The organism is Promicromonospora umidemergens, assembly GCF_024171995.1.
Lineage (GTDB): Bacteria > Actinomycetota > Actinomycetes > Actinomycetales > Cellulomonadaceae > Promicromonospora > Promicromonospora umidemergens.
Genome location: NZ_JAMTCT010000005.1, coordinates 171,337 through 228,456 on the forward strand (window position 1 = coordinate 171,337; position 57,120 = coordinate 228,456).

50 protein-coding genes and 1 tRNA gene (2 of these 51 cut by a window edge) are annotated in these 57,120 nt (G+C 71.4%); 25 read left to right on the top strand and 26 right to left on the bottom strand.

Translation table 11 applies throughout. The features are described from left to right. From APR04_RS10960 to APR04_RS11000, 9 genes are all read right to left on the bottom strand, one after another. On the bottom strand, window positions 1-538 hold the 5' end (the start) of the coding sequence (locus APR04_RS10960; RefSeq protein ID WP_253870083.1) for a hypothetical protein. Its footprint begins 566 nt before the window's first position; the window shows 538 of its 1,104 coding nt (coding positions 1-538); its start codon is at window positions 536-538; its stop codon lies off the left edge, out of view. Continuing rightward, window positions 535-1,560 (bottom strand): glutamate ABC transporter substrate-binding protein, encoded by a 1,026-nt coding sequence (locus APR04_RS10965; RefSeq protein ID WP_253870086.1) that lies wholly within the window; start codon window positions 1,558-1,560, stop codon window positions 535-537. Before APR04_RS10965 ends, APR04_RS10960 begins: the two co-directional genes overlap by 4 nt. Next, window positions 1,557-2,894, bottom strand: a complete 1,338-nt coding sequence (locus APR04_RS10970) for a GlnX family signal transduction membrane protein (protein WP_253870088.1) — start codon at window positions 2,892-2,894, stop codon at window positions 1,557-1,559. Before APR04_RS10970 ends, APR04_RS10965 begins: the two co-directional genes overlap by 4 nt. Next, entirely contained in the window at window positions 2,891-4,252 is a 1,362-nt protein-coding gene (locus APR04_RS10975; protein ID WP_253870090.1) for an AAA family ATPase, read from the bottom strand. The genes APR04_RS10970 and APR04_RS10975 overlap by 4 nt, the downstream gene beginning before the upstream one ends. Continuing rightward, the gene (locus tag APR04_RS10980) at window positions 4,249-4,824 is read right to left on the bottom strand and encodes a hypothetical protein (protein WP_253870093.1); all 576 of its coding nucleotides are present in this window, start codon (window positions 4,822-4,824) and stop codon (window positions 4,249-4,251) included. The genes APR04_RS10975 and APR04_RS10980 overlap by 4 nt, the downstream gene beginning before the upstream one ends. A 20-nt stretch (window positions 4,825-4,844) precedes the next feature. Beyond that, window positions 4,845-6,065: a toxic anion resistance protein gene (locus tag APR04_RS10985; RefSeq protein ID WP_253870097.1), complete on the bottom strand. Its 1,221-nt coding sequence runs from the start codon at window positions 6,063-6,065 to the stop codon at window positions 4,845-4,847. 189 nt (window positions 6,066-6,254) lie between these two features. After that, entirely contained in the window at window positions 6,255-6,593 is a 339-nt protein-coding gene (locus APR04_RS10990) for a HEAT repeat domain-containing protein (RefSeq protein ID WP_253870100.1), read from the bottom strand. A 751-nt stretch (window positions 6,594-7,344) separates the two neighbouring features. Further along, on the bottom strand, window positions 7,345-7,713 hold the full coding sequence (locus APR04_RS10995; protein WP_253870104.1) for a hypothetical protein: 369 nt from the start codon (window positions 7,711-7,713) through the stop codon (window positions 7,345-7,347). A gap of 11 nt (window positions 7,714-7,724) precedes the next feature. Further along, window positions 7,725-9,437 carry a polymorphic toxin-type HINT domain-containing protein gene (locus tag APR04_RS11000; protein WP_253870106.1) on the bottom strand — a complete coding sequence of 571 codons (1,713 nt, stop codon included), beginning with the start codon at window positions 9,435-9,437 and terminating at the stop codon, window positions 7,725-7,727. Between the two features lie 296 nt (window positions 9,438-9,733). Between APR04_RS11000 and APR04_RS11005 the strand changes: the two genes are divergently transcribed. After that, the gene (locus APR04_RS11005; protein ID WP_253870109.1) at window positions 9,734-11,134 is read left to right on the top strand and encodes a hypothetical protein; all 1,401 of its coding nucleotides are present in this window, start codon (window positions 9,734-9,736) and stop codon (window positions 11,132-11,134) included. A 77-nt stretch (window positions 11,135-11,211) separates the two neighbouring features. On the opposite strand, the gene APR04_RS11010 is transcribed toward APR04_RS11005, so the two are convergent. Then, a complete protein-coding gene (locus APR04_RS11010; protein WP_253870112.1) occupies window positions 11,212-11,814 on the bottom strand; it encodes a biotin transporter BioY in 603 nt (200 codons plus the stop codon). A 245-nt stretch (window positions 11,815-12,059) separates the two neighbouring features. On the opposite strand from APR04_RS11010, the gene APR04_RS11015 reads away from it, so the two are divergent. The 5 genes from APR04_RS11015 (at window position 12,060) to APR04_RS11035 (ending at window position 17,812) form a co-directional block, all read left to right on the top strand. Continuing rightward, window positions 12,060-12,239, top strand: a complete 180-nt coding sequence (locus APR04_RS11015; RefSeq protein ID WP_253870114.1) for a hypothetical protein — start codon at window positions 12,060-12,062, stop codon at window positions 12,237-12,239. A 332-nt stretch (window positions 12,240-12,571) separates the two neighbouring features. After that, the gene (locus APR04_RS11020; protein WP_253870117.1) at window positions 12,572-14,227 is read left to right on the top strand and encodes an ABC transporter substrate-binding protein; all 1,656 of its coding nucleotides are present in this window, start codon (window positions 12,572-12,574) and stop codon (window positions 14,225-14,227) included. Next, window positions 14,224-15,207: an ABC transporter permease gene (locus APR04_RS11025; protein WP_253870120.1), complete on the top strand. Its 984-nt coding sequence runs from the start codon at window positions 14,224-14,226 to the stop codon at window positions 15,205-15,207. Before APR04_RS11020 ends, APR04_RS11025 begins: the two co-directional genes overlap by 4 nt. Beyond that, entirely contained in the window at window positions 15,204-16,046 is an 843-nt protein-coding gene (locus tag APR04_RS11030) for an ABC transporter permease (protein WP_253870123.1), read from the top strand. The genes APR04_RS11025 and APR04_RS11030 overlap by 4 nt, the downstream gene beginning before the upstream one ends. Continuing rightward, window positions 16,043-17,812, top strand: a complete 1,770-nt coding sequence (locus APR04_RS11035; protein ID WP_253870126.1) for a dipeptide ABC transporter ATP-binding protein — start codon at window positions 16,043-16,045, stop codon at window positions 17,810-17,812. Before APR04_RS11030 ends, APR04_RS11035 begins: the two co-directional genes overlap by 4 nt. A gap of 79 nt (window positions 17,813-17,891) precedes the next feature. Here APR04_RS11035 and APR04_RS11040 read toward each other — a convergent pair whose 3' ends face one another. The 5 genes from APR04_RS11040 to APR04_RS11060 all read right to left on the bottom strand — a co-directional run bounded on the left by APR04_RS11040 (window position 17,892) and on the right by APR04_RS11060 (window position 23,975). Beyond that, a complete protein-coding gene (locus tag APR04_RS11040; RefSeq protein ID WP_253870129.1) occupies window positions 17,892-19,121 on the bottom strand; it encodes a sulfotransferase family protein in 1,230 nt (409 codons plus the stop codon). A gap of 46 nt (window positions 19,122-19,167) precedes the next feature. Continuing rightward, window positions 19,168-20,487, bottom strand: coding sequence for a cytochrome P450 family protein (locus tag APR04_RS11045; RefSeq protein ID WP_253870131.1), 1,320 nt, complete (start codon window positions 20,485-20,487; stop codon window positions 19,168-19,170). A gap of 134 nt (window positions 20,488-20,621) precedes the next feature. Further along, a complete protein-coding gene (locus tag APR04_RS11050) occupies window positions 20,622-21,653 on the bottom strand; it encodes a ferric reductase-like transmembrane domain-containing protein (RefSeq protein ID WP_253870133.1) in 1,032 nt (343 codons plus the stop codon). A gap of 181 nt (window positions 21,654-21,834) precedes the next feature. Beyond that, on the bottom strand, window positions 21,835-23,457 hold the full coding sequence (locus APR04_RS11055) for an ATP-dependent DNA ligase (protein WP_253870136.1): 1,623 nt from the start codon (window positions 23,455-23,457) through the stop codon (window positions 21,835-21,837). A gap of 110 nt (window positions 23,458-23,567) precedes the next feature. Further along, on the bottom strand, window positions 23,568-23,975 hold the full coding sequence (locus APR04_RS11060; RefSeq protein ID WP_253870139.1) for a nuclear transport factor 2 family protein: 408 nt from the start codon (window positions 23,973-23,975) through the stop codon (window positions 23,568-23,570). A gap of 86 nt (window positions 23,976-24,061) precedes the next feature. Between APR04_RS11060 and APR04_RS11065 the strand changes: the two genes are divergently transcribed. Continuing rightward, window positions 24,062-24,844, top strand: a complete 783-nt coding sequence (locus APR04_RS11065; protein ID WP_253870142.1) for an MmyB family transcriptional regulator — start codon at window positions 24,062-24,064, stop codon at window positions 24,842-24,844. Here APR04_RS11065 and APR04_RS11070 read toward each other — a convergent pair. Then, window positions 24,814-25,563: a hypothetical protein gene (locus APR04_RS11070; RefSeq protein WP_253870145.1), complete on the bottom strand. Its 750-nt coding sequence runs from the start codon at window positions 25,561-25,563 to the stop codon at window positions 24,814-24,816. The two genes, APR04_RS11065 and APR04_RS11070, sit on opposite strands and share 31 nt — an antisense overlap. On the opposite strand from APR04_RS11070, the gene APR04_RS30480 reads away from it, so the two are divergent. Beyond that, window positions 25,562-25,693, top strand: coding sequence for a hypothetical protein (locus APR04_RS30480; RefSeq protein ID WP_301312355.1), 132 nt, complete (start codon window positions 25,562-25,564; stop codon window positions 25,691-25,693). The two genes, APR04_RS11070 and APR04_RS30480, sit on opposite strands and share 2 nt — an antisense overlap. A 19-nt stretch (window positions 25,694-25,712) precedes the next feature. Here APR04_RS30480 and APR04_RS11075 read toward each other — a convergent pair whose 3' ends face one another. The 3 genes from APR04_RS11075 to APR04_RS11085 form a co-directional block, all read right to left on the bottom strand. Further along, window positions 25,713-26,864, bottom strand: coding sequence for a winged helix DNA-binding domain-containing protein (locus APR04_RS11075; RefSeq protein ID WP_253870148.1), 1,152 nt, complete (start codon window positions 26,862-26,864; stop codon window positions 25,713-25,715). Window positions 26,865-26,984: 120 nt separating this feature from the next. After that, the gene (locus APR04_RS11080; protein ID WP_253870150.1) at window positions 26,985-27,881 is read right to left on the bottom strand and encodes a sugar phosphate isomerase/epimerase family protein; all 897 of its coding nucleotides are present in this window, start codon (window positions 27,879-27,881) and stop codon (window positions 26,985-26,987) included. A gap of 142 nt (window positions 27,882-28,023) precedes the next feature. Beyond that, window positions 28,024-28,096, bottom strand: a tRNA-Arg gene (locus APR04_RS11085). A gap of 142 nt (window positions 28,097-28,238) precedes the next feature. On the opposite strand from APR04_RS11085, the gene APR04_RS11090 reads away from it, so the two are divergent. The 8 genes from APR04_RS11090 (at window position 28,239) to APR04_RS11125 (ending at window position 39,802) form a co-directional block, all read left to right on the top strand. Next, on the top strand, window positions 28,239-29,918 hold the full coding sequence (locus tag APR04_RS11090) for a GTPase (protein ID WP_253870152.1): 1,680 nt from the start codon (window positions 28,239-28,241) through the stop codon (window positions 29,916-29,918). After that, the gene (locus tag APR04_RS11095) at window positions 29,915-31,495 is read left to right on the top strand and encodes a GTP-binding protein (RefSeq protein WP_253870154.1); all 1,581 of its coding nucleotides are present in this window, start codon (window positions 29,915-29,917) and stop codon (window positions 31,493-31,495) included. Before APR04_RS11090 ends, APR04_RS11095 begins: the two co-directional genes overlap by 4 nt. Window positions 31,496-31,548: 53 nt before the next feature. Next, window positions 31,549-32,082, top strand: a complete 534-nt coding sequence (locus APR04_RS11100; protein ID WP_253870157.1) for a single-stranded DNA-binding protein — start codon at window positions 31,549-31,551, stop codon at window positions 32,080-32,082. 123 nt (window positions 32,083-32,205) lie between these two features. Next, on the top strand, window positions 32,206-33,888 hold the full coding sequence (gene ettA / locus APR04_RS11105) for an energy-dependent translational throttle protein EttA (protein ID WP_253870160.1): 1,683 nt from the start codon (window positions 32,206-32,208) through the stop codon (window positions 33,886-33,888). A gap of 132 nt (window positions 33,889-34,020) precedes the next feature. Beyond that, complete coding sequence (locus tag APR04_RS11110; protein WP_253870163.1) at window positions 34,021-34,974, top strand: phosphotransferase; 954 nt, start codon at window positions 34,021-34,023, stop codon at window positions 34,972-34,974. A gap of 164 nt (window positions 34,975-35,138) precedes the next feature. Continuing rightward, a complete protein-coding gene (locus APR04_RS11115; RefSeq protein WP_253870166.1) occupies window positions 35,139-35,984 on the top strand; it encodes a hypothetical protein in 846 nt (281 codons plus the stop codon). A 54-nt stretch (window positions 35,985-36,038) separates the two neighbouring features. Then, on the top strand, window positions 36,039-38,072 hold the full coding sequence (locus APR04_RS11120; protein WP_253870169.1) for a dynamin family protein: 2,034 nt from the start codon (window positions 36,039-36,041) through the stop codon (window positions 38,070-38,072). Next, the gene (locus tag APR04_RS11125; RefSeq protein ID WP_253870171.1) at window positions 38,069-39,802 is read left to right on the top strand and encodes a GTPase; all 1,734 of its coding nucleotides are present in this window, start codon (window positions 38,069-38,071) and stop codon (window positions 39,800-39,802) included. The genes APR04_RS11120 and APR04_RS11125 overlap by 4 nt, the downstream gene beginning before the upstream one ends. Window positions 39,803-39,840: 38 nt before the next feature. Here APR04_RS11125 and APR04_RS11130 read toward each other — a convergent pair whose 3' ends face one another. After that, window positions 39,841-40,341 carry an acyl-CoA thioesterase gene (locus tag APR04_RS11130; protein WP_253870173.1) on the bottom strand — a complete coding sequence of 167 codons (501 nt, stop codon included), beginning with the start codon at window positions 40,339-40,341 and terminating at the stop codon, window positions 39,841-39,843. 124 nt (window positions 40,342-40,465) lie between these two features. Here APR04_RS11130 and APR04_RS11135 point away from each other — a divergent pair, with 124 nt between their 5' ends. Beyond that, on the top strand, window positions 40,466-41,116 hold the full coding sequence (locus APR04_RS11135) for a hypothetical protein (RefSeq protein WP_253870175.1): 651 nt from the start codon (window positions 40,466-40,468) through the stop codon (window positions 41,114-41,116). A gap of 39 nt (window positions 41,117-41,155) precedes the next feature. Here the strand turns inward: APR04_RS11135 and APR04_RS11140 are convergent, their stop codons facing one another. From APR04_RS11140 to APR04_RS11150, 3 genes are read right to left on the bottom strand one after another with little or no spacing between them, the layout of a single operon-like run. Next, window positions 41,156-41,635: a hypothetical protein gene (locus APR04_RS11140; RefSeq protein WP_253870177.1), complete on the bottom strand. Its 480-nt coding sequence runs from the start codon at window positions 41,633-41,635 to the stop codon at window positions 41,156-41,158. Window positions 41,636-41,645: 10 nt separating this feature from the next. Then, the gene (locus APR04_RS11145) at window positions 41,646-42,602 is read right to left on the bottom strand and encodes an acyl-CoA thioesterase (protein ID WP_253870179.1); all 957 of its coding nucleotides are present in this window, start codon (window positions 42,600-42,602) and stop codon (window positions 41,646-41,648) included. 27 nt (window positions 42,603-42,629) lie between these two features. Next, a complete protein-coding gene (locus APR04_RS11150) occupies window positions 42,630-43,013 on the bottom strand; it encodes a globin (RefSeq protein WP_253870181.1) in 384 nt (127 codons plus the stop codon). Window positions 43,014-43,166: 153 nt separating this feature from the next. Between APR04_RS11150 and APR04_RS11155 the strand changes: the two genes are divergently transcribed. From APR04_RS11155 to malQ, 3 genes are all read left to right on the top strand, one after another. Further along, window positions 43,167-43,400 (top strand): PTS sugar transporter subunit IIB, encoded by a 234-nt coding sequence (locus APR04_RS11155; RefSeq protein WP_253870184.1) that lies wholly within the window; start codon window positions 43,167-43,169, stop codon window positions 43,398-43,400. Between the two features lie 178 nt (window positions 43,401-43,578). Next, window positions 43,579-44,598 carry a mechanosensitive ion channel family protein gene (locus APR04_RS11160; protein ID WP_253870186.1) on the top strand — a complete coding sequence of 340 codons (1,020 nt, stop codon included), beginning with the start codon at window positions 43,579-43,581 and terminating at the stop codon, window positions 44,596-44,598. Window positions 44,599-44,794: 196 nt separating this feature from the next. After that, window positions 44,795-47,020 (top strand): 4-alpha-glucanotransferase, encoded by a 2,226-nt coding sequence (gene malQ / locus APR04_RS11165; RefSeq protein ID WP_253870500.1) that lies wholly within the window; start codon window positions 44,795-44,797, stop codon window positions 47,018-47,020. A gap of 78 nt (window positions 47,021-47,098) precedes the next feature. On the opposite strand, the gene APR04_RS11170 is transcribed toward malQ, so the two are convergent. Then, a complete protein-coding gene (locus APR04_RS11170; protein ID WP_253870188.1) occupies window positions 47,099-48,136 on the bottom strand; it encodes a flagellar basal body-associated FliL family protein in 1,038 nt (345 codons plus the stop codon). A gap of 209 nt (window positions 48,137-48,345) precedes the next feature. Here APR04_RS11170 and pepN point away from each other — a divergent pair, with 209 nt between their 5' ends. Continuing rightward, window positions 48,346-50,901 (top strand): aminopeptidase N, encoded by a 2,556-nt coding sequence (gene pepN, locus APR04_RS11175; protein ID WP_253870191.1) that lies wholly within the window; start codon window positions 48,346-48,348, stop codon window positions 50,899-50,901. 128 nt (window positions 50,902-51,029) lie between these two features. On the opposite strand, the gene APR04_RS11180 is transcribed toward pepN, so the two are convergent. Further along, window positions 51,030-53,051: a M13 family metallopeptidase gene (locus tag APR04_RS11180; protein ID WP_253870194.1), complete on the bottom strand. Its 2,022-nt coding sequence runs from the start codon at window positions 53,049-53,051 to the stop codon at window positions 51,030-51,032. A gap of 77 nt (window positions 53,052-53,128) precedes the next feature. Between APR04_RS11180 and APR04_RS11185 the strand changes: the two genes are divergently transcribed. Both APR04_RS11185 and APR04_RS11190 read left to right on the top strand, forming a co-directional pair. Continuing rightward, the gene (locus APR04_RS11185) at window positions 53,129-53,581 is read left to right on the top strand and encodes a ribose-5-phosphate isomerase (protein ID WP_253870197.1); all 453 of its coding nucleotides are present in this window, start codon (window positions 53,129-53,131) and stop codon (window positions 53,579-53,581) included. Next, window positions 53,574-54,641 (top strand): Fpg/Nei family DNA glycosylase, encoded by a 1,068-nt coding sequence (locus APR04_RS11190; RefSeq protein ID WP_253870199.1) that lies wholly within the window; start codon window positions 53,574-53,576, stop codon window positions 54,639-54,641. The genes APR04_RS11185 and APR04_RS11190 overlap by 8 nt, the downstream gene beginning before the upstream one ends. Before the next feature lie 13 nt (window positions 54,642-54,654). Here the strand turns inward: APR04_RS11190 and APR04_RS11195 are convergent, their stop codons facing one another. Then, on the bottom strand, window positions 54,655-55,971 hold the full coding sequence (locus tag APR04_RS11195) for a GNAT family N-acetyltransferase (protein WP_253870201.1): 1,317 nt from the start codon (window positions 55,969-55,971) through the stop codon (window positions 54,655-54,657). Between the two features lie 155 nt (window positions 55,972-56,126). On the opposite strand from APR04_RS11195, the gene APR04_RS11200 reads away from it, so the two are divergent. Then, window positions 56,127-56,576, top strand: a complete 450-nt coding sequence (locus APR04_RS11200; RefSeq protein ID WP_308292342.1) for an MGMT family protein — start codon at window positions 56,127-56,129, stop codon at window positions 56,574-56,576. A gap of 40 nt (window positions 56,577-56,616) precedes the next feature. Further along, window positions 56,617-57,120, top strand: partial view of a bifunctional metallophosphatase/5'-nucleotidase gene (locus APR04_RS11205; RefSeq protein WP_253870203.1) — the start only. The gene runs 1,032 nt beyond the window's last position; only the first 504 of its 1,536 coding nucleotides appear in the window; the start codon lies at window positions 56,617-56,619; its stop codon lies beyond the right edge, outside the window.

The window sequence follows — 57,120 nt, forward strand, 5'->3', positions numbered from 1 at the left end:
GGCGGGCGAGCCGGTCGCGCAGGCGGGCGACGACGGCGTCGTCCTCGGTGTCGGCGGACGCGTGGGCGGCGTCCTCGGCCCGGACGATGCCGCCGGACAGGGCCCGCAGGCGAGCGGTGACGTCGGCGGCGTGCGGGTCGAACGAGAGCCGGGTGGCGAGCTGGTCGGCCTGGGCGTCGCACAGGCGCGCGGCGTCGACGAGGGAGAGGAGCGACGTGGCGGGGTCGCCGCCGAGGCGGCCCCAGATCAGCTGGGACATGCGTTCGCGGGCGACGGCGTCCGCTCGGCCGGAGTCCCACACCGTGACCAGCTCGTCCGTGCGCGTGCGTACCGCCTGCCACAGGGTCAGGGCCAGCACGATGTCGGCCGTCACGGCGTTCTCGCCGGAGTGACGGGCCGTGGAGTCCAGCCGGTCGAGGTCGGCGCGGCGTGCGTCGAGCCACGCCTGGAGGTCCGACAGGTAGGTCAGCAGCGCAGCGGGCTCTGCCGCCACGCCGAGTGCGCCGGGCGGCGCCGGTGCGCGTTGCACCCTGGTCACGGCGTCCGCCCGTAGACGGGCTCCGGTGCGGTGGGCGCTGGACCGAGCGCGTCACCCAGCCAGCGCTCGTAGGACTCCTCCCACTGCCCGCCGGCGACCATGTCCTCCAGCACGCCGTTCACGAACCGCACCATGTCCGGCTGGTCGGCGGGCACGCCGACGCCGTAGGGCTCGTCGCTCACGGGATCGCCCACCACCTTCGCGTACGGGTCCTGCGCGGCGAAGCCCGCCAGGACCGTGTCGTCGCCGGTGATGGCGTCCACCGCGCCCTGCTGGAACAGGACCAGGCAGGTGGTGTGGGTGGCGGCCGGCACCGCCTCGACGCCCTCCCACTCCCCGAGCCGCTCCAGGGTGGTGGTGCCCTCGGGCGCGCAGACCCGCTGCCCGGAGAGGTCGTCGATGCTCGCGACGTCCGACGTCGAGGGCACCAGCAGCTTCTGGCCGGCGTGGTAGTACTCCGCCGAGAACGCGATGTTCTCCCAGCGCTCGCAGTTGATGGTGAAGGCACGGGCCACGATGTCGACCTGGTGGTCCTGCAGCACGGCCTCGCGGTCGCCCGACGTGATCACGCGGTACTGGATCGCGTCCGGGTCGCCGAAGATCGCCTCGGCCACCTGGCGGGCCACGTCGATGTCGAAGCCCTCGATGTCGCTCGTGAACGGGTCACGGGAACCCATCAGCAGGGTGTCCGCCGAGACACCCACGCGGAGGAAGCCTTGCTCGCGGATGTCGGCCATCGTGGAGCCGGACGTCACCTCCGGGCTGCCGCCCGGGTCCAGCGACGCGACGGCAGGCTGCCCGTCACCGCAGTCCTGGGCCGCGGTGGCCGTGCCGGACGCCGCGGCGCCGCTCGGCGCCTGCGGGGCGGACTCCTGCACGGACTCCTGCGTCGTCGAGCTCATCCCGGCAGCGCCGGTGAGCAGGTGCGTCGTCGTCTCGGGCGCGCACGCCGCCGTCGTGCCGACCAGGGCGAGCGCGACGAGGGCTGTGACGATCGGTCTGCGGGCTGCGCGCGTGCTCATCGGTACTCCTTCAGACGGACGTTCATCCCGGCGGCAGCGGCCACGGCCCCTGCGACACCGAGCACGAGGGCGATCCAGGCCGCGACCTGCGCGGTGGTCGCCGCTGAGCCGAGCCGGTCGACCGCATCCTTGCTCGTGGTCTCGACCTCGGCCTGGGCCCGGTCGGAGAACGCGGCGAAGGCGGCGCCCGCCGAGTCGTCGGCCGGGGACGTCGCGGCCTGCACGGCGGCGTCCCAGTCGTTCCCGTCGTCCAGCGCACGGATCTCGGCGTGCTTGGCGTCCCACTCGTCCAGCAGCTCCGCGGGTCCGGGGACACCCGCGCCGCCGCCCTCGGTGCTGAGGGTGGCGTCCTCCGCCTCGCCCAGGAGGTCCCGCGCCGCGGCGACCGACGTCTGGTAGGACTCCTCGAACTCGCCGCCCGAGCCGCGCTTGATCAGCGTGAACGACTCCATCGACTTCGCGTCGGTGGCCAGCGACAGGGCCTCCGACGTGGCGACGGTCGCCGCGTACGGGCCGCTCGCGACCGACCTGGCCACGCCGTTGCCGCCCAGCACGGCGGCCGTCACCACCACGCCGCCCACCAGGAGAGCGGCGCTCGCGGCGGCCAGCCCGGTGTTCAGGACGCGGTGCGTGCGCCGGGCGAGCCAGAGCTGGACGGCGCCCAGCGCCACCAGCGACAGCAGCACGAACAGCAGCAGCGCCTGGGCGAGGGAGACGGAACCCATGTCGGCGTCGACCCGCTGCGACGTCGAGACCGCCACCTCGTCGATGGTCGGCAGCACCTCGTCACGTAGCGCCGACGACGCCTGGTCCAGGTAGGCGGCGCCGACGGGGAAGCCCTGCCGGTTGTTCGCCCGGGCCGACTCGACCAGACCCGCGTAGCGCTGCACCGAGTCGGACACCGCGGCGAGGTCGGCGGCCTCGCCGTCGCCCCGCGCGGTCGCCGCAAGGGACGGGACGGCCTGCGCGGCCTCGGACAGGCTCGTCTCGTAGCGGTCACGCGCCTCCGCGGGCTCCAGCCCGCCCACCAGGAACGCGTTGGTCGCCGTCGCGTCCGCCGACACCAGGTCGTTGCGCAGCTCCTGCGTGCCCACCAGCTGGGCCGCGTCCCGCTGTGCGTCCCGCAGGGCCGCGGACTGGCCGTTGCCCGCGAGGAAGCCGGTCACGCCCAGCAGCAGGCACGCCACCACTGCCACCGTCGTGGCCAGCGCCAGCCGGCCCGGCGTGGTCGCCAGGCCTGCCGCGAACCGGGACCCCGGGATGGTGGGCGCCGGCCCGGCGCCCGTGCCGGGTGCGGGCGAGCCCGGGTTCGTCGTCGTCAGCGGTGCGGTCACGTGGTGGCCTCGCTGTCAGTCCCGATGTCCACGACATCCTCCAGGTCTTCCGGGACCAGCGTGCGCAGCTGGTCCAGCGTCGGTCGTTCAACGTCCCGCAGGCGCCAGGCGTGCCGGGCAACTGCGGAATCCAGCACATTGCGTGCCCACCGTCCGTTGCCGAAGCCCTCGCCGCGTGCCTGGTCCGCCGCCAGGCGGTCGAACCGCTCCAGCGCGGCCGGTTCCGGCTCGAAGTCGGCGGCCCGTGCCATGGACCCGAAGATCTGCCGCAGCTCGTCGGAGGAGTAGTCCTCGAACGTGATGGTACGGGCGAACCGGCTCTCCAGGCCCGGGTTGGTGCCGATGAACCGGGCCATCGGGCCGGGGTAGCCGGCCACGACGACCACGAGGTCGTCGCGGTGGTCCTCCATGTCCTTGACGAGGGTATCGACGGCCTCGCGACCGTACTGGTCCTCGGCCAGGGCGTACGCCTCGTCGATGAACAGCACGCCACCCAGGGCACGCTCCACCACCGCGGTCGTCTTCTCGGCCGTCTGACCCAGGTAGCCCGCCACCAGCTCGGACCGGTCCACCTCCACGAGGTGCCCCTTGTCCAGCAGGCCCAGTGCCCGGTAGATCCCGGCGACGAGCCGGCCCACGGTCGTCTTGCCAGTGCCGGGGTTGCCGACGAACACCAGGTGGCGTGTCAGCGTCGGAGCGCTCAGGCCTGCCTCGCCGCGGAGGCGCTCGATGCGGAGGAGCTCGGTCTGGCGGTGTATCTCGTCTTTGACCCGTCCTAGTCCGATGAGCTGGTCTAGCTCTTCCAGGAGTTCTTCCAGGGTTTTCTCTGGTTCTGGTTCCGGTTCTGGTTCCGGTTCTGGTTCTGGGGCGGGTTCTTCGGACCCCACGGCCTTTCCTGTTCCGTCGCCTTCGCTGGTGGGGAACTGTGGCTGGGTGGTGGTTGGTGCCTTGTCTCGGCCCTGGGCCGCGCTGCGGTGGACTGCCTTGGTGCCCTCTGCCGCTGCGATGGCGCTGATGCTGGGGTCGCCAAGGTTTGCCGCGGCGTCGACGACGGCGGCCAGTGCTTCTGCGTACCGGGTGCTGTGGGGGGAGCCGGTCGCGATGAGGTTGTTGAGCAGGTCGGTGGGGGCGTTGCGCCAGCGGCGGGCGCTCATGGCGGCGTCGAAGAACGGCTGCAGGCTGCCCGACGCCGGACGGGCGGTCGCGGCGATCCAGTCCGCCGGGGCGCCGGTGGACGACTCGGCCACCGCTGCCGCCAGCCGTTCGCCCTCGGTGCGTGCGGCAGGGCCGCTCACGCCGGCCGCGGTGGCTGTCGCGGCGAGGGCGTCGAGGGCTGCGGCGAACGCCGTCGTGCTCACGGGGCCTCCAGGGGTCGGTGACCCGGCCCGGTCTCGGGGCCCGACGACCCGGGGGGCGCCAGGGTGCCGGGGGCCGACCCGGGGAGCGTCAGGCCCGACGTGCCGAACTTCTCCTCGAGGAACCGGCCGTGGGCCACGAGGGCGACGGCGTCGGCCCGCGACACGGCGTCGGAGATCTTGTCGATCGTGGCGCCCAGCAGGTCCAGCTGGTCGCACAGGATCATGAGCGACGTCTTGCCGCGGTCGACGACGCGCCGGTCGGCGAAGTCACGCGGGAGGCGCAGGTAGGCGTCGACGGCCTCGGGCAGGTAGCTCGTCGCGGTGGCGACCACGGTGTGCGCCTGCTGGGAGCCGGCGCCGAGCCGGTCGAGGCGGGGCGCCATCTCGTGCACGGTCTCGGCCACCCGCTGCACCCGGGCGGTCACGGCGGCGGGCGCCCTTCCGGTCGCGCGCTCCAGCACCGCGTCGACGGACGTCACGATCTGCTCGGTCGTGGGCGGGGCCGGGATCGCGACGGTCTGCTCCACCTCCTCGGCGCGTCCGCCGCCGAAGAGTCGCCGCCACCAGCTCATGCCTGCCTCCGAGCCCGCCGTCACGGGGTGTTGAGGTCGAGAGAACCGCTCGCCACGCCGTCGGTGTTGGTGCGTCGTGCTCGCTCCACGTACTCCGTGGCCTTGGTGGTCTCGGTCTGCAGCACGCCGATGGTCTGCGACATCGAGTCGAGCGCCCGCAGCTTGAAGTCGCTGATCGAGTCCATCGTGGCGTAGATGTTGGCGAACGCCTCCTGCAGCTGCTCGATGCCGACCGTCGAGCTGGCGGCCTGCTCCTGGATGGTCGCCGACTGGTCGGCGAGCATCTTGGAGGTCGAGGCGATCATGTTCGACGTCGTGGTGTTCAGGGCACCGATCTGGTCCAGAACGAGCTTCTGGTTCGCGAGCGCCTGCGCCACGATGACGGCGGTGCGCAGCGCGGAGACCGTCGTGGTGGTGGCGCGGTCGACGCCCTTCGTGAGCTCGATGTTGTTCTTGATGATGATGTCGATCGCGAGGTAGCCCTGGATCGAGACCGCGAGCTGCGTGAGCAGGTCCTGGTGCTTCTGGCGCACGTAGAACAGTACGTCCTCGGACAGCGCCTTGGCCCGCTCGGGCTCGGCGATCTGGAGCTCGGCGATCTTCGTGGCGAGCTGGGCATCGAGGCGCTCGGCCACGTAGATGTACTGGTTCAGGCGCGCCATCGTGTCCCAGAGGTTCTGCTTCTCCAGGTTGAGCGCGGCGTTGTCCTTGCGCAGCTCGTCCTGGCCGTTGTAGAGCGCCTGGATGATGGCGTTGAGCTGGCCCTGCGCGGACTCGTAGCGGCGGAAGTAGTCCTGGATCTTGTCGCCGAACGGGATGACGCCGAGGAACTTGCGCCCGACGCTCGCCTCGGACGGGTCCAGGTCCTCGACGGTGCGGCGCAGCTCCAGCAGGGTCTGACCCACCTTGGAGCCGTCGGCCAGGCCGCCCTCCTTGAGGGCCCGGACGGGCGTGGCGAGCAGCCGGTTGCTGGAGTCGGCGGCCTGCCGGATGTCCTGGTCGCCCATGGTGCGCACGTCGTCGGCGCGCGTGGCGAACTCCGGGCTCTTGGTGTCGGCGCTGAGGAGGCCGTCGAGGTAGGTGCTGACCTTCTTGTCGAGCGCGGGCGCCGCGGCGGGGTCCACCTTCGGTGCGATCTTGGGCGCCTGGGTCGCTGCGACGGGCTGGACCGGGTCGGGTGCGCTGAGCACGAGGGGCTCGGCGGCGGAGGCGGGTGGTTGAAGCGGCATCGGCTCGGTCATCGGTGCTCCTCGCGATAGGGCGTCCGAACGCGGCGAGTATATGCCGCGGGCCATCACCGCTGGGGGCGGAGGCGCTGCCCGGCGGGGTGAGAACGAGGGGGCGTCCGGGAGAGTTCCCGGCGGGTGGTGGGCGTGGCCGGCGGCAGGGTCAGGCGGTGCGGAGACGGCGCCGCTCGGCGGCACTTCGATTCATGGCTGGTGGGCAAACATCTCGATGTCTTCGAGCGCTGTCTCGGCGAATCCCCGAGTCTTCTGGTGTTGCCTGAGCTCCTCCAGCAGCGGAAGTACACGCGCCGTGTCGAGCTGCCCATGAACTCGCGCGACATGTCCCAGGCTGGTAGCGGCGATGGCTCGTACATTGGCGTTGGGGTGTTGGAGGAGAGAGACGAACTCTTCCTGTAGCCATTTCCAATCATCGACGTTGAACGCTGCGGCGATCATTGCCCCACAGAGTTCTTGCGCATCATCCTTCTCGATCGCCTCGAGCAGTTCTTCCCGTCCACCGGCTCCGGGTTCCCGGTACTCCATTGTCGCTGGATCTTTACCTTCCTGTTCACTCGCCGTTCTTGATAAGTGCATCGAAGTTTTCTCGCCTCATTTGGAGATGGGTCGTCGAAGATGGAGTAGGACAAGTGCGGCAGCGGCGATCTTGGTGATTCGCCAGGGGTCCAGTGTGATGCGGTGCTCGTGACCGTCTTTAGGGTGGTCGCGGGCACGGCGAGACTGGCGCGATAGGTGATCAACGAGGGCCCTCGCTGGTGGGGATCAGGTTGTCTTGGCGGACTCCCGATCCTTCCGGTCAGGACCCCGCGTCCCGACCTCGAAACACCGTGAACCCGCAGGTCAAATCCCCTGCGGGCGCCTCAGCCTTCATGCCAGTCGTAGCCGTCGGTCCATCCCGACGGCAAGTCCTGGGGCCTTGCCCACCGAGTTTTGCCGGGCGTCACGTGAACACCCGGAACTACTTCCCAATCGGGACCCTGTGGGTAGATTGCCTCGGAGAATGACATGTCGTCTGGATGCAACCACACGCATTCAGCGCGGTCGCAGAATAGGATTGCCGAGCCTTGGTCCGCGATCAGTGGTCGCAGGAGACCCTGGTCAAGATTCGGGCACCCATATACGAGCCCTGAAGGTGACGTGAACGTGCCGTCCGCCTGCCTTGTCAGGCTGCTGTGCCCGGCGTTGTGGACGGGGATCGGTGTGGCGCCGGCGTGGACATAGATCGCCTTCGCGAACTCCACCCGCGCTGCCATCTCAAGCGGGGTAACCGCTCTGGTCACAATCCCGTGGGGTAGATTTCCAAGTCGTCCGGGGCGATAGCGACCGTCGCTCCGACAAGGTCGCCCGACGGGCTGTCGTCCAGTTCAACTTGCACGATCGAACCGCCAATTTTTACCATGAGAATTCCATCGTCAAAAAACTCTATAACCGTCCCGACGATGAGGTCTGACGGAACGTTGCGGGCAGCCTCGGCGCTGGCATGGCTAGCGATGTCACCCCAAGCGCGGGAGTTTGGAAACTCCAGTTCGACATCGACACTCTCTCCGGAGTTGACCGGTGAATCTCCGCGCCACACACCGAGAATGGGGCCGATATCCGTTTGTATACGGAGATCCGACCCTTGTCCGTCAATGCTGGCGAGCACGACTCCATGCATTACCAAGATCCCTTCGGGTGCGGAACTCTGACGACTACGTTATCCACGTTCCAGATGCCCGCGGCCTCGTCATAGGCCCATGTCTCCTCATGATAGTGAAACTTTGTGGGCTTGCTGTTCATCTCGTGCGGGCCGAATCGAATGCTGCGCCGACCGTCCTCCGATACGACTCGATGGGGGTCTGGCTGCCCGGTCCGGGGATGGATGTTCGTGTGCTGCCCCTCACCGAGGAAGTTGTTCATCCGCTCGACGGCGTCGCCAGGCTTCACTGGCTTCGGGGCGTAGGTCTCAACTTCTTTGACCGGTGCATTCGCCTTGTTGGCGCCGGCAGCGGTGTGGCCCGCGTTGTGGACGAGGATCGGCGTACTGCCCGCATGAACGTAGTAGTTGTGGTGAGTTTCGACGTGGAAGTTGTAGACCGGCTCCACGCCAGCCTCGGTTCGCTGCTCGGTCTCGATCGCCTCGACCGGGACCGTGGTGCCGTCGGGGGTGACCAGCAGGTCGCCTACGTTCAGGAACGCGGCGTCCAGCCAGCCGCGGTCGTGGACCATGAACGGGTGCTCGGCCGTGGTCGACACCACGGACCCGTTGATCGTCAGGTGGAACAGCTCGGTCGTGCTGCGCACGAACGTCTCGACGACCAGCTGCAGCTCGTCCCGGGCGGTGACGACGTCGTGGGCCCAGACCTTGTCCCCGACCTGGATCGTCTCGATCGGGCGGGGGCCGTCGGGGGTGTGGATGAGGGTCCCGGCGACGAAGCACTTGCCGAACCCGAACTTGCACCACCCCTTGCTCATCGCCTGCCGGAACCCACCCGACTTCGCGATGGTCTTCGACAACCCCATCGCGGCCTTCGCGGCGCCACCCAGACCGATCAACGACAGCGCGGCACCGGCGATCGCGATCCCGGCCTCGGCCCAGGAGCGTTCACCCGTAGCGGCGAGGGTGATGTTCGCGACCGCACTGACTATGGCCGCCACTGCCGCGATGACGATCAGCACTCCCGCCAGGGCGGTGCCGACGACGGGGATGAACGCGACGATGATCGCGAGGATCCCGGCGATGGTGGAGATCATGTCGGCGATGTCCGCGATCGCGGCGACGAGCTTGGAACCCCAGTTGTCCCACCACCCATCATTCAGATCATCGGAGGAGGTGATCTCCTCGATCTGGTCGACCGCATGCTCCGCCGCCCGGTCCCGATCCGAGACCGCGGACTCGACCGTGGACTTCGCGGAGTTGAGTACCCCGGCAGCCTGGTCCGCGTCACCACCAGCCTGCTGGGCCTTTTGTTCGTACTCGGCCTTCTCGGCCTCGTCCTTCGCGCCATCGGCGAGGTCCTGCCACCGGTCCTTCGACCCCGCAGCCGCCTGCGCCGCATCCTGCGCCTCACGAGCCCGGTCCAACGCCGCCAACGTCTCACCCTGCACCCGCTCCAGAGACGACGCGTACCCCACCAGCGCGTCACCCGCGGCGACGTAACGGGAGTGGGCCTTACGGATCTCACCGATGGTGTCTTCCTTGGCACTCATCAACGAGTCCACGGCCTGCGAGATCGTCCCCTCGACATCCAACCGGGACATCGACGACGCCGCGTTGTCGATCGACCGGGCAACCTCCTGATACTCCTGCCCACCCGAAAGCACCAGCACCGGATCACCCGGCGTCGGATCAGCGTCCAACCCGACGGGCGACCAATCAGACGGCCTCATCTACCCCACCCCTGAGCAGCAACGACAACGACGCGGCTGAGCGTACCCAGCACGCGGCACGAGGGCTACGAATCGTGAGCGCCTCGCTGCGCGCCGTGGGCACGTAGCCATTCCCCCCACCGGTTCTCCCGTCCCACGTGCCGCCGTCGCAGCGGCCGCGCCCTCATCGTCGCAGGCCTGGTGGATCGAAATGGAGCGCAGATGTCTAGTTTCACCCGGCAGGGCTCTCCCCATGGCCGCAGGCCACCACTACGGTCGTCGACGGTCGCCGCGCCCGCGGCGAGTCTGGAGGCAATATGTCCTGCACCACCCTGGTGCGCCCCGCCGTGACGAGACGTCTTCTCGGCTTCGGTGCCATCGGCGCCCTGGCGCTAGGTGGCATGGTGATCGCCGCGGGGCCCGCACAGGCCGACCCCGAACCGAGCACCGTCCTCGTCACCGCCGAAGAAGTCAGCAGCTTCGGTACCCCGACCGAGGTCGCGCTGACCGACCACTACCTTTTCGTCGAGGTTCGGTCCGCGTCCGGGTCGCAGGTCATCTGGCGTGACCGCGTGGATCCGGCGGCGGTGTGGAGCACGGAGCTCGGTGGGGCGCCGCTCGTCGGTGAGCTTGTCGCGGCAGAGGTCGACGTCGTGCAGATCGACCAGGGGGACACGAACCTGATCGCCTGGGCACGTGACGGCGGCGGCAGCCGGAGCACGGCGACGAGTACGACCCTGGGCGCCGGAGCCCAGTACCTGGCCGTGCGCCAGGGCTCGTCCGCGGTCGTGCAACCCGTCACCGCACCGACGGACACGCTCACGGTCCCGGCTTCCTTCGACGGGGACAGCCGGGGAGTCGCTCTCGCGGGTGACGACGTCGTCGTGATGGACGACCAGTTCACCTTGACGCGGTACGACATCGTGACCGGCGGGGTCCTCGAGCAGCGGCCGGAGGTCTGCTCGTCAGACTTCAACGGCTTCGCTGTCGTCGACGACGCGGACGAACGCTTCACCGTGTTGGCGTGCAGGGAAGGTGGGCTGCTGCTCGACCTCGAGGAGGTCTACCGCGACTACAAGGTTCTCGAGCCGGGTGGCGGTGCGTCGACTCGCGTCCCGGTGCAGCTCGGCCCTGGCGTCGTCGTGGGCGAGTACTCGTACGACTACGGGTACGCCACGGGAGCAGAAGGGGTCTTCGGCGGTGTCACGAGATCCCTCGCGGTCCCTTCCGACGGCAACACCAACCTGCCGGAGTTCGACCTGGACGACGCCGGTACGACGGTTGCCTATGTCGACGCCGCCGATGACGTGCGTGCCGTGGACCTGACCTCGATCGCATCGCCGGTGGCGACCGAGCCGACGGACAGTCGCGCACCGCGGGTGGACCGTCTCAGCATCGGCGCGGAGTGGATCAGCGGCATGCCAGGGCACGCGTCGGATCCGGACTACACGGTAGCGGCGTCGGCGTCGGACGATGGTGACGTCTACTTCCGTCCGAGCGGACTTGCTCGGGTGGAGCTCCGTTACCGACAGAAGCTGGTCCACGAGGACACCTTCGGTGACCATGTCGTCGTACTGGGCGACACGGCCGACGTCACGAGTCCGCAGGGATCGACGACGTGCTGGTCGGCTCGCGCCACTGACAACGCGGGCAACGTCGGCACGTGGACTGCCTATGGTGAGTCAGAGCAGTGCATCACGATCGGGCGCAACGGCTGACCATGCCTCCCGGAACGGGCCGGACGTCCACGCGTACCTGGGACGGCCGGCCCGTTCGCTCGTCCGGGCGGCGTAGCTCAGTCCAGCGTGCCGCGCGGCTCTCGCCGGACCAGCCGCCACGCGGACGGCAGCAGCATGCCGGCGATCGCCCCCTTGATCAGGCCGCCCACGATGAACGGTGTGAGCCCGGCGGCGACGGCCTCGGCCGGATCCAGCCCTGCTACCAACGCCAGCCACGGCACGCCGACGGCGAAGATCAGCGCCTGGCCGAAGACGCCGAGAGCAAGGGTGCGCAGCGGGGTGCGGTCCCACCCGCGTTCGGCGAGCCTGCCCATCACTGCCGCGGCGACGACGAACCCGATGAGGTACCCGCCGGTCGGGCCGGCCACCACCGAGATCCCGCCGGCGCCGTCGGAGTACACAGGGAGCCCGAGCCCGCCGAGCAGGACGTAAGCGCCCATCGCGGTCACACCACGGCGCATCCCCATGGTGGCACCGACAAGGATGACGGCGAGGGTCTGGCCGGTGACCGGCACGGGCGAACCCGGCACCGGTATGGCGACCTGTGCGAGCAGTGCGGTGAGCAGCACGGCTCCGCCGACCAGCGCGACGTCACGCGCCCAGGTGCCGGACCAGGGCCGCAGGAGGTAGTCAGGAGGGGTGGTAGCAGCGATCGACATGTGTACTCCAGGTTGTTGGGCGGCTACCAGTATCGCGAGCCGTGTTGGTGCTGACCGAGACTCCGCTCTGGCCGGAACTACCCACACCGAGCACCAAGGCGGCTTGGCAAGCAACCTTGCGCGATGGATGAGGTCGAGGAGATAGGGCACCGTTCGAAGTGGGGAATCCAGTTCGTGGTCTTCCACGCGATGGAAGCCCGAGACAAGTTCCTGACGCCGAAGGAGAGGGGCGAGGTGAGGTGACCATGAGGATCGAGGATCTGAACCTGACACCTGAGGAGCGGGCGGAGCTGGAGGCCTGGGGTGAACAGATGGCAGCCAAGGCCGCTACCGAGGAGTACACCGAGCGGTTGCGGCCGACCCCCCCGGCGCTACTGGAGCTACAGCGAGCCGCGGCCAGAGTTGAGTCCCCGATAGTGGTGTAGCGCGGTCGCCGGGTCCGTCGTCATCGCGGCCGCGACGGCTGGGTCGGGGCGCGGCTGGCGCTGGCCTGCGGGCCGCCCGGGGCTGCTCGGCTGCCGAGTGCAGACTTGGTCGCGCCCGAGTTCAGCGACTGCAGAGATTGTTGCGGGTAGCGGCCGTCAAACCGCAACCATGTCTGCAGTCGCCTGCTCGGGGTGCTACGAAGTCTGCACTCGGCCGGGGGGTGTGGCGCGTGCCACTGTGCGTCGGCGGACGGAATACGACCGGCCGGGCCTGCGGTTTGGGAGCATGAACGGAGTCGTTCGGATCACCTCCAGACAGGATGCACATCGCCATGCCTTCGCGCCGGTTCTCCCGCTCGCGTGCTGCCGTCGTCTTAGCGGCCGCCGTCGTACTCCTGGTCACCGCCTGTTCTCCCGGTGGCGGGTCGACCAGCGAGCCGACCGGCGAACCCGTCACCGGGGGAACGCTCACCTACGCCTCCGGCGACGCCGAACCCTCGTGCCTCGACCCGCACGTCGGCGGCAACTACCCGCAGGCGCTCATCGCGACCCAGTACCTCGAGTCGCTCGTCTCGCTGGACGAGGACGGCGAGGTCATCCCCTGGCTCGCCACCGAGTGGCAGGAGAGCGACGACGGGATGGCGTGGGAGTTCACCCTCCGCGAGGACGTGACGTTCACCGACGGCACGCCGTTCGACGCCGAGGCGGTCGCCGCCAACATCGCGCACGTGCAGGACCCCGCGACGGCGTCGTCCACCGGTTATCTCGCGCTGGCGAAGGTCGAGGACGTCGTGGCCGTCGACGACCACACGGTCCGCCTGGAGCTGAGCGCTCCCGACAGTGCGCTGCTGGAGTCGCTCTCGCAGGTCTGGGTGGCCATGGAGTCGCCGAAGGCCCTGGAGCGCAGCCAGGACGAGAACTGCGCGGCACCGGTCGGCACCGGCCCGTTCGTCGTCGACGGGTGGGAGCGCCAGGACTCGGTGACGCTCGTCCGGAACGAGGACTACACGTCTCCGCCCGCCGACGCCGAGGGCACCAACCTCCCGTACCTCGACTCGATCGTGTGGCGCTTCATCCCCGACTCCGCGAGCCGCTACGCCGCGCTCCAGTCCGGTGAGGTGCAGGTCATCGACAACGCGCAGCCCGACACCATCCAGTCGGCCGAACCCGACGAGGCGATCGAGGAGCTGGACGCACCCCGCCCCGGCGCCGCCAACCGGATCGAGCTCAACTCGAGCAAGGCACCGTTCGACGACGAGCGCGTCCGCGAGGCGTTCATCCGCTCGGTGAACGTGGACGAGGGCATCGAAGGCCTGTTCTTCGGGACCGCCGAGCGCTCGTACTCGCCGCTGTCCAGCGTCGAGCCGCTGGGGCTGAGCCTGCCCGAGCTCTTCACCGTCGACACCGACGCCGCCGCGAGCCTGCTGGACGAGGCAGGCTGGGCCGAGCGCGACGCCGAGGGCTACCGCGTCAAGGACGGCGAGCGCCTCACCCTCGACTTCCCGGTGAGCACCAACCAGTCCATCCCGGCCGAGCAGTCCCTGTTCGAGCAGATCCAGGCGGACGCCAAGACGGCGGGCTTCGAGATCAAGCTCCACCCGCTCGACCTGTCGAGCTGGTACGGCGCGCTCGCCGAGAACGACTACGACCTCGTGAGCGCCCCGTACACGAAGGTCGGCCCGGACGTGCTGCGGATCCTGTACCACTCGGCCAGCATCGAGCCGGCGCCGAGCGGCTACTTCGCAAACCTCGCTCAGGTGGACGACCCAGCGGTCGACGACCTGCTCACCCGGGCCTCCACGACGAGCAACCCCGACGACCGCGAGAGCCTGTACGAGCAGGCCCAGCGGGTCATCCTCGAGGGGTACTACATCCTGCCCCTGTACGACCAGCAGAACCACTTCCTGTACTCGTCGACCGTGCAGGGTCTGCGGGCGATGCCGACGGTGTCGACGCCGACGTTCGCCGAGGCCTGGCTGGCCTCTTGACCCTTCCCGTCCCCACCACGGGGGCCCGCAGGAGGCCGGCGCCGGGCAACCGGCGCTGGCTGCTGCTGCGCGCGGGCGGCGTGGTGTTCGTGCTGTGGGCCGCCGCGACCATCACGTTCTTCGCGCTGCGGCTCGTCCCCGGCGACCCGGCCCAGGCGATCCTCGGGGGCCCCGGCTCGCAGGCGGGTCCCGAGGCGCTGGAGCAGGTCCGCCGCGAGTACGGCCTCGACCAGCCGCTCGTGGTGCAGTACCTCACCTACCTCGGGCGGCTGCTGACCGGCGACCTCGGGCAGTCGTACTCGCTGCACGAACCGGTGGCGACGGCGATCGGCGAGCAGTTCGGGGCCACGCTCACCCTCGCCCTGTGCTCCCTCGCGCTCGCCTGGGCGCTCGCGTGCGCCCTGGCCGCCTGGAGCGTGCGGGGCGGGCGGGTCGCCTGGGCCATCGGCTCAGGGCTCGAGCTGGTGGCGGCCGCCGTGCCGCACTTCTGGCTCGCGACCGTCCTGATCCTGTTCTTCAGCCTCACTCTCGGCGTCCTGCCCCCGGTCAGCGTGCCGGGCCCGCTCGGCATCGTGCTACCTGCGCTCACCCTCGCTATCCCGCTGGCCGGGTTCCTCGGCCAGGTCATGCGCGAGTCCCTCCTGACCGCCATGGAGTCGCCGTTCGTCACCACCGCGCGCGCCCGCGGCGAGAGCGAGGTCCGCATCTTCTGGCGGCACACGCTCCGGCACGCGGCGATCCCCGCCGTCGGCCTCTCCGGCTGGGCGTTCGGGTCGCTGATCAGCGGTGCGGTCGTCGTCGAGGCGGTCTTCGCCCGCCAGGGCCTCGGCCGCAGCCTCTTGTCGGCGGTCCAGCTGCGTGATGTCACCCTGGTCACCGGCATCGTGCTCGTGGTCGCGCTCGCCTACACGGTCATGACGCTGCTGACCGACCTCGCCGACCGGGCCATCGACCCGCGCACACGGGCGGTGACGCAATGAGCGGCCCGCGCTCCGCCGTCGTCGGCGCCCCCGCGTTCCGGCCGACCGTCGGTGAGGCGCTCGCCGGCGTGGTCCTGGTGCTCCTCCTCGTCGCTGCGCTCTGGCCGAACCTGCTGGCCCCTGGGGACCCGCTCGCCACCGCGCCCGCCGATGCCTTCAAGGGCCCGTCGCCCGCGCACCTGTTCGGGACGGACGAGTCCGGCCGCGACATCTACACCCGCGTGGTCCACGGCGCGTCCGAGTCGCTCCTGATCGGCGTCCTGGCGACGGCGATCGGCATCGGCCTCGCGATTGTCCTCGGCTTCGTCGCGGGCCTCGGCCCGCGCTGGCTCGACTTCGGCACCACCCGGGTGGTCGAGGTGCTCTTCGCCTTCCCTGGCCTGCTGCTCGCGCTGCTCTTCATCGTCGTCACGGGGCCGGGCGTGCTGAGCTCGACCATCGCCGTCGGCCTGGCCACCGCGCCCGGATACGCGCGCATCATCCGGTCCCAGGTGCGCCGGGCGGCGTCCGCCGAGTTCGTCGAGGCCGCGCGCGTCCTGGGGCGCGGCCGCCTGTGGATCGTGGCCCGCCACATCCTGCCGAACGTGACAGCCGCGCTGTTCGTGCTCGCGACCCTCGGGCTCGGGCAGGCGATCATCTGGGTGTCGTCCCTGAGCTACCTCGGCCTGGGCGCCGTACCGCCCGCCGCGGAGTGGGGAGCGATGCTCGCGGCCGGCCGGACCTACATCGCGAACTTCTGGTGGATGACGTTCTTCCCCGGCCTCGCGATCGTCGCCAGCGCCGCCGCTGCGACCGTCGTCGGGCGCGGCATCCAGAAGCGGAACAGGAGCGCGGTATGACGGGGCCGGAAGCGAGAGGGCCGGAGCCGACGGGGCCGGAGTCGACAGGGCTGGACCCGACAGGGCCCGCGCCGGCGCCCGTGCTGAACGTCCGGGACCTGGTCGTCACGTTCCCCGAGCGTCGCGGGGCGGGGCGCCGTGGCGAGCGGCGTGTCGTCGACGGCGTCAGCTTCCACGTGGCGGCCGGCGAGTGCGTGGCGATCGTCGGCGAGTCCGGCTCGGGCAAGAGCGTCACCGCGCGCAGCATCGTCGGCCTCGCGGGGGAGGGCGCCCGGGTCTCGGCCGCTGAGCTGACCGTCGCCGGGCAGGACGTGCTGGCGCTGTCCGGACGCCCCCTGCGCAGGCTGCGCGGCGGCACCGTCGGCCTGATCGCGCAGGACGCGCTCGTCTCCCTGGACCCGCTGCGCCCCGTCGGCCGGGAGATCGGGGACACGCTCGCCCTGCACACGAACCTCGACGCCGCCGGGCGGCACGCCCGCACGCTCGAGCTCCTCGACCGGGTAGGCCTGCCGGACGCCGCGCTGCGCGCGCGCCAGCGCCCCGGCCAGCTCTCCGGCGGGCAACGCCAGCGGGCCCTCATCGCGTCCGGCATCGCGGGCGAACCAGAGCTCGTCATCGCCGACGAGCCGACCACGGCCCTCGACCAGCCGGTCCAGGCGGGAGTGCTCCGGCTGCTGGGACAGCTGCGCGACGACGGCACCGGCGTGCTGCTCATCAGCCACGACCTGTCGGTCGTGCGCGGCATCGCCGACCGGGTGCTCGTCATGACCGATGGCGTCGTGGTCGAGGAAGGGACCCCTGCCGAGGTGTTCGAGCGCCCACGGCACCCGTACACGCGCAAGCTCGTGGCCGCCGTCCCGGCGGGCCACCCCCGCGGCACCCCCCTGTCGACCCCAACCCCCACCCCGGCCCCGACCCCAACCCCCACCCCGGCCGCCGTCGAACGTAGGGGCAGTAGCGGCATGACCGCTCATGAGGCGACCAGGCCTACGTTCGGCGACGTGCTCCTGGAGGCATCGGGGCTGGCGCGGAGCTTTCATGTCGCGGGGCGCGAGATCGTGGCCGCTGCCGACGTGTCGTTCTCCCTCCGTGCGGGGCAGACCCTCGGCCTGGTCGGCGAGTCCGGCTCGGGCAAGTCCACCACCGCCCGGCTCCTCCTCGGGCTCGAACGGCCCGACGCCGGCGAGGTCACCCTCCTCGGCCAGCCGTGGAGCCAGCTCCCGGAGGCCCGGCGACGCCCGCGCCGGTCGCTCGTCAGCGCGGTGTTCCAGGACGCGCTCAGCTCGTTCGACCCACGCTGGACCGTCGGCGCCGTCCTCGCGGACGCCCTCACCCATGGCCGGACGGTCCGGCCGGGACCGGTACGCGCCGAGATCGCGGAGCTGCTGGACACCGTCGGTCTCGACCCGTCCCTTGCCACCCGCCGGCCGCTGCACCTCTCCGGCGGGCAGCGCCAGCGCGTCTCGGTCGCGCGGGCGCTCGCGGCCGACCCCCGGGTGCTGATCCTCGACGAGCCCGTCTCGGCGCTCGACGTGTCGGTCCAGGCACAGGTGCTCGATCTGCTCGACCGGCTCCAGCGCGAGCGGAACCTCGCCTACCTCCTCATCACCCACGACCTCGGGGTGGCGCTGCACATGAGCGACGACCTCGCGGTGCTGCAGGAGGGTCGCATCGTCGCGTCCGGCCCGGCGGCGACCGTCCTCGACGACCCGCAGCACCCGTACGCGCGGCTGCTGCGGGACGCTTCGCCGACCGCCTTCCGGTGAACCGGCCGCGGCTCACCACGCGCCGGCTCTCCGGCGGGGCACGCTGCCCCCGGACTCGGCGTACCGGCGACGGCGATCGTCACATCTCCGCCTTCGGCCTCGCGTCCAGCACGTCGAAGGTGCTCAGCAGGCGCAGGTAGGCCGCGAACGCCTCCTCGATCTGATCCGGCTGCAGCCCGTAGCGCGTCGTGTCGTACTGGTGCGGCCGCGTCCCTGCCGGCCGGGCGAGCACCTGGTCGAGCTGCGCCTCGTCGCTCGCCGTCCACGTCGCCCCGATCGCCGAGTACAGCCGTGGCACCTCCGCATGCGGGTCGGCGCTCAGCGTGTGGTACGGCACGTCCACGATGGCCGACGGCGGCAGGCTGAGCCGCGACTCCAGCGCGCTGTTCACCCAGGTGACCATGGTGTCGAGCACGAGCTGCCCGACCTCCAGCGGGTCCGGGTCCTTCTGGTACATCGCCCACATCGTCTCCACGAGACTGCACGTCGAGCCGAGGACGGTGGCCGGGTCGCGGTGCGTCCACACGAAGGTGGCGTCCGGGAACACCTCCTTGATCGCCGCCATGTCCTTCAGGTGCCCGGGGTACTTGACGATCCAGCGCTTGCGCTCGCGTCCGTGCTGCAGCACCTGCAGGCCCTGCTTCAGGTACGCGTAGTCGCCGGCCAGGTCCGTCGCGCTGCGACGCGCGTACCAGCCACGGTAGGCGGGAGCTGACCCGTGCAGCAGCGCCCAGTAGGTGCCGTGGGGAAGGAGCATCATCGACTCCTCTGGCTGCTCGGCACGGCTCGGGTGCATGTGCTTCAGCTCTGGCGCGAACAGGCCGGTGACGAGCTGGCTGCCCTGGTCGAACTTCTTGATCTCGCGCGCGGCGACGGCGGGGTCCTCGAGGCCGGTGTGGGACATCTCCCACATGAGCGGGCCTCGATGGGCCGGGGACGCAGCGAGCACCCGGTGGGTGAGCGTCGTCGCCGTGCGCGGCAGCCCGAGCACGAACACCGGGTCGGTGATGGGCTCGTCGGCGATCTCGGGGTGCTCGGCCAGCAAGCTGTTGATGCGCAGCCGGTTGGCGTACCGGTCCTTGATCGAGCCGAGCACGAAGGTCCAGCCCAGAGGTGTCAGACGAGGTTCGGCGGCGATGCTCGCGAACACCACGCCGAGGCCGTCGGCGAACTTCCGGTCCTGCGTTCCTGCTTCTCTCTCGACCTGGGCGACGGTCTTCGCCCAGGCGTTCGCGGGGTCGTCGCGCCCCCTGACGACGGGGGCGAAGACGGTGTTGAGCACCCTGGAGGCTCGCGTGGTACGGCTCACGATGTCCTTTCTCGTGCGATCGGTGGCGGGTCGGGGTCCGCGGGGTTCACGGAACGAACGGCGGGGAGTGCTGCTCGGGGCGGAAGACGACCGGAAGTGTCTCCAGCAGACGAAAACGGAAGTCAGGTACCCACCGGAGCTCGTCCGCCGGCAACGCGAGCGTGGGTGTGAGGCGGCGGTGCAGCGTCTCGGCCGCCGTCCGGACGATCAGCCGGGCGAGGTGCGGCGCAGGGCACGCGTGGGTGCCCACCCCGAACGTGAGGTGAGCCCGGCTGCCTGACCCGTCCCACGGGTCGTCGCCGCGGATGCTCGGGTCCGAGCCGACCGCACCGACAGCGAGCAGCATCGCGTCCCCGCGCTGCACGAGCTTGCCGTCGAGCAGGAAGTCCTCGGCGGCGATCCGCGGCGCCAGCGTGCTCACCGGCGACGCGGTCCACAGCACCTCGTCGAGCGCTTCGTCGGTCCCGAGCCGCCCGCCCGCGAGCCGCCTGGCGAACCGCTCGTCCGTCAGGGAGAGGTAGAGCGTCTGTGCCAGCCAGGCCTGTAGGCCGAGGGTCGCGGTCGCCGTGAGCGACAGGAGGCCGAGCGCCGCCTCCGCGGTGCTCTCGTAGGAGGCGTGCCGTGCGAGCCTGCCGGCGGGGGTGGGCGTGCCGTCCGGCCGGCGGGCCGTCGTCTGCCCGGAGAGCAGGAAGCTCACCTCGTGCACGGCAGACGCGGCGTCCCGTTCCGCCGCCCCGCGTGCGGCGGCCTCGAACACCTGCTGCGCGGTCCCGGCATCGAACCCGAGGAGCGTGCCGAGCGCCAGGTGCGGCATCGGTGCCACGTACTCGCGCACCAGGTCGGCCACACCGGTCGCGGCGAACCGGTCGATGAGCTCCTCGCACCTCTCGCGCGTGGTCGTGGCGACCTCTGCGTCGTCGACCACGCCGAGCACCTCGTCGAGCGGGGTGCGGAGCCGGCCGTGCGTGCTCCCGTCCGTCTGCTCCACCGTCGGTCGGCCGGTCGGCGCCAGCGGTCGGAGCAGGGGCGAGTGCGCGGACGGCGCCTCGCGTTCATGGCCGTTCCAGGCCCCGGTCGTCGTCGTGAGAGGGAACTGGTCGCGGGCCATCGCGACGATGGTCCGGTACTCCGTCACGAGCCAGGCGCGGGCACCGGGCTCCAGCTCGACGGGGGCGATGTCTCCCCACTCCTCGCGGAGCCGTGCGTGGACGGCACCCGCGTCGTGCGACGCGATGAGCCCTGCGACGGCCGGGACCGTCGCAGGGTCGTCGAGCTTCAGGGGGCGGTGGGCGGTATCACCGCTGGCGGCGTCGCCGGTGCCGGCATCGCTGGTGCCGGCGATACCGTCGATCGTTGTCGAGCTCATCGTGTGCCCGTCCGGGTCGGGTACAGGTCGCTGGTTCCGCCCAAACCATGCCGGATATGTGTTTGTCTGTCGAGGTTTGTCCAGGATGAAATGTGCGTCGAGCAGGACGGTCGGCAGTCACCAGGGCAGGGGGCTCAGCGGCCGTCGGCCGACGCGCGCACCACGGCGCGCTGCCGTGCGGCGGCGCGATGCGCGCGAACCACCGCGACGCCGACGACGAGGACGAACGCGACCAGGCCCGTCCACACCATGCCGGTGGTGACGTTGAGCGGCGCGCCGTCGACGCCGGGAGTACGGCCGCCGTCCCGCCCCGAGCCCGCGACGGCCAGCAGGACGACGACCGTGGCCGCCACGGCGGTGCGGGCGACCCAGCGGCCTGCGGTGTCCAGGGTGCCGCGACCCGGCCGGTATGCCGGTGCGAGAAGCCTGACCAGCAGCAATGCGGCGATGGGTAGCTGCAGCAGCCACATCGTGGTGCGGAACCACCCGTCGAACCAGACGTTCGTGCCGTACAGGAGCGTGTGCCAGACGCTCAGCACGTAGACGACGATGATCGAGGCGTGCAGGACCCGCCAGGTCCGGGCACCGATCCGCCGTCGTGCGTAGTAGGCCAGGCCCAGCGGGATCGACAGGTAGAGGGCCAGCAGGCCGATGAGGATCGCGATGACGCCGGTGCCGCTGGGGTAGACGCCGGGGACGAACACGTTCAGGAAGGCGGACCAGACCCGGCCGACGGGGCCCAGCCCTTCCGCGTTGCCACGCACCTCCTCGGCGAAGAACCAGAACGCGTGCGCGAACATCAGCACGATCGTCGTCAGGCTGGTGGTGCGGTGCAGCCTCTCGACGGTCGCGGGCGTCAGCCGGAGCCACGGCTGCGGACGGCTGGAGCGCACCAGGCCGAGCAGCACGGTGATCCATGCCCAGAGCAGCCCCGACCAGCCGAACGCCTGGCACATCCAGTACATCCAGTAGGTGCCGGCGCCGCCGGCAAAGGTCGGTATGACGTCGATCGTCGGCGACGTCCCCGCGTGGATGCGCCAGGTGAGCCAGGCGAAAATAGCCAGGGTGATGAGGAGTGCGATCGAGGCGTCGAGCCACGCTGCCCGGAGATCCTGTCGGAACGCTGCGCCGTCGAACCAGCTGCGCACCTGTCGGACGTCTGTCATGTGATCCCTCGTTCGTCTCGGGCGGATCGGAACCGGGCGGTTCCCGCGTGCCGCTGGCCCTGACGTGGGCTGCCCACAATCTAGGGAAAAGTCAGATGTTAGCCAAGGGACATCCCGCGGTACGCAAAACAATCTGCCGGCATGGCCGCGCTGTTGCGGTTCCGGAATCGTCTGCGGTGAGCTAGAAGCTCGCCAGGGCCCGCACCGCCTCGATCGTGTCCGCCTCCGCCGCGCTCTTGTCGTCGCGGTAGCGCAGCACCCGCGCGAACCGCAGAGCCAGCCCGCCCGGGTAGCGGGTGGAGCGCTGCAACCCGTCGAAGGCGATCTCCACGACCTGCTCGGGTCGAACGGTCACGACCCAGCCGTCGTCGTCCGTCGTGAGGCCGGTGAAGCGCGCGGTCTGCCACTCCAGCATCGCGTCCGTCATCCCCTTGAACGTCTTGCCGAGCATCACGAAGCCGCCCTCGGGATCGCGCGCACCGAGGTGGATGTTCGACAGCCACCCCTGCCGACGCCCAGAACCCCGCTCCACCGCGAGCACCACGAGGTCGAGGGTCTGGCGCGGCTTGACCTTGACCCAGCCGGCCCCTCGCCGTCCGGCCGCATACGGCGCGTCGAGCGACTTCACCACCACACCCTCCTGGCCCTCGCGCAGCGCGCCCGCGAAGAACTCGGCGGCGGCCTCCGGGTCCGCCGTCAGGAGCCGGCGCACCGTCCGCGGCGCCGCGACCTCGTCGAGGACCGCGAGGCGCTCGCGGAGCGGGGCATCGACCAGGTCGCGCCCGTCGGCGTGGAGCACGTCGAAGAAGAACGCGGAGAGCTGGATCTGGGCCGCCAGCTCCGCCTCCGGCGTCGCCTCCCGGGTCGCTGACCGCGCGGCGGTCTCCTGGAAGGGCCGCGGCACGCCGTCGGGCCCGACGGCGAGCGCCTCGCCGTCGAGCACCAGCCGGTCGGACGGGAGGGCCTGCACTGCCTCGACGATCTCCGGTACGCGTTCGGTGATGTCGTCCAGCGAGCGCGTGACGACACGCACATCGTCGCCGAGCCGGTGCACCTGGACGCGGATGCCGTCGAGCTTGACGTCGACGCACAGCTCGGTGGGTTCGCCGGGAGAGCCGAGCTTCTCGAAGGCGGCGGTGATGTCCGGTGCGGACTGGGCGAGCATGGGCCGGACCGGCCGCCCGACCTCGAGCGTGAACGTCGCGAGCGCGGAGCTCGGGTCGTCGGCGAGCAGTACGGCGCTCGCCACCGGGCCGGTCGCGCCCCGCATCATGGCGGCGCGGCGGACGGCGTCGGCGGGAGTACCGGCTGCCTCGGCGACGGCATCGACGACCACCGAGTCCAGCGCGCCCTGCCGCAGCTCGCCCGCGACGAGGCCGCGGAGGAACGCCTGCTCCCGCTCGGTCGCGGTGCCGAAGAGCACGGCGGCCGCGGACGTGCGAGCCTGCGCGGAACCGGTGCCTTCGAGGGCGGCCATCTCGGCGAAGGCCGCGTCGACATCCCGCACGGTGAGTGTCGCGGCGGTCGCGGGCGGCGGGAGGTCGCGCAGCGCGGCCCAGCCGAGCCCGCTACGACGCTGTCGCAGCGCGCCGGCGAGGTAGGCGACGACGACCTCGATGTCGGTCGCGATCTCCTCGCGGGTGGTGTCGCCGGTCGTGCTCTGGTCTCCGGCCGCCGGGTCGTCTGTTGCCTGGTCACGCACAGCCGCGCGGCGCAGCAGGTCGGCGATCGCCGCCCGTTTGGCGAGGCGCGAGCGGGTGGCGGCGACGGCGTCGGACGTGGCGGCGACCTCGGCGAGCAGCATGTTCCATCTTGACGTGCTTTCGGGCGGAGCGCGGGCCGGTCGGGCGGCCGGCCCCGAGATGGCCATGCACCTGCTGCCGACACCGCCGGTTCCTGGCAGCAGGTGCATGGTCATCTCGTGGGGCCTGCGCCGTCCCACCACGTCAGGTGGCCCGCTGCCTCGGCGGTCGGCTCGATGGTCTCCCACGCCTCGGCGATCAGCCCGCCCTCGAACCGCATGATGTCGATTACCGCGATCTCCGGGCCGGAAGGGAGCCGGCGGCGCGAGTGCATCACCACGTGCTCGCCGTCGGCCAGCACGTGCAGGACCTCGACTCGCATGCCTGCGATCCTCTCCAGCGACGCGCGCACCGAGGCGAGCCATTCGTGCTTGGTCGAGGAGGTCGAGTCCGGCCGGTGATGAACGAAGCCGTCGCTCAGCACACGCTCGACCGCGGCGACGTCGCCCGTCTCGACCAGGCCGGCGAACGCCTGGGCGACGATGCCCTTGTTGTCGATGGTCGTGCTCTCTGTCGTCATGGAGGCAGTGTTTCCGTTGCCGCAGTGGCTGTCGATGAACTCGGAGTTCATGGTGTTCGGCTCGGCGTTGAGCAACACTGGACGCCATGCACACCGTGGGGGAGCTGCTTCGGCAGTGGCGGCAGCGCCGTCGGCTCAGCCAGCTCGATCTCGCGATCGCCGCCGATGTCTCTGCTCGGCACGTCAGTCTGGTCGAGACCGGCAAGTCCAGGCCGAGCGCCGACATGGTGCTCAGGCTCGCGGGCCAGCTCGACGTGCCGCTCCGGGACCGCAACCGGTTGCTGCTCGCCGCGGGCTTCGCTCCCCGGTACACCGAGCGGCCGCTCGACGGCGATGCGCTGGCGGCGGCTCGGGAGGCCGTCGGGCGGGTGCTCCGTGCGCACGAACCGTACCCGGCGCTCGTCTTCGACCGTCGGTGGAACATCCTGATGACCAACCGCGCCGTCGAGCCGTTCTTCGCGGGCGTCGCACCCGACCTGCTGCGCCCGCCGGTCAACCTGGTGCGGCTGGGGCTGGACCCGCGCGGCCTCGCCTCGTACGTCGTCAACCTGGCCGATGTGCGCGCGATGTTCCGGTCCCGGATCAGGCGCCAGCTCGCGGCAGTCCCTGACGCCGAGCTCACCACCCTCTATGAGGAGCTGCTGGCACCCGGCCCCGAGGACAAGACGGACGAGTCGATCGAGCCCGCGTCGGACGTCGTGATCCCCATGGTCATCCGGGTCGACGGCCGAGAGCTACGGCTGTTCTCGACGATCACCACGTTCGGCACCCCGATGGACATCACCTTGGCCGAGGTGGCCGTCGAGTCCTACTACCCGGCGGACGCGGAGAGCGCCGCCTACTTCACCCGGGCCGACGGCGACGCCTGACCGTGTGCGCGCCCGGTCGTGCCCGCATCTGGGTCTGCGGTCGCGACGACGTACGCCGCGCCCAGCCCATAGGCCCGAGCAGTGATCAGGCCGTCCTGGACGCGCACGGCAGCCTGGGCGTCGTCGCCGGCTTTGGACAGGCCGATGGCCGACGCCGCCAGCGCCCCGTCGTCGATGACGAGCCGGACGTGCTGCCACGGTCCCGCGCCGAAGACCCGGCGCAGGCTCCCGGCGACGTCGCTCACCCGGAGCCGCACAAGGTTCGAGGTCTCGGCAGGATCGGTCGTCACGACGACGACCGTGGTCTGCTCACCGGGCCGGACCGAACGGACCGCTTCCTCGGCGGCGCCCAGCCGGTGAGCGCCCAGCACCGTGATCAGCCCATCGGCGCCGAGATCGACAGCACCGCCCGCGATCTCGTCCACCAGCCCGCCGGGCGGGGTCCACGCGTCCCGCACCGGCTCGGAAGGCTCGACGTGGGGTAGGTAGGACGGCGCCCAGGTGTCGTTGAGATCAAGCCCGGCCAGATGCTCGCACGCGCGCACCCGGTCGAACGGGTCACCGAACCCCGGTGCCGTCTCGGCCAGCGAGGCCGAACCGCCCAGCATCGTCAGCACCAGCTCGGCCAGCCGTACCTGCCGGGCCGGGTCACCGTCCGGCCGGCGCTCGCGATCCGGCTTCCGATCCGGCTCGCAGGACTCCAGCCTCACCCACGTCATGGACGCCTGCCGGGCGCTCCTCAACGGCACGCCGGCCGGCGACACCGTCGCCATGACGCTCGTCTGGTGCGCTGCTCTCTTCGTCGTGTTCTGCCCGCTGGCGGTCCGGGCCTACGGCCGCCAGCAATGACCTGGCTGCCCCGTGGGTGTCAGCCCAGGTGCCAGGCGGTCACCGCCGCGTCGACGGCGGTGCGGGCAGGCGTGCGGATCCCCGGCACGAGCTCGAAGGGCGCCTGGTCCGGCTTCGGTGCGCGGCGCCAGGTCCCGATCAGGCGTCCGTCCAGGAGCACCGCCGGGCGGAAGATCCCGTTGGTGAACGGGACGACCGTCCGCATGGCCTCGGCGTCGGCGATCAGGCCGCGATCCTGGTAGCCAAGGACCATCTCGTCGAACCCGGGCACGAGCACGACGCCGCAGGGCTCCGTGAGCCACGAGCTGAGCCCGGCCGCGGAGCCGCCGCCGAGGCAGCGCGGATCGGGCTCCCGCCCGACGAGCATCGCCGTGCCGTCGACGATCACCTCGACAAGAGTGTCCGGTTCCGCCTCGCGCAGCGCGGACACCGCGGCCCGCACGGGCGTCTTGGGCAGGCCGAGCCACCAGGCGAGGTCGTCGACGGTCGCGGGCCCGCGGCTGGTGAAGTACGACCGTGCGATGCGGCGGAGGGCCGCCCCGGGTTGCTCGGTCGGTGCGTCCCCGGAGCCGGAGCGCGGCGTCGCGACCATCAGCTGTTGCGCTCCGGCGAACGGGCCCCAGTGCAGCACTCCGCGAAGCGCCAGGGAGACGATCAGGTGGTAGCCGCGCTGGCCCTCGACAGGCACGCCCGCCTGCTGCCACAGGTCGAGCATCGCTGCCCGGGTGATCCCGCTGACGTTGCCGGGCGCCGCGAGCGCCTCCCGGGTGAGCGCCTCCACGCGGTCCACGAGGGCGTCGTCCAATCCCTCGGCCTCGCGGGTGCGCCGGCCCTGCTGGGTCACGCGCTCGGCCGTCAGCGAGACGAGGGCGGCGAGGTCGCCCGGCGTGGTCGCGAACAGCGTGCCGCGCTGGGTCCATCCACGCACCAGGTCGCCGGCGTCGAACGCAGCCCGCACGTCCTCGACCGTGGTGCCCGGCCGGGACCGGATCGCTATCGCCCGCAGCACGGCGGGCAGGTCCTGGCCCTGGAGCGCGACCATCCGCCGGACGACGTCGACGGGTGCCGGCTCCGGGGAGCCCGTCCCGCCGTCGGGCCGCCACAGTCCTTGCGTGCGCAGGCGCAGCCGGCGTGCGACGTCGGAGGCGATCTCTGTGGTTCCGGAGGGCATGCGGGAAGGCTACGTCGCGCCTCTGACACGCCGCTCCACGCGCCTACCGCCGGCTCGGCCGGTGAGCGAAGCCGTTGCGTGCGGCGCCGGCGGCCGGAGCCGCACGCAACGGTCACGGGCCTACTTCAACGACGTGAAGCGCAGGCTCCGGAGATAGTCGTACGACACGTTCGCGGTCCGCACCGGGTGCGGCTGCTCGTCGCGCTCGACGATGAAGCTGTGCGCGCCCGGGTGCCGCAGGTGCGAGAGGATCTCCGGGAAGTCGACCGTGCCGTCGCCGAGATCGGTCTCGATGCCTTCGGTCGGCGTGCCGTCCTTCAGGTGCAGGAGCGGGAACCGCTCCTCGTGGGCGTCCAGGTACGGGCCCGGGTCCACGCGTGCCCGGAGGATCCAGTAGAGGTCCAGCTCGAACCAGACGAGCTGTGGGTCTGCGCGGGCGAGCCAGACGTCGAACAGCCGCTCGCCGGTGACCGGGTCGTCGTGGAACTCGTTGTCATGAAGGTGCGCGTACCAGCGCAGGCCGTAGCTCTGCGCCGCCTCGCCCCACTGATTCATCTCGTCGGCCATCCGGCGGTAGCCGTCGGCGGTCTGCTCGCCGTCCATGTAGGACACCCCGACGTACTTCTGCCCCAGCGTCGCTGCCCGCTCGAGGGTCACCTCGGCCTGGCCGCCGCGGAAGTCGCTCGGGTTGTGGTGGCTGCCGATGACGCGGAGCCCGTTGTCGTCCGCGATCGCCCGGAACTGGGCCGGGGTGCGGTTGCCGTAGTCGTACGCCGGCTCGATCTCCGAGTAGCCCGCGTCGGCGAGCATCGCGAGGGTGCCCTCGGGGTCCTCGGCCAGCATCGTCCGCACCGTGTACAGCCCGAACCCGATCTTGCCGGGAGGTACCGGACGTGCCCCACGCGTGCTCGGTTCTGCTGCCGCTGCGGTGGTGGCGCCGGACGTCACGGCGAGCGCGGCTGCTCCGGCGGCCTGGAGCAGACGGCGGCGACTCAACTTCTGGAGATCATTGGTCATCTTTGACATCCCAATCGTCGAAAGTCGTGAGCGACGACCATATGCACGGTGCAGGGGAAGTACAAGGGGCCTGGGCGTGCGTCGACCAGGGCGCGCGGCCAGAGGCGCATGCCAGGCGGTGTGGGTCCAGCGTCCGACGGAGTGCCCCGAGCAGGACTCGAACCTGCAACCTACGGATTAGAAGGCCGTTGCTCTATCCATTGAGCTATCGGGGCGCGGGCCTATGGTATCCGTCCTCGAGACGGACCGGATCTGGTCCATGTCACACGGTCTGTCACCACAACAAACCCTGCCATTCCGCACACCGACTACTCTTCACGGGTTGGCAGAACGATCTTGACCTATCAGGATGAAGCCGTGACTCCAGGAACACGCTCCGCTGTGCTCGGCCGTCGGGGTGGTGTGGACCCGAACGTTGCGGAGCAGCTCGGCTTCACGGTGCACGACGTCGTACGCGATCTGCGTCGCGACGTCGCCGCCGCGACCCTGCCCCTTCCCATCGACAGCGCCGAAGAGGCCGAAGCCTCCCGCAAACGACTCTTGGCGCAGCTCGACGAACACCTGCTGCCGCGCCTCGCCGAGCTGTCCAGCCCCGCCGTCGTCGTGCTGGCGGGCTCCACAGGAGCCGGCAAGTCCACCCTGTTCAACAGCCTGCTCCGCGAGGAGGTCTCCGACGCCGGGGTGCTGCGGCCGACCACCCGCGAGCCGGTGGTGGGCGTGCACCCGCGTGACGTCGACACGCTCACGCCCGGCCCCGTCACCGAGCTGGCCCGGCTCGTCAAGCACGAGGGCGTGCCGCGCGGCACCGCGCTGATGGACGCGCCCGACCTCGACTCGTTCCTGTCCGAGAACCGCTCCACCGCCCACCAGCTGCTCGAAGCCGCCGACCTCTGGCTGTTCGTCACCACCGCCGCCCGCTACGGCGACGCTCTGCCCTGGCAGGCGCTGGACCGCGCCAAGGAGCGCGGCGCGAGCGTCGCGATGGTGCTCAACCGGGTGCCGAAGGACGACCTGAGGACGGTCCGCAAGGACCTCAACTCGCGGATGAAAGAGCGGGGGATGAAGGACGTCCCGCTGTTCATCGTGCTCGACGTCGGACCGCACGAAGGCCTGCTCGAGCCGAAGCTGGTGGAACCCATCCAGCGCTGGCTCGGCCTGATGGCCGGGCCCGAACGGTCGCGCACGATCATCCTGCGCACGCTCAAGGGCGCGCTCGGTGCGCTCCCCGACTGGGTGATGGGACTGGTCGCCGCGGTGGAGGAGCAGGGCACCACGGCCTTCGACCTGCGCAACGTCGTGGACTCGGTCGTCCCGGACGAGCAGCTGGCCGCACGCACCGCCGTGCTGTCCGGTGCGGCGGGCGAGGGCACGGTCGCCGCGCGGTTCGCCGAGCTGGCCGGCACCAAGCACATCTCCCGGGTCACGGTCCGCGACGGCATCGCACGGACGACCAAGCGCGCGGGCAGGAACCGGGAGGCGGCGCTCGTCAGCCTGCGTGAGGAGGTCGAGGCAACAGCCGCCCGCGCCTTCGTCGCGGCAGGCGTCCGCACCGAGGAGAGCCTGCGGTCCGTCCTCGCCGGGCCCGGCGCGCCACCCGCCGGAGAGACGATCCTGCCGGACGGCGGCGCCCGCGCCAAGGAGCGTCGCGCCTGGGGAGAGTCGCAAGCCACCGAGTGGTCCCGGCTGGCCGGCGACCTCGTCGCACGCATGGACGGGGCGGCCACCGAGAACACCGAGCCCGATGCACCGGCCCGGGCCGCGGGCGCTCGCAAGGCGTTCGGCGACACCGGCCTCGCGACCCTCCTGCTGGCCACAGCGCTCGGGAACGACGACTCCGCACGGCTCGTCGACCGGCTGCTCGGCGAGACCGCGAGCGAAGCCATCGAGGAGCTGCAGGGCGAACTTGCCGACAAGGTAGCGCTAGCGGTTGCGGAAGAGGCCCGTTCTGTCCAGAGTGCCCTTGACGTCCCCGCCTTAGCCGACGACGCGGCCGCTCCGCTCCGCGTGCGGCTGGCCGAGCTCAGGAGGCTGACATGACGAGCCATGACGCGACACTGAGCGCACGGACCGAGGACCTCGGACGAGCGCTGCAGATCGCGGGAGCACGCCTCGACGACGCCGTCTTCGGCAAGGTCGCCAGCTCCGTCGCGGGCGTGCGTGAACGGCTCGCGCTCGGCGTCGACCACACGGTCGTGGCGCTCGCAGGCGGCACCGGGTCGGGCAAGTCGAGCATGTTCAACAAGATCTCCCGCCTCACGTTCGCGGACGTCGGGGTGAAGCGCCCCACCACCGCCAAGGTCACCGCCTGCTCGTGGAGCGACGACGCCGCGACGCTGCTGGACTGGCTCAGCGTGGAGCGCGAGCGCCGCATCACGCGGTCCAGCGAGCTCGACGCGGCCGACGAGGCGAGCCTCTCCGGGCTGGTGCTGCTGGACCTGCCCGACCACGACTCCGTCGCTCCGGGGCACCGGGAGGTGGTGGACAAGGTGCTGCCGCTGGTCGACCTGCTCGTGTGGGTGGTGGACCCGCAGAAGTACGCCGACGACGCCCTGCACACGGGCTACCTGCGCGACTCGTCGGGCATGCAGGCGTCGACGGTCGTGGTGCTCAACCAGATCGACACGGTCCCGGTGGGGCAGCGGGACAACCTGGTCAACGACGTCAAGCGCCTGCTGCGCGACGACGGGCTGGAGAACGTCCCGGTGGTCGCGGCGTCGACCAAGACGGATATCGGCATCGCCGACCTGCGCGGGCTCCTGGAGCAGACGGTGGCGCGCCGGTCGGTCTCGGCGGGGCGGGCGGCGGGCGAGCTCGACGCCGCGGCGACCCTCCTGCTGAGCCAGACGCCGGCCGAGGTGCCATGGCACATCGACACGGTGCTCGAGCGTGAGGTGGACGCGCTGGCGCGTGCGGCGGGGCTGGAGTCGGTCGCCGCGCAGGTCGGCGCGGCAGTGCGCAACGGGTACGGCTCGCCGGAGTTCCGCAGCCCGGACCCGGACTCGATAGCCCTGTCCCGGTCACGCTGGCTCACCGGCTCGGGGGAGTCGCTCAAGCACGGCTGGCAGCGGTCGCTCGCCGCGAGCGTCGCGAGCGCCCAGGAGGTCGCGACGGCGGTGGTGAAGGCGCTGCAGGGCGTCACCCTCGACACCAGGGGTCCGACGACGCAGCGCCTCACCCGCCGGCTCGCGCTCGGGGCGGTGCTGGTCGCCGTGCTGCTCGGGACGGCCACCGTGCTGGCGTCGATGGGGGTGCTGCCCGCAGGGGAGACCTGGACCACGGTGCTCGGTGTGCTCGCCGTCGCGGCGGCCGTGACCGCGCTCGTGGTGTTCCTCGTGGCGATGCAGATGCGGCGCGCCCTGGCCTCGCGGCGGGCGCAGGGCGTCGTCGCGTCGGGCAGAGCGGCGCTCGAACGTGTGCTGCAGCAGACCCTCGGTGCGCCCACCCAGCGGCTGCTCGACGAGCACCGCGCGGTGCGTGAGCTCGCACAGAGTGCGCGGGACGACGGACCCGCCGCACCGCTCCGCCTGGAAGAGAACGCGACCACAGGCGGCTCGATCGGGGCTTCGTCCCCAGGTTCTGTCCGGTTCACCGACCTGGGCACCGTTCGCGCCTGATGCTGGGTGCGGACCGGCCGCTGGGGCCGGTCCGTGAACCCAGGAGGACTGAAATGAACGACGTCACGGTGACCGTGTCGGGCTTCGCGGGCAACACCCCCGCGCTGCACGTCTCGAAGGACGCGGCCAAGGACCTGGAGTGGACCACGTTCCGCGTGGCCAGCACCAGGCGCTACCTGAACGAGAACGGCGACTGGACCGACGGCGCCACGCTGTGGTTCACGGTCAAGGCCTGGCGCACCGCCGCGCTGAACGTGATCAGGTCGGTGCGCAAGGGCGTCCCGGTGGTGGTGACGGGCCGCCTCGAGGTCGACGAGTGGACGGGCCCCGACGGCGCGCAGCGGACCGGGCTGGTGATCAACGCGACGGCGGTCGGCGTCGACGCCACCCGTGGCCAGGTGGAGTTCTCGCGGCTGGTGCACCACGACACGGTGCCCGACGGCGCTCCGGGCGCCTCGGGCGGTGGCGGCGGGCTGGCCTTGGCGCAGCCGGGCAGTGCCGACCCGTACGAGATCGACGCTCCGCGTGACGAGAGCGACCACGGTGCGGAGGCAGGTGTCCGGACCCCCGAGCTGGTGAACGCGTAGGCTTGGGCCAGTCGTGCTCCGCGGTCCGCGGGTGCTGGGGAATCCCTGCGCGGACACCCTGGCACCCGCGCCGTGTGAGCGCCCCCATCCGAAGTACCTACTGTGAACGGTGGAACACAGGCAGTGGCTGAGTACATCTACTCCATGTATAAAGCGCGTAAGGCGCACGGCGACAAGGTCATCCTCGATGACGTGTCGCTGAACTTCCTGCCCGGCGCGAAGATCGGCGTCGTCGGGCCGAACGGTGCGGGTAAGTCCACGATCCTCAAGATCATGGCGGGGCTGGACACGCCGTCGAACGGTGAGGCGCGGCTCTCGCCCGGTTTCACCGTCGGCATCCTGCTGCAGGAGCCGCCGCTGAACGAGGAGAAGACGGTCCTGGGCAACGTCCAGGAGGCGGTCGGCGAGATCCTGGCCAAGAAGGCGCGGTTCGACGAGATCTCCGCCCTCATGGCTGAGCCCGACGCCGACTTCGACGCGCTGCTGGCCGAGATGGGCACCCTCCAGGAGGACATCGACGCGGCCGACGCGTGGGACCTCGACTCCCAGCTCGAGCAGGCGATGGACGCGCTGCGCTGCCCGCCGCCGGACGCCGACGTCTCGGTGCTCTCCGGTGGTGAGCGCCGCCGCGTCGCGCTCTGCAAGCTGCTCCTGGAGAAGCCCGACCTGCTGCTCCTGGACGAGCCCACCAACCACCTCGACGCCGAGTCCGTGCTGTGGCTCGAGCAGCACCTCGCCGGCTACGCCGGCGCCGTGCTGGCCGTGACCCACGACCGGTACTTCCTCGACCACGTCGCCGAGTGGATCTGCGAGATCGACCGCGGCCGCCTCTACCCGTACGAGGGCAACTACTCGACGTACCTCGAGAAGAAGCAGGCGCGCCTCGAGGTCCAGGGCAAGAAGGACGCCAAGCTCTCCCGGCGTCTCAAGGACGAGCTGGAGTGGGTGCGGTCCAACGCCAAGGGCCGGCAGGTCAAGTCCAAGGCGCGTCTGGCCCGCTACGAGGAGATGGCGGCGGAGGCGGACCGCACCAGGAAGCTCGACTTCGAGGAGATCCAGATCCCCGTCGGCCCGCGCCTGGGCTCGCTGGTGCTGGACGCCGATAAGCTGCAGAAGGGCTTCGACGGCCGCGTGCTCATCGACGGCCTGTCGTTCACGCTGCCGCGCAACGGCATCGTCGGCGTCATCGGCCCGAACGGCGTCGGCAAGACCACGCTGTTCAAGACGATCGTGGGACTGGAGCCGCTCGACGGCGGCAACCTCAAGGTCGGCGAGACGGTCTCGATCTCGTACGTCGACCAGTCGCGTGGCGGCATCGACCCCAAGAAGACCCTGTGGGAGGTCGTGTCCGACGGGCTCGACTTCATCAAGGTCGGCAACGTCGAGATCCCGTCGCGCGCCTACGTCGCGTCGTTCGGGTTCAAGGGTCCGGACCAGCAGAAGGCTGCCGGCGTGCTCTCAGGTGGTGAGCGCAACCGCCTCAACCTCGCCCTGACGCTCAAGCAGGGCGGCAACCTGCTGCTCCTCGACGAGCCCACCAACGACCTCGACGTCGAGACCCTCGGCTCGCTGGAGAACGCCCTGCTCGAGTACCCCGGCTGCGCCGTCGTGGTCTCGCACGACCGGTGGTTCCTCGACCGCGTGGTCACGCACATCCTGGCCTACGAGGGCACCGAGGAGAACCCGGGGAACTGGTACTGGTTCGAGGGCAACTTCGAGTCGTACGAGGCCAACAAGGTCGAGCGCCTCGGTGCGGACGCCGCGCGCCCGCACCGGGTGACGTACCGCAAGCTGACGCGCGACTGACCTCGCGACCGCCCATGGAAGAGGGCTGTGACCGGCGTTCCAAACGCCGACCACAGCCCTCTTTTGTCGCGAAGGCCTACGACGAAAAAGGTCATCCTTGCCGCATCAGGACATGTTCGACAAGATGCCGCAGTGAGCCCTGCCCTACGACCCGGGTGGCGTGACCTTCCGCCCCCGCTGCGCGCCCGCATCACCAGCCTGCTCGGAGCCAGCGTGCTCGCCGCCGGACAGCCGGGCGACTCCGGGGTGCTCCCTGGCGCGCTGTTCCAGGTGCAGACGTCGAGGGGCAACGCGTTCATCAAAGCGCTCGGCACGGAGCAGCCCGGCCCGCTGAAGTCGCTCCGGCAGGAGATCACGCTCTCGCCGCTGCTGCCGGCCGCCGTGCCTCACCCGGAGCTGCTGTGGTCGATCGACGAGGTCCTGCCGAACCTCGGCACCTGGGTGGCGGTCGGCTACTCGATGCGCGACGAGGTGCGGCCGATCGACCTCACCTGGCCAGAGGACGACGTCGCCACGCTGGTCCAGGTGGTGCGGGCGATCGGGGAGGTCGAGGCGCCCGACGACCCGATGTTCGTCCCCGAGGAGAGCGCGTTTCCCTCGAACTCGTGGGCGATCCTCGCCGAGAAGCGGCCCGCAGGGCTCGCGCAGCACTCGCCGTGGCTGGCCGGCCGGCTGGAAGGCCTCGCGGAGATCGCGGCGCACGCCCCGGAGGCGATAGCCGGCAAGAGCCTGCAGCACGGGACGCTGCGGGTGCAGAACGTCCTGCTGCCCGCGGTGCCGGGCGAGAGGCCGCTGATCACCGACTGGGTCCGGGGCAGCGTCGGTGCTCCGTACCTCGACCTGGTCTCGATGCTGATGCACGTGCGGACCAACGGCGGCCCGCCGCCCGAGGCCACGCTGCGCAGGTACGGGCTGCCGGCCGGGACGGAACCGGACGCCGTGACCTGCTGGATAGCGGTGCTCGCGGGGCACTACGTGAAAGCCTCGATGGACCCGCCGTCCTTCGACCTGCCCGAGCTGCGCTCGTACCAGCACCGGCTGGCCCGGACCGCGGTGTCCTGGCTGCAGACCCGGCTGGGTTTCTGACCCGCCGCAGTCGCCACCACTGACTGTGGTTTGCAGGGTGAACTTCCGTTGGGCAAACTCCGGCCATGAGTGCTGTCCGGCGGCCGGCGTGGTCTGATCTCCCTCCCTCTGTCCGGTCCCGCGTGAGCGAGACCATGGGGGGACGCGTGATCGGTTCCGCTCCGATGAGCGGGACCGAGGAGTCGGGCACCCTGGAGGTGCTGCAGACGGCGTCGGGCCGGTCGATCGTGCGCGCGGTGGGTCCGGAGGCTCCGCTGACGCAGGACCGGATGGCCGCCGAGGCGGTCTCCGTGGCCGCGCTGCCCGACGACATCCCGATCCTCCCGCGCGAGTGGTTCGTCGACGAGGTGCTGCCCGGGGCCGGACGCTGGGTGGTCCTCGGGTACCGCAACGACCCCATCCGCCCGCCGCACGACCCCTGGGACGAGGCAGACCTCGCCGCGGCCGTCGAGCTCGCCATCCAGATCGGCACCAGCGAGGCGCCGGCGGGCCTGCCTGACGCGCTCGAGCTGATCGACGCCAACGCCTGGGCCACCATCGCGGCCATGCGGCCGCCCGGTCTGTCGGTCTTCACGCCATGGCTGCTCGACAAGGTCGAGCACCTCGCAGAGATCGCCACCGGTGCGGCCGAGGCGATGTCCGGCACCAGCCTGGTGCACGGCGCGCTGCGGCGTGAGTCGATCATGATCACCGACCACGGCTGGGACGCGACCAGCGCCCACGCGGTCGACTGGTTCATGCCGTCCCACGGCGCGTCCTTCCTCGACGTCGTGCTGCTGCTGCCGCACCTGCGGGTCGACGGCGCCCCGCCCCCTGAGGTGGTCATGGACCGCCACCCGCTGCCCGACGTCGACCCCGAGGCGCTCACCTGCGCCGTGACCGTCACCGCTGGAGCGCTCGTGCTCGAGTCGATGCGGCCGCCCCAACCCGGTCTGCCGCACGGCCGCGCCGTACAGCGCGAAGTGGCGCGCGCGGCGCTCGAGTGGCTGCGTGCCCGCCTCGGCGGTTGATCTCTTTGCCGCACGACCGCGCCTGACCAGGGTCTCTGCGGCAGACTGTGCGGCATGACCGATCAGCCCGACGACTCCGCTGCCCCTGGCGCACCGGACCCGGCGGCCGGCCCCGAGCCGACGGCCGAGCCCGGCGACGGGTCCGGCCTGACCGGTGCGCTGGAGGTGCTGCGCGCCCGGCTCGGCGCGCTGCGGCTGCCGTTGGAGACATCGGGGGCGGAGGCGGCGCGCACCGACCTGCGCCGAGCCACCGACCAGCTCGACGACTACCTGCTGCCCCGGTTGCGCGCGCAGAAGGCGCCGCTGCTCGTGGTGGTCGGTGGGTCGACGGGCGCGGGCAAGTCGACGCTCGTCAACTCGGTGCTGGGGGAGCGGGTCACGCAGCCGGGTGTGCTGCGGCCCACCACGAAGGCGCCGGTGCTGGTGCACCACCCGCTGGACGCGCGCTGGTTCTCCACGGACCGGGTGCTGCCGGGGCTGGCGCGCGTGACGGCGTCGGGCACGGGGAGCGCCGCCGCGCAGGCGGGCGGGCAAGCGGGCGGGCAGGCGGGCGGGCAGGGCGGCGGAACGCCGGCCGAGCCGAGCCGCAACCTGCGCCTCGTGCCCAGCGACTCGCTGCCGAAGGGCCTGGCGCTGCTGGACGCACCCGACATCGACTCGGTCGACACGGCCAACCGTGAGCTCGCGGCGCAGCTGCTCGGGGCGGCGGACCTGTGGCTGTTCATCACGACGTCGGCCCGGTACGCCGACGCGGTGCCATGGGACCTGCTGCTGCAGGCCGCCGGACGCAAGGCGCAGGTGGCGATGGTGCTGGACCGCGTGGACCCGGGGGCGGAGGCCACCGCCGACGACCTGCGGGACATGATGGTGGAGCACGGCCTGGCGGACAGCCCGCTGTTCGTCATCCCCGAGGCCGAGCTGGTCGACGGGATGCTGCCGGAGGAGGGCGTGTCGGACGTGTCGCGCTGGCTCACCGGGCTGGGTGGCGACGCCGAGGCCCGCGGCCGCGTCATCGCTGCTACCCGCGACGGTGTGGTGGACTCCCTGGTCGTGCGGGCGGGCACCCTGGCCGACGCCGCCGACGAGCAGCAGGCCGCCGACGTCCGGCTGCGCCACGTCGTGGACCGCGCCTACGCGGACGCGGTGGCGCAGGTGACGGCGGCGACGTCGGACGGAGCGCTCCTGCGGGGCGAGGTGCTCGCCCGCTGGCAGGACTTCGTGGGCACCGGCGAGTTCTTCCGAGCCGTCGAGGAGGGCATCGGCCGGTTCCGGGACGCGGTGGCCGGGTTCTTCCGGGGCACGCCCAAGGCGGCGCCTCAGGTCGAGCAGGCTATCGCCCACGGCCTGGAGTCGGTGGTGCTGGACGCCGCAGAGGACGCCGCCGAGCGGTCCTACCAGGGGTGGCGGGGGGACGCCGCCGGCGCGGCGCTCCTGGAGGGCCTGGAGCTCCTCCGCACGCCCGCGGCACTGCGCTCGGAGGTGACCGGTCAGATCCGCGGCTGGCAGGGCGACGTCCTGGAGCTCGTGCGTGAGCAGGGCTCGGCCAAGCGCGGTACGGCACGGGCGCTGTCGCTGGGTGTGAACGGGCTCGGCGTCGCGCTGATGGTCTTCGTGTTCGCCTCGACGGGCGGGCTGACCGGTGTCGAGGTCGGCATCGCGGGCGGATCGGCGGTGCTGGCCCAGCGGGTGCTGGAGGCAGTGTTCGGCGAGGACGCCGTACGTCGGCTCGCCGCGCAGGCGCGCGACCGGCTGCGCGCCCGCATCCAGGCGGTCATGGACGGGCAGGCGGCGCGGTACACGGCGCAGCTGGACGCGCTCGGCTCCGCGGAGGCGGGCGGGGAGCGTCTGCGCGTCGCGGCCGGTGCCGTCGCCTCGGCCGCCTCGGCGGAGCGCCGCGTACGCCTGCGCGCCGCTGAGGCGGCCCCCGCCGCCGGAGCGGGTGCCGAGGACAGCACCGCGAGCGGCGGGCTGCGCGGCGTGCACGCCCGGCCTGCGGGCGAGGTCCTGGCGAAGGGTGGCACCGACCTGGCGGAGGAGCCGGCCAGGAAGGGCTTCTGGAAGCGGCTGTTCGGGGAGGGCGACCGGTGAGCCGGCTCGACCTGGGCGACCGGACCACGGCCCTCGCCACGGCTGTCGAGGCCGCGGAGGGCCGGATCGAGCCCGCCCTCCTGGGGGAGGCGCGTGCCGTCGTGAACCGGGCGCGCGAGCGCGGCGGGCTGTCCGCCGAGCACACGGTGGTCGCACTGGCGGGCGCGACGGGCTCGGGCAAGTCGTCGGTCCTGAACGCGGTGGCGGGCGTCGCTGTCGCGCAGCCGGGCGTGCGGCGCCCGACGACGTCGCACCCGATGGCCGCCGTCTGGGGCGAGGGCGCGGACCCGCTCCTGGACTGGCTGGAGGTCAGCCGACGGCACCAGGTCGGTGTGGAGCCCGTGTCTGCCGAGACCGGGCCGTTCCGTCGTCGGACACCGGCCGGGGACGCGACCGGGCTGGTGCTGCTGGACCTGCCCGACCACGACTCGATAGTGACCGAGCACCGCATGCGCGCGGAGCGCCTGGTGCGGCGCGCCGACCTGCTGGTCTGGGTGGTCGACCCGCAGAAGTACGCGGACGCCGCCCTCCACGAGGGGTTTCTGCGCCCCCTGGCGGGTCGCGCGGAGGTGGTGGTCGTCGCGCTCAACCAGGTCGACCGCCTCACGCCGGACGAGACGTCGGCGATGCTCGCCGACCTCGAACGGCTGGTGGCCGAGGACGGGCTGCGCGGGGCGCGGGTCCTCGCGGTGTCCGCAAGGACGGGCCAGGGCATGGACGACCTGAGGGGCCTGCTGGCGAAGGCGGCGGCCAAGCGGGAGGCCGCCACGGCCCGGCTCGCCGCGGACGAGCGGGCCGTGGCGCAGCAGATCATGGACGAGTGCGGCACACCGCCGTCGTCCCGCCTGGGGGGCCAGGCCCGGGGTGACCTGGTTGCGGCCCTCGAGGCAGCGGCGGGAGTGCCGACGGTGGTCGACGCCGTGCGCGCCTCCGCCCGTCGTGACGCGCGCGCGGCGACCGGCTGGCCGCTGACCCGCTGGGTCGGGCGGTTGCGCAAGGACCCGCTGCGCCGGCTGGGGCTGCGCTCGACGGACCGGGAGCACCGGGCGCCGTCGGGCCGCGAGGACCTGATGCGCACGTCGCTGCCGACGGCGCGGCCTGCGGTGCGGTCCGCCGCGGCGTCGGCCGTTCGGCGCTACGTCGAGGAGGTGACCAGGGGCGTCGCGGACCCATGGGTCCTGGCCGCGCGCTCGCGCGGCCAGGCGGGCATCGACCAGCTGCCCGACGCGCTCGACCAGGCAGTCGCCACGACCCGCGTCGAGGCGTCCCGCCGGCCCGTGTGGTGGTCGCTCGTCAACGTCGTGCAGTGGGCCCTGGTCACCGTGGTGGTGGCGGGCCTGCTGTGGCTGCTGGTGCTGTTCGGCTTCGCGTACCTCCAGCTCCCGCCGCTGCCGACCCCCGTGGTGACGCTGCCGACCTGGTCGGGCGACGACGGCCTCGTGTTCCCAGGGACGCCGGAGTCCGGCTCGGGCGACGGCCTCGGCGTCGACCCGTTCCGGATCCCGTGGCCCACCCTCATGGTGCTGGGCGGCCTCGCGCTCGGCCTGCTGCTCGCGCTGGTCTGCCGGGTGTTCGGCGCGCTGGGCGCCCGGCGTCGGGCACACGGCGCCCGACGCCGGCTCAAGCAGTCGGTCGGCGCGGTCGCCGACGGGCTGGTGCGCACGCCGGTGTCGGAGGAGCTGTCCCAGCTAGCGAGCTGCCGGGCGGCGGCGACGATCGCCGCGAGCTGACCCAACCCTTCGTTGCGCTCACAACAAAGCCTGGTGGGTCAGCCGCGGTGGCGGAATGTGACCGGGGGTTCCTCGAACTCCTTCCAGGCCAGCCGCTCGCCCTCGGTGAGCCTCCGGGGCTGGTTCGTGGCGGCGTCGACGAACACGAGAGTCGTGGTGGCGCGGGCGTAGGGCTTGCCGCCCGACGTCGGACCGGTCTTCGCCATGCCCGCGGTGCCGTCGTGCACCTCGTAGCAGACCTCGGCGCTCGCACCACCGATCCGGCCGAGCCACATCTCGACGCGCACCGGCGTGCGCGTGAACAGCAGCGGCCGCAGGTACTCGATGCGCTGGCCGGCCACGAGGGTGTGCGAGTCGGCGTCGGGCCCGGTGGGGACCACCGCCGTCGGCCAGGCCTCGCCCTCTGGCGCCTCGGGGTGCAGCCAGAAGGCGGTGATCCGGGCGTCCTCCAGCAGGCGGAACATCGCGACGTTGTTGACGTGCGCGTACGCGTCGAGGTCGGACCAGCGCAGCGTGACGGGGACGTGGAGGCGTGTCATGGTGCCTATTTTCCTCCACGTGAAGTACCCGCCGTTCTGCCGCGATGGCAGGCCGGGCTGAGTGGTCCTCAGCCTGCCCGAATTGGTAGATTCATCCCTCTTGGTTTTCGCCACGGAGGAACAGTTGGATCTGCCCAGGCACCATTTCGACCCGGTGACGCTGCACGAGGTGCTGGACGACGTCCCGGTCGCCCAGGCGTACCGCACCGAGCTGGCGGGACGCCCGGACCGCGACACACCGGACGTCCTTGCCGTACTGGTACCGCTCACGCGCTGGCTCGCCCCGGAGGCGGACGATCCCGACAGCGCGCTGGCCGAGGCCGAGCGTCTCGGCTGGCTCGCCGTCCGGCTGAACGGAGGCCCGGGCGACGACGCGGCGGCAGCGCACTCGAACGCCTCCGACGTACCCCTCGGGTCGGTCCCGTCACTGCTACGGTTGGCCCACGTGCTGCAGTGGCGGCACCGCTTCCCGGAGGCGGACCTGCTGTTCGGCCTGGCCCTGGAGGCGGCGCACTACTACGGGGAGCATGCCGCGAGCATCGAGCACGCGCACAGGCTCGAGTACTGCGCACTGCAGCACTGGGGCAAGTGCCGCTACGACCAGGCGCTCGAGGTCCATGCGGACCAGGCGCGGCCCTATCTCGGCGAGGCCCTCGCCCTGTTCGAGCGCGCTCTGGAGCTCCGGGTGGAGGCAGGCGCGGCGCCGGAGCACGTGGCGGCCACGCGCGAGGCGATCAGTGCCGCGCGCGACCGGCTGGCTGAGCTGGGGGCGTGACGGCGGGGCCCCGTGGTCGGCTTCGGGTGGACCTCGTCGTCAGCGGGGCTGATCGCGGTATGCGAGGTTGACGCTCAGTGCGCCCGCCAGCGCCCACTGAAGCTCCGCCGCGACGGATCCGGCAGGGCGTGGGGTTCGGGTGAGCGTGTCGGCGCGGCGCTCGACGTCGAACAGGGTGTCTCCGTCGACGGCCCACAGGCGGGACCAGAAGCTTGCCAGGCGGCCCGGGGCAGGCCACGCCTCGACGACGATCTGGAGCACGGCGTCGGCGTCGTCGAGTGTCGTACCGGGCCAGGGGGCGCCGTCGTCGATGTCTGTGCCGGCCGGGGAGTCGGATCGGTCGGTGTCACCCGGCGTTGTTTCGTGTCCGACGGCGTTCGCGGGCGCGCGCAGGACGTCGAGCGGGGGAAGCGCGACCTGCAGTGCAGGCCACAGGGTCTGTGGGGAGGCGAGGCGGAGCTCGGCACCCGGCTCGATCAGGACGCGGCCGTCGCGTTCGGTGATGGCTTGGACGATCACCAGATGCCCGCTACGCCGACAGCCGGATCATGCCCTCCTGGCCGGCGGAGGCCACCAGCGCGCCGTCCTGCGTGTAGACCTTCGCCGTCCCCAGTGCCCGGCCGCCCTGCGCCGTCGGCGAGGTCTGCACGAACAGCATCCACTCGTCCACCCGGACGTCGCGGTGCCACCACATGCCATGGTCGAGGCTCGCCATGGGTACCGAAGCACCGACGTCCTGCCACGACTTCCCGGCGGCGCGCAGGGCGGGCTCGAGCATGAGCTGGTCGCACGCGAAGGCCAGCAGGGCGCGGTGCATGGCCTGCTCCTTGACCTCCAGCGGGCGGCGGGTGCGCATCCAGACCATCTGGGTGGCGGGCGGCACACCGCCGTCGGCCACCGCCGTGTCCGGGTTCAGGTAGAGCGAGCCGCCCACGTGCCGCAGCTCGAACGCCGAGTCCGTCCAGAACTGGGCCCGGACCGCGACTCCCTCGGGCAGGGTGGCTAGCTCGTCGAAGGCGGAGCCCACCTCGTCGGGCGCGGGGACGCCGTCGGGCATCGGCATCATGTGCTCGTAGCCGGGCTGGTCCTCCTGGAAGGACGCGATCATCGACAGGATCGGCTTGCCGAACTGGATCGCGTGGGTACGCCGCGCACTGAACGAACGTCCGTCGCGCAGCCGCTCGACCGCGAAGTCGATGGGCTCCTCGACCCGTCCCTCGCGCAGGAAGTACCCGTGCAGCGAGTGGATCAGGCGGCCGTCGGGCACGGTGCGGTCCGCGGCCAGGATCGCCTGGGCGAGCACCTGCCCGCCGTAGGCGCGGTTGGCCGGGCCGGGCATGCTGTCTCCGCGCAGCACGTCCTCCTCGCCGCGCGGGCCCCAGCCCTCGAGGTGCCGCAGGTCGAGCACCTGCAGCAGGCGGTCGAGCGCGTCGGGCTGGCTGTCCGACGGGGTGCCGGAGATCGGGTCAGGGGTGGTGGCGTCCACGAGCGGGCGTCTCCTCGTCGTTCCTGGTCAGTCTTCGAACGTGTTGATCATGCTGAAGGCGGCGCGCTCCAGGTAGTCCCACAGCTGCGACTCGTGGATCGGCGCGAGGTCGAGGGAGTCGACGGCGGTCCGCATGTGGGCGAGCCAGCGGTCCCGCGCCTCGGGGTTGACCTTGAACGGCACGTGGCGCATGCGCAGGCGCGGGTGCCCGCGCTGCGCCGAGTAGGTGTTCGGACCGCCCCAGTACTGTTCGAGGAACATCGTGAAGCGCTCCTTCGCGGGCCCCAGGTCCTCCTCGGGATACATGGGGCGCAGCACCGGGTCGTCGGCCACGCCGTCGTAGAAGGCGTCGACGAGACGGACGAACGTGTCGTGGCCTCCGACGGCGTCGAAGAAGGATTCCTGTGTCACGCTCGTCATCCTGCCACCCGACGGTGACAGCACGATGTCGGTCCCGTGAAACGGAGTCTCATGTGACCGAATCGACAGCACCGTGGGCGAAACGCTTGCGGGGACCGCTAGGCTGGTCGTAGACCTGCAGCGACGCACGGTGGGAGTTGAGACATGACCAAGGCTGACCAGATCCTTGCGGCACTCGGAGGGACCTCGAACGTCGTCGAGCTGGAGCCGTGCATCACTCGGCTCCGAGTCGAGGTGAGCGATCCGTCCCTCGTGGACGAGCCGGGGCTGAAGTCGTCCGGCGCGTTCGGCGTGGTCCGGTCCGGCCGGGTGGTCCAGGTGATCGTCGGGCCAGAGGCGGACAACCTCGCCGCGGAGCTCGAGACGCTCAGAGTCTGACGGTGAGCTCGGCGGCATGACCGCGCGGGCCCGGGAGCTCCCGGGCCCGTGACCGGCCTCACGATCCTGCGGCCGTACCTGCGTGTGCGGCGAAAGCCGTGTGAAGGTCGCGCAGGAGTCCGTCGTACCTGCCTTGAGATGTCCGATCCGGCTCCCGGACCCGAGTAGGTTTGCCACCGTGTTCGAGTCTCTTGCTGCCTCCGTCTTCGACAGCGCCGAAGGTTTCTGGTCCTGGTTCCTGGGTATCCCCCTGCGGGTGATCCTGACGATCGTGATCGGCATGGTCGCGATCTATGTCCTGCGGCGCGTCATCACCTCCCTCACCGAGCGCATCGCCCTGGGCCAGAAGCCCCGGACGGTCGAGCGTACGGCCGACCCCGTTGGCACCACGACGGGTGGTGCGCCCGTACCCGGTGCGGGCGAGAAGCGACGTCGCAAGAACATGCTGATGTCGCCGCAGGCCTTTGCCGACGCCCTGAACGCCGCCAACCCGCGGGCCGCCGAACGGCGCGCCCAGCGCGCACGGACCGTCGGCTCGGTGCTGAACTCGTCGGTCAACATCGTGGTCGGCACGGTCATCGTGCTGTCCGTCCTGCAGACCCTCACGTTCGACATCGCGCCGCTGCTGGCCGGCGCCGGTGTGGCGGGCGTCGCCATCGGTTTCGGCGCGCAGAGCCTGGTCAAGGACTTCCTCTCCGGCATCTTCCTGCTCATCGAGGACCAGTTCGGCGTGGGCGACATCGTCGACCTCGACGGCGGCGTGGTCGGCACCGTCGAGGCGATGGGCCTGCGCCTCACCCAGGTGCGCGCGTTCGACGGCACCCTCTGGTACGTCCGCAACGGCGAGATCCTGCGCGCCGGCAACAGCACCCAGGAGTGGAGCCGCGCCGTGGCGTCGGTGCAGGTCCCGCTCGGTACCGACGTCGACGTCGTCCGGGCCGCCCTCGGCCGCGCCGTCGACCGGGTGAAGAACGACCCCGAGGTCGCCGACAGCCTCCTGGAGACGCCGTCCGTGCGCGGCGTCGACGCGGTGGACCGCATGGGCCTGACCTTCACGCTGCACGCGCAGGTGCGCCCCGCCCAGCAGTGGCTCGTCGCCCGGTCGCTGCGCGTGGCGGCCCACGCGGCCCTGCTCGACGCCGGTGTGGTCCTGGCGACCTCCACGCTCCCGCACGACGAGGGCCCCGCAGAAGCCTGACGGGGGTCAACTGGCGGGTGGTCGGCAGGACGTCGCATGGTCGGTAGCTCGGAATGCCGATGATCTGACGTCTTGCCGACCACACGGGCTCTGCGGCTGATCGCGGCGCCAGCGTGGCCAATTCGTCGGACACGCCCGCGTTGCGCCCGGTGAGCGCCCGTTGATGGCAGGATCTTTCCTTGTGACCGACGAACCGATGCCCGGATCCACCGGAGACGGCTCTACCGTGCCGTCGGAGCTGGCCGAGCTGGCGACCGCCCACGGCGTGCAGTGCGAGTACACCGACCATGACGGCCGCGTGCAGCAGGTCAGCGCCTCGACGATCGTCGCGGTGCTGGAGGCGCTCGACGTACCGGCGTCGACCCCCGCCGCCGTCACCGGGAGCCTGGACCGGGCCCGCGACGACGGCTGGCGCTCGATGCTGCCCCCGACCGTCGTGCTCCGGGAGGGCGCAGAGGTGCAGGTCCCTGTGCACGTCGCGGAAGGTACGGCCGTGACCGCGTGGGTCGAGCTCGAGCAGTCCGACCAGCCTGTCGTGCCCGCGAGCGCCACCCCGTGGCGCGTGACGGCGCAGCAGGCGACCGCGACGGGCTCGTTCGCGACGGTGCGGGGCCAACGGGTCCAGCTGCGCCGGGCCGACGTCTACGCGGAGCCGCGCACCGTGGACAGCCGCAAGGTCGGCCGGGTGACGTTCACCGTCCCAGCCGACCTGCCGCTCGGCTGGCACACGCTGCACGCCGAGTCCGGCGGGCAGACGGCGCAGACGCCGCTCGTGGTCACGCCCGGGCGGCTGGAGCTGCGCAAGACGGTCGCCCGCAAGCAGGCCTGGGGCTTCATGGTCCAGCTCTACTCGGTGCGGTCGAAAGACTCGTGGGGCATGGGCGACCTGGCCGACCTGGGCGACCTCGCCTGGCAGACGGCGCACAACGGCGGTGCGGACTTCGTCGGGATCAACCCACTGCACGCCACCGAGCCGGTGCTGCCGCTGACGCCGAGCCCGTACCTGCCGACGTCGCGCCGGTTCATGTCTCCGCTGTACATCCGCGTCGAGGACATCCGTGAGACGGCGTACCTCTCTGCCGCGGACCGGTCGCTCGTGGAGTGGGCCGCCGAGCCTGTCCGTGAGCTCTCCGAGGACTCCGGGCCGATCGACCGGGACGCCATCTGGGAGGCCAAGAAGGCGGCGCTCGAGGTCGTGTACACGGCGCCGCGGTCGGCGGCGCGGCAGACGGCGTTCGACGAGTTCGTGCTCGCCCAGGGCAAAGGGCTGGTCGACTTCGCGACCTGGTGCGCCATCACGGAGCACCTGGACGGGCGGGACTGGCCGACGGAGCTCGCGGACCCGAGCTCGTCCGGTGTGACCACGCTCCGCAACGCCCTGTCGGAGCGAGTCCAGTTCTACTGCTGGCTCCAGTGGTTGGCCGACGACCAGCTCCGCGCCGCGCACCGCGCGGGGCTCGACGCAGGCATGCGGCTGGGCCTGCTGAAGGACCTCGCCGTCGGCTCGGCGCCCGACGGCGCCGACGCGTGGGCGGACGCCGGCGTGCTGGCCCGGGGGGTGTCCGTGGGCGCCCCGCCGGACATGTACAACCAGCAGGGCCAGAACTGGACCCAGCCGCCATGGCACCCCCGTGCGCTCGCGAAGGCGGGCTACGCGCCCTACCGGGAGCTGCTGCGCACGGTGCTGCGGCACTGCGGCGCGCTGCGCATCGACCATGTGCTCGGCCTGTTCCGCCTGTGGTGGATCCCGGGCGGGGCGCGCGCGTCGGCCGGCGCGTACGTGACCTACGACCACGAGGCCCTGATCGGCATCCTGTGCCTGGAGGCGCAGCGGGCGGGGGTCGCGGTCGTCGGCGAGGACCTGGGCACGTTCGAGCCCTGGATCCGCGACTACCTGGAGGAGCGCGGCATCCTTGGCACCGCGGTGCTGCTCTTCGAGCGGGACGCCGCGGGAGCGCCCGTCGAGCCGGAGGCGTACCGCCGGGCGGCGCTGGCCACCGTGACCACCCACGACCTGCCGCCGACGGCCGGCTATCTCGCGGGCGAGCACGTGGACCTGCGCGAGCGGCTCGGGCTGCTCACCGAGGAGGCGACGGTGCTGCGCGGGCGCGCGCGTGCGGAGCGCGAGTCGCTGGTGGAGGCGTTGTCCCGCCGTGGCCTGACGACGTTCGACCCGTCCGAGCGCGAGCTCGTCGAGGGCCTGCACCGCTACCTCAAGGACACGCCGTCCGCGCTGGTCGGCGTGTACCTCACCGATGCGGTGGGGGAGCGGCGCACGCAGAACCAGCCCGGCACCGACGCCGAGTACCCGAACTGGAAGGTGCCGCTGGCCGACTCCGCCGGGAGCGTGGTGCTGCTGGAGGACTTGTTCAGCAACGCGCGCCTGCGCTCCCTGGTGACTGTGATGAACGAGGAAGAGTAAGACCTGGCTGAGTGCTGGCTGTCTTGGTCTCCGCAGAGCCTCTGCGATGACAAGACAGCCAGCACTCGACGAGAGCGGTCAGGCCGCGCCGATACCCGCACGGGCGATCGAGAAGCCGGCGCCGGTCGCGTCGGCGACGCACGTCATGCCGGACTGCTCGCTGGCGCACGTGAAGCCGTGGGCCTTCTTCTGTGCTCCGTAGTCCAGGACTGCCGTGTTCCCACCAGCAGGCTTGGGCTGGTCCTTCTTGCCGACGCACGGCTGCGTCACGTTGCCGCTCGGGTCGACCTTCGCCACATAGCCGGACGCACCGTCGCACGACGCGTCAGGGGCCGGCTTCTGGTCGACCTTGGCGATGCCGCACGTGGCGGCGTCTGCGGAGATGGTGCACGTGATGTTGAGCGACGGTGCGGCGAACGTCTCGACGTCGGCCCCGCCGTCGGTCTCCAGCCCTTCCTCGGGCTCCGGCTCCGCGGACTGCTCGACGACGGGCGTCTCCCCGGCCGCAGGAGTCTCCTCGGACGAACCCAGAAGGTTCACCGCGAACACGATCGCCGCGACCACGAGCAGCACGTCCAGAACGATGAAGGCGATCCAGCCGGGGCTCAGCTTCTTCTTGCGCTCGGGCGCGGGCGGGTACCCGCCGGGCGGCGTCGCGTAGACGGGTTGTCCGTACTGGTCGTAGCCCTGCGGCGGGTACTGCTGCGGCGGGTACTGACCACCGTGCTGCTGCTGTGGCTGCTGCTGCGTGTACTGGCTGCCGTGCTGCTGCTGCGGCGCGTACTGACCGCCGTGCTGCGGCTGCTGCTGGCCGTATCCCTGCTGGTACTGCTCGGGGTAGTACTGCTGCGTCCCCGGGTCCCCACCACCGTTGTGGATGTGGACGGACTGGACGACGGGGGCGCCCGGTGCGGCGGGCGCAGGGGTCACGGCCTGCGCGAACTGGTTCGCGGGCGAGATGGCGGGTGGCTTGCGGGTTGTCGTGGAAACGCGGTGCACCTGTGCCTGCTGGGCGGGCGTGGGTGCGGTGGGCGGCTGCTGCTCCTGGGTCGGCGTACCCGGGTCCTCGTCGGGCCATCCGCCTGGCGGCGGTGGCGGCGGCACTGTGCCGGACATCAGACGACTCCCTCAGTTCAAATCGGTCGGTCGGGGCGACCGCGGTCGATCGTACACAAAGGCGTTACCCGCTGTTACTCCCGCGTGGCATGATCGACGAGTCGTCGCAGGTAGTTCACAGACCGGACGACAGCCAACCGAAAACGGCGCGCCCATCAGACGCGCGGGGCGCCTGTCGGCGCCCCCGATAAGACAGACGTGGAGGGCCTGTGCCCGGAGAGAACCTGACCCGCGCCGAGGCGGTCGAACGCGCTGGCGTCGTAGCGGTCGAGTCGTACGATATCGCGCTGGACCTGACCACCGGTCCGGAGACTTTCGCGTCCGCCACGACTGTGCGCTTCACCGCGACGGAGGGCGCCTCGACCCATCTCGACCTGGTCGCGCCGTCGGTGAAGTCGGTGGTGCTGAACGGCCGCGAGCTGGACCCCGCGGCGGTGTTCGCCGACTCCCGCATCCTCCTGGACGGGCTGGCCGCCGACAACGAGCTCGTCGTCGTCGCCGACTGCGGCTACACGAACACCGGCGAGGGACTGCACCGCTTCGTGGACCCGGTCGACGGCGAGGTGTACCTCTATACGCAGTTCGAGGTGCCCGACGCGCGCCGGGTGTTCGCCTGCTTCGAGCAGCCGGACCTCAAGGCGACCTTCCAGTTCACGGTCACCGCGCCCGCGGCGTGGCAGGTCGTGAGCAACGAGCCGACGCCGGAGCCGGTCCCGGCCTCGACCGGCGGGGATGGCGACGTCGCCACCTGGACGTTCGAGCCCACCGGTCGCATCTCGACGTACATCACCGCGCTGGTGGCCGGCCCGTACGCGGTGGTCCGCTCGTCGCTGACGTCGTCGGACGGCCGGGAAATCCCGCTCGGCGCGTTCTGCCGCAAGTCGCTGTCGGAGCACTTCGACGCCGACTACATCTTCGAGAAGACCCGGCAGGGCTTCGAGTTCTACGAGTCCACGTTCGGCGTGCCGTACCCGTTCACCAAGTACGACCAGCTGTTCGTGCCCGAGTACAACATGGGCGCCATGGAGAACGCGGGCTGCGTGACCTTCACGGAGTCGTACGTGTTCCGCTCCAAGGTGACCGACGCCGTGCGCGAGCGCCGCGTCGTGACGATCCTGCACGAGCTGGCCCACATGTGGTTCGGCGACCTCGTCACCATGAAGTGGTGGAACGACCTGTGGCTCAACGAGTCGTTCGCTGAGTACGCCTCCACGCTGGCCACGGCCGAGGCCACCGAGTGGGACGCCGCCTGGACCACGTTCTCCGCGATGGAGAAGTCGTGGGCCTACAAGCAGGACCAGCTGCCGTCCACGCACCCGATCGTCGCCGAGATCAAAGATCTCGAGGACGTCCAGGTCAACTTCGACGGCATCACCTACGCCAAGGGCGCCTCGGTGCTCAAGCAGCTCGTGGCCTGGGTAGGGCGCGACGCGTTCGTCGCGGGCGTCTCGGCGTACTTCCGTAAGCACGCGTGGGGCAACACCGAGCTGCCGGACCTGCTCACCGAGCTCGAGGCCACCAGCGGCCGCGACCTCAAGGCCTGGTCGAGGCTCTGGCTGGAGACCGCCGGCGTGAACACCCTGCGCCCGGTGATCGAGACGGACAGCCACGGCCGCATCATGTCGTTCGTCGTCGAGCAGACGGCGCCCGCCGAGTGGCCGACGATCCGCCCGCACCGCCTCGGCATCGGCTGCTACAGCCTGTCCGACGTCGGCGAGCTCGTGCGTACCCACTTCGTCGAGGTCGACATCGACGGGCCGAGGACGGACGTGCAGGAGCTGGTCGAGCTCGACCGTCCGGCGCTCGTGCTGCTCAACGACGAGGACCTCGCCTACGCCAAGATCCGCCTCGATGCCGCGTCGCTCCGCGTCGCGCTGGACCACCTGGCCGACATCGCCGACCCGCTGGCCCGCTCCCTCGTGTGGGGCTCGGTCTGGGACTCGGTGCGCGACGGCGAGGTCCCGGCGTCGGAGTACGTGCGCCTCGTGCTCGGGGGCATCGCCCGCGAGACCGAGTCCACCACGCTGCGGACCACGCTCAACCAGATGGTGCTGGCGGCCAAGCAGTACGTGGCGCCATCGGACCGGGCGGCGACGCTCGCCGAGGTGGGCGACACGCTCTGGACGCTCGTGGGCGACGCCGCCGCCGGCTCGGACACGCAGTTCCAGCTCGTGAAGTTCTTCGCGCACGTCGCGTCGACGCCGGCGCACGTGGAGACGCTGTCCGGGCTGCTGGACGGCTCGGTCACGCTCGACGGGCTCGAGATCGACACCGACCTGCGGTGGGAGCTGCTGGAGGGCCTCGTGCTCAACGGCGCCGCCGGCGACGAGGAGATCGATGCGACGCTCGCCGCCGACGACACCGCGACGGGCCGCCAGTCCGCCGCTCGAACCCGGGCCGCCAAGCCGACGGTCGAGGGCAAGCTGGCCGCGCTGGCGTCCGTGGTGGACGCCGACGTGCCGAACGCGATCATCCGGAACACGGGCCTCGGGTTCGTGCACGTGAACGACCCGGCCGCGCTGGCCGACGTCGTGCAGCCGTACCTGGACGCCCTGCTGAAGGTGTGGAACGAGCGGACGTACCACATCGCCGAGGAGGTCATCGAGGGCTTCTACCCGGCACCGCTGGCGTCGGCGGAGCTGCGGGACGCGACGAAGACCTGGCTGGACACGAACGCGGACGCCGCCCCGGCCCTGCGCCGGCTGATCGTCGAGGCCCTGGCAGGCACGACCCGTGCCCTGAAGGCCCAGTCCACAGACGCCTGACCGCTGGCCGGGCCGTCCGCCCGGCCCGATCACCTTCGAGGCCTAAGTTACTTCGCTCTGAGCCGTCTCAAAGCGAAGTAGCTTAGGCCTCAAAGGTGATCGGGCGATGCCCCGGGCAGGGGATCGGGCTACCAGATGCGGACGCGGTCCTCTTCCGGGAGGTACAGGGCGTCGCCCGGCTTGACGTCGTACGTCGCGTAGAACTCGTCCACGTTGCGCACCACGCCGTTGCAGCGGAACTCGTTGGGGGAGTGCGGGTCCGTCGCGAGCCGGCGGAGCACCTCCTCGTCCCGGCCCTTGGACTGCCAGACCTGCGCCCAGCCGAGGAAGATCCGCTCCAGCGCCGTCAGCCCGTCGACGACCGGTGCCTCCTGAAGGGGCTTGCCGAGCGCGATCCGGTAGGCCTTGAGCGCGATCGACAGCCCACCGAGGTCGCCGATGTTCTCGCCGATCGTGAGGTTGCCGTTGACGTGCACGTCCTCGGCGGCGCCGTCCTCGCCCTTCTCGCCGCTGCCGGCGGCTGCCGCCGCGAGCTGCGCCGGACGGAACCGGTCGTACTGTGCGACCAGTGCGCTCGTGCGCTTCTCGAACTCGGTGCGGTCGGCGTCGGTCCACCAGTCCTCGAGGCGGCCGTCGCCGTCGTACTTGGAGCCCTGGTCGTCGAAGCCGTGCCCGATCTCGTGCCCGATGACGCCGCCGATCCCGCCGAAGTTCACGGCGTCGTCGGCCTCGGGGTCGAAGAACGGCGGCTGCAGGATCGCCGCGGGGAACACGATCTCGTTCATGCCGGGGTTGTAGTACGCGTTGACGGTCTGCGGCGTCATGAACCACTCGTCGCGGTCCAGGGGCTTGCCGATCTTCGCCAGCTCGTAGTCCTGGTCGAACGCGTTGGAGCGCCGGACGTTGCCCACCAGGTCCGCGGCGTCCACCTCGAACCCGGAGTAGTCCCGCCACTTCACGGGATACCCGACCTTGGGTGTGAACTTCTCGAGCTTGGTCAGGGCCTTGGCCTTGGTCTCGCCGGTCATCCAGTCGAGACCCTCGATGGACTCCCGGTAGGCCACCACGAGGGCATCCACGAGACGGTCCATCTTGGCCTTGTTCGCCGGCGGGAAGTGCCGCGCGACGTACTCGGAGCCCACTACCTCACCGAGCGCGCCCTCGACGAGCGCGACGCCCCGCTTCCAGCGCTCGCGCACCTCCTGCGCACCGGTGAGGGTGCGGCCGTAGAAGTCGAAGTTGGCCTCGACGATCGGGTCCGCCAGGTACGGCGCCCGGGCGCTGATCACGTGGTACGTCATCCAGAGCTGCCAGTCCAGCACGGACAGCTCGCGCCACAGGGCGGCGAAGCCGGTCGCGAAGTCCGGCTCGCGCACCACGAGGTGGTCGAACGCGCCCTCTGGCACGCCGAGGGCCTCTGCCCAGGCCGCCCAGTCGAAGCCCGGTGCCGACGCGACGAGGTCGGTGAGCGTCATCGGGTTGTAGGTGAGGGTGGCGTCGCGGTCGCGCACCACGTCCCAGTGATGGGCGGCGAGCCGCTTCTCGAGGTCGAAGACCCGGCTGGCGGCGTCGTCGGAGGAGATGCCCCACGTCTCGTGGACACCTGCGAAGCGCAGCATCCTGGCCACGTGCGGCAGGTACTTCTTGCGGATCGGGGCGTACTGGTCCTCGCGGTAGTACGCCTCGTCGGGCAGGCCGATCCCGGACTGCCGCAGGTAGACGACGTACTTCTCCGGGTCGGTCGCGTCGTTGTCGACCCAGAAGCGGACACCGGCGGTGCCACCCGTGCGCTGCAGCGTGCCCAGCGCCTGGGTCAGGGCCGCCATGTTGCGGGCGCCCTGGATCAGCGCGAAGTCCTCGGCCAGGGGAGCGGTGTCGAGCTCGGCGATGCGGTCGGTGTCCATGAAGCTCGCGTACAGGTCACCGATCTTGGAACCGGTCGGCGCGTCCTGGATGATCTCGCGGACGTGCACCTCTGCCTTGTCGTAGAGGTCGCGGAAGGCGCCGTCCATGGCGCGGTCGGCGGGGATCTCGTGCGAGTCGATCCACCGCCCGTTGACGTGGCGGTACAGGTCGTCCTGTGGGCGGGTTGCGGGGTCGAGCGCGTCGAGGTCGATGCCCGACGTGAGACCCGTGGCGTCGGTGGTCATTGCGCCAGGGTACGCAACGCGCGCCTGCCTCGACCGTGCTGCGCGTACCGCGTCGCCGATGAGGAAGAATGGAGCTCATGCGCCTGCACATCGCCGCCGACCACGCCGGGTACGACCTCAAGCAGCACCTGGTGCAGCACCTCACCACAGCCGGGCACGAGGTGATCGACCACGGGGCCCACGAGCACGACCCCCTGGACGACTACCCCGCCTTCTGCATCGCCGCCGGCGAAGCCGTCGTCGCAGACCCGGGCTCGCTCGGCATCGTGATCGGCGGCTCGGGCAACGGTGAGCAGATCGCCGCGAACAAGGTGACCGGTGTCCGCGCCGTCCTCGCGTGGTCGCTGGAGACCGCGAAGCTGGGCCGCCAGCACAACGACGCGAACGTGATCGCCGTTGGCGGACGCATGCACTCGCTGGAGGACTCGGCGGCGTTCGTCGAGGCTTTCGTCGCCGAGCCGTTCAGCGGCGACGAGCGGCACCAGCGCCGGATCGACCAGCTCGCCGACTACGAGACGAAGCGTGCCTGAGGGCCACACCGTCCACCGCCTCGCGCGGACGTTCGCCTCGCTCTACGCCGGGCAGACCCTACGGGTGAGCAGCCCGCAGGGGCGGTTCGCCGACGGCGCCGCCGTGCTCTCGGGGCGTCGGCTGGTGGCGAGCGAGGCCTGGGGCAAGCAGCTCTTCCTGGGCTTCGCGCCCGCCGACGGGTCAGACGCTGAAGTCACCGGCATGACGTCAGCTTCTGACGTGTTGTGGCTCCGCATCCATCTCGGGTTGTACGGGGCGTGGACGTTCGCGGGTGCCCCGGACACGCCGGAGGTGGTCCACGCGATCGGCGCACCTCGCAAGCGCATCGGCGAACGGGAGACGACGGCGCCCCCGGCCGCCACCGAAGGATCGACCAGCGAAGGATCGACCAGCGAAGGATCGACCAGCGATGGGTCGACCAGCGACTGGGTCGTGCCCGAGCCGCGCGGGCAGGTGCGGGTGCGGCTGCTCGGCGACCACGCCGTCGCCGATCTCACCGGACCCACGGCCTGCGAGGTCATCACGCCCGAGGAGAAGAGGGCGGTCGAGGCGCGGCTCGGCCCCGATCCCATCCGGGACGACGGCGACGTCGAGGCCTTCGTGGCCCGGGTCGGCCGGTCGAGGGTCACGATCGCGCAGCAGCTGATGGACCAGGTGGTCATCTCGGGAGCTGGGAACATCTACCGCGCCGAGGTGCTCTTCCGGGCCGGCGTCGACCCGTTGCGGCCCGGGCGGGACGTGCCCGCCGCGGTGCTCCGCGTGATCTGGGACGACCTCGTGGTCCTCATGCGCGACGGCGCCGACCGGGGCGCGATCGTCACGACACGGCCCGAGGACCGCGGGTCGCGACCGGGTCGACCACCGGAGGAGGCTCTACCTCCGGAGGGTCGGGGCCGGACCCGGCAGAACACCGACGGGACGCCGGGCGCGGTGCCCTCCGACCAGGCGTTCTACGTCTACCACCGCGCAGGTCTGCCGTGCCGGATCTGCGGGACGCCCGTGCTGGTCAAGGAGCTGGCCGGCCGCAACCTCTTCTGGTGCGAGACCTGCCAGACCTGACCCCCGCGGGGTGCTAGAACACCCAGGAGGCTCCCGGTGCTACCGGCCAGCCGAACGCGGTGCTCGCGCTCGCCAGCGGGTTCCGGCGCTGTCCCGGGCGGTCGTGCACGGTGACGAGGCCTGCGGCTGCCAGCACCGCGAGCGACTTGCCGCCGAGGTAGGCGGCGCCCAGCTCGCGCACGTCGAGCGAGAGCTCCGGGGCGTCGAACTCCGGGTCGACGCGCTCCACCGACGCCTGCCCGAACGCCTCGGCCTGCAGCCGGTAGACGCCGCTGTTGGCGGGCAGCCGGGTGTCGGTCACGGCGAGCGTGACGTCGACGTCGGCCGCGTACCGGCGTCCGGCGAGCGCCGCGCCGACGTCGACCAGCCGGACCCAGAGGTTGTCCGGGGTGCGCGGCGCGGCGGCGCGCAGGTTCACCAGGAGCTGCGTGACGACGTCGTCGACGGGGAGGGTGAACGGGCTGACCTCGTTCGTCAGGTCGAGGTCGAGCAGCGCGCCCCACAGGGCGCGGGCGGCGGCGCCGTCGGCCGCGACCACCTCGCCGGTGCTGACGTGCCCGCGCGCGCCCGTTGGCTCCCACTTCAGGGATCGCCGGAACGTCACGTAGCCCCGTGGCTCGCCGTCGAGCTCGGCGATCAGGATGCGCCGGGACTCGTGTCCGCTGCGCTGGACGGGAGCGTCGTCCCAGTGCAGGGCCTGCAGGGCCTCGGTCTCGCGCGTCACCCAGCCGGGACGGTTGATGCCAGGGATGCCTGTCGGGGTGGCGCCGGCGGCGCGGTGCAGGCGGTCGACCAGGTCGCCGTGCCGCTCGCGGGAGGCCACCTCGACCCGGACGGTGTGCCGCTCGGCGCCCGGCACGTCGCGCAGGGCGGCGCCCCGCGGTACGTCCAGGCGCAGGTCGTCGGCCGCGTGGCCGTAGCCGAACCGGCCGTAGATCGCGGCCTCGGCGGCGAACAGGGCACTGAGCGGCTCGCCGCGCTCGGCGGTGCGTGCCAGGTGCAGGTCGATCATCGCCGTCAGCAGGCCGCGACGGCGGTGCTGCGGGTGCACGCCCACCCAGGTCAGGCCGGCCGTCGGCAGCTCGGCTCCTGGTACCGGGAAGTGCTCGAACGGGTACGACGCGTGCATCGCGACGAGCCCGTCGAAGCCTTCGGCCTCGACGGCGATCGCGCGGTCCCAGGTCAGGGGCGACGGAGCGGCGTCGAGGTCGTCGTGGGAGGTCCCCGACGGGAACGCCCAGGTGTCCAGCTCGGTCACGAGGCGGCGGTCGTCCGACGTCAGGGTGCGCCAGCGGTATCCGGCGGGCAGAGCGATCTGGGGAAAGGCCATGCTGTGATCGTCGCACCGGGCGCAAGCAAATTCCCCTGAGGGGATACGGGCTGAGCTGCGTTCAGCAGGCTTCCGGCGACCATCACCGGGCCGGCTGCGGCCCCGTCGAGCCTGCTGAAGAAGCATCAGTACCGGCTCCGTCTACGATCGCATCCGTGACCGACCCGCCGCCCGGAAACCAGCTCACCGACGTCGAGGAGTACGCCGCCGCCGTGCTCGACGTCGTCCGGCGCATACCGTCCGGCCGCGCCATGACGTACGGGCTGGTCGCCGAGATCGTGGGCGAGCAGCTCGGCCGCGGCGGGCCACGTCAGGTCGGGAGCGTCATGGCCGGGTCCGGCGACCGGTACGCGCACCTCGTACCCGACGACGACGGCGCCGAACCGGACGGCGACCGCGTCCCGTGGTGGCGTGTCGTCAATGCCGCAGGGTCCCCGCCACAGCATCACGTGACCGAGGCCCTGGACGCGCTGCGCGCCGAGGGCTGCCCGCTGTCCGGGGACGGCCGCCGCGTGAACCTGCGCCGAGCGGTCTGGTTCCCGGAGGATCCGGAGTCACCCACCGTTCACGCGCTGGGAACCGCACCGTTCACGGCCGAGGACTAGCGTGCCGAGCCGAACCTGATCCGCCGTCGGAGGTACCGCCATGCACAGCCCCCTTGCCCGCACCACCGGGGCTCTGGCAACCCTGCTGCTCGTGTCCGGCCTGGCCACGTCGGGCCTGGCGCCCGCTGCCGCCGATCCAGGCCCTGATCACGCCAAGCACACCGCGACCCTCCTGTACTTCCACGACGCGCACGAGATCGGTCCGGTGCTGACCGGCGGCCAGGACCGTGGCGGCGTCGCCCGCCTGGCCACGGCCGTGCGCACCGTCGAGGAGCAGAACCCGGCCACGGCCGTCGTCTTCGGCGGAGACCTGGCCGGCGGCACGCTCTTCGGTGGCCTGTACAGGGGCGTGCCGATGGTCGAGGCGCTGGGCGAGGTGGGTGTCGACCTGGCGAACTTCGGGCAGCACGACTTCGACTTCGGCGTGGACCACGCGCGCGACCTGGTCGCGGCGTCCGACTTCCCGTGGATCACGTCCAACCTGACCGACACCGCCGGCGCGCCCTTCGTCGAGGGCGGCACCTGGGCGGTGCAGCGGGTGGGC

What these genes read in the sequence shown, in the direction of transcription:
- APR04_RS10965 (WP_253870086.1), bottom strand. Translation starts at nt 1,560, where the DNA reads ATGAGCACGCGCGCAGCCCGCAGACCGATCGTCACAGCCCTCGTCGCG.
- APR04_RS10980 (WP_253870093.1), bottom strand. Translation starts at nt 4,824, where the DNA reads ATGAGCTGGTGGCGGCGACTCTTCGGCGGCGGACGCGCCGAGGAGGTG.
- APR04_RS10985 (WP_253870097.1), bottom strand. Translation starts at nt 6,065, where the DNA reads ATGACCGAGCCGATGCCGCTTCAACCACCCGCCTCCGCCGCCGAGCCC.
- APR04_RS10990 (WP_253870100.1), bottom strand. Translation starts at nt 6,593, where the DNA reads ATGGAGTACCGGGAACCCGGAGCCGGTGGACGGGAAGAACTGCTCGAG.
- APR04_RS11000 (WP_253870106.1), bottom strand. Translation starts at nt 9,437, where the DNA reads ATGAGGCCGTCTGATTGGTCGCCCGTCGGGTTGGACGCTGATCCGACG.
- APR04_RS11005 (WP_253870109.1), top strand. Translation starts at nt 9,734, where the DNA reads ATGTCCTGCACCACCCTGGTGCGCCCCGCCGTGACGAGACGTCTTCTC.
- APR04_RS11010 (WP_253870112.1), bottom strand. Translation starts at nt 11,814, where the DNA reads ATGTCGATCGCTGCTACCACCCCTCCTGACTACCTCCTGCGGCCCTGG.
- APR04_RS11015 (WP_253870114.1), top strand. Translation starts at nt 12,060, where the DNA reads ATGAGGATCGAGGATCTGAACCTGACACCTGAGGAGCGGGCGGAGCTG.
- APR04_RS11020 (WP_253870117.1), top strand. Translation starts at nt 12,572, where the DNA reads ATGCCTTCGCGCCGGTTCTCCCGCTCGCGTGCTGCCGTCGTCTTAGCG.
- APR04_RS11030 (WP_253870123.1), top strand. Translation starts at nt 15,204, where the DNA reads ATGAGCGGCCCGCGCTCCGCCGTCGTCGGCGCCCCCGCGTTCCGGCCG.
- APR04_RS11035 (WP_253870126.1), top strand. Translation starts at nt 16,043, where the DNA reads ATGACGGGGCCGGAAGCGAGAGGGCCGGAGCCGACGGGGCCGGAGTCG.
- APR04_RS11045 (WP_253870131.1), bottom strand. Translation starts at nt 20,487, where the DNA reads ATGAGCTCGACAACGATCGACGGTATCGCCGGCACCAGCGATGCCGGC.
- APR04_RS11050 (WP_253870133.1), bottom strand. Translation starts at nt 21,653, where the DNA reads ATGACAGACGTCCGACAGGTGCGCAGCTGGTTCGACGGCGCAGCGTTC.
- APR04_RS11055 (WP_253870136.1), bottom strand. Translation starts at nt 23,457, where the DNA reads ATGCTGCTCGCCGAGGTCGCCGCCACGTCCGACGCCGTCGCCGCCACC.
- APR04_RS11060 (WP_253870139.1), bottom strand. Translation starts at nt 23,975, where the DNA reads ATGACGACAGAGAGCACGACCATCGACAACAAGGGCATCGTCGCCCAG.
- APR04_RS11065 (WP_253870142.1), top strand. Translation starts at nt 24,062, where the DNA reads ATGCACACCGTGGGGGAGCTGCTTCGGCAGTGGCGGCAGCGCCGTCGG.
- APR04_RS30480 (WP_301312355.1), top strand. Translation starts at nt 25,562, where the DNA reads ATGGACGCCTGCCGGGCGCTCCTCAACGGCACGCCGGCCGGCGACACC.
- APR04_RS11070 (WP_253870145.1), bottom strand. Translation starts at nt 25,563, where the DNA reads ATGACGTGGGTGAGGCTGGAGTCCTGCGAGCCGGATCGGAAGCCGGAT.
- APR04_RS11075 (WP_253870148.1), bottom strand. Translation starts at nt 26,864, where the DNA reads ATGCCCTCCGGAACCACAGAGATCGCCTCCGACGTCGCACGCCGGCTG.
- APR04_RS11080 (WP_253870150.1), bottom strand. Translation starts at nt 27,881, where the DNA reads ATGACCAATGATCTCCAGAAGTTGAGTCGCCGCCGTCTGCTCCAGGCC.
- APR04_RS11095 (WP_253870154.1), top strand. Translation starts at nt 29,915, where the DNA reads ATGACGAGCCATGACGCGACACTGAGCGCACGGACCGAGGACCTCGGA.
- APR04_RS11100 (WP_253870157.1), top strand. Translation starts at nt 31,549, where the DNA reads ATGAACGACGTCACGGTGACCGTGTCGGGCTTCGCGGGCAACACCCCC.
- APR04_RS11115 (WP_253870166.1), top strand. Translation starts at nt 35,139, where the DNA reads ATGAGCGGGACCGAGGAGTCGGGCACCCTGGAGGTGCTGCAGACGGCG.
- APR04_RS11120 (WP_253870169.1), top strand. Translation starts at nt 36,039, where the DNA reads ATGACCGATCAGCCCGACGACTCCGCTGCCCCTGGCGCACCGGACCCG.
- APR04_RS11130 (WP_253870173.1), bottom strand. Translation starts at nt 40,341, where the DNA reads ATGACACGCCTCCACGTCCCCGTCACGCTGCGCTGGTCCGACCTCGAC.
- APR04_RS11155 (WP_253870184.1), top strand. Translation starts at nt 43,167, where the DNA reads ATGACCAAGGCTGACCAGATCCTTGCGGCACTCGGAGGGACCTCGAAC.
- malQ (WP_253870500.1), top strand. Translation starts at nt 44,795, where the DNA reads ATGCCCGGATCCACCGGAGACGGCTCTACCGTGCCGTCGGAGCTGGCC.
- APR04_RS11170 (WP_253870188.1), bottom strand. Translation starts at nt 48,136, where the DNA reads ATGTCCGGCACAGTGCCGCCGCCACCGCCGCCAGGCGGATGGCCCGAC.
- APR04_RS11180 (WP_253870194.1), bottom strand. Translation starts at nt 53,051, where the DNA reads ATGACCACCGACGCCACGGGTCTCACGTCGGGCATCGACCTCGACGCG.
- APR04_RS11185 (WP_253870197.1), top strand. Translation starts at nt 53,129, where the DNA reads ATGCGCCTGCACATCGCCGCCGACCACGCCGGGTACGACCTCAAGCAG.
- APR04_RS11195 (WP_253870201.1), bottom strand. Translation starts at nt 55,971, where the DNA reads ATGGCCTTTCCCCAGATCGCTCTGCCCGCCGGATACCGCTGGCGCACC.